General features: G+C 71.9%; 54 protein-coding genes and 1 rRNA gene (1 of these 55 running past the window's edge). 16 read left to right on the top strand and 39 right to left on the bottom strand.

What is annotated here, in order from left to right; translation table 11 throughout:
- From ACZ3UD_RS32255 to ACZ3UD_RS32245, 3 genes are all read right to left on the bottom strand, one after another.
- Nucleotides 1–366, bottom strand: the 5' portion of a protein-coding gene (locus ACZ3UD_RS32255; protein ID WP_387624798.1) for a nuclear transport factor 2 family protein. 132 nt of this gene lie to the left of the window's left edge; 366 of the gene's 498 nt are visible here — the first part of the coding sequence; the start codon lies at nt 364–366; its stop codon lies off the left edge, out of view.
- A gap of 10 nt (nt 367–376) precedes the next feature.
- Entirely contained in the window at nt 377–1,258 is an 882-nt protein-coding gene (gene folP, locus ACZ3UD_RS32250; protein ID WP_465595716.1) for a dihydropteroate synthase, read from the bottom strand.
- Between the two features lie 75 nt (nt 1,259–1,333).
- Nucleotides 1,334–3,175, bottom strand: coding sequence for a phosphatidylglycerol lysyltransferase domain-containing protein (locus ACZ3UD_RS32245; RefSeq protein ID WP_465595713.1), 1,842 nt, complete (start codon nt 3,173–3,175; stop codon nt 1,334–1,336).
- A gap of 366 nt (nt 3,176–3,541) precedes the next feature.
- On the opposite strand from ACZ3UD_RS32245, the gene ACZ3UD_RS32240 reads away from it, so the two are divergent.
- Entirely contained in the window at nt 3,542–4,696 is a 1,155-nt protein-coding gene (locus ACZ3UD_RS32240) for an alpha/beta hydrolase (RefSeq protein ID WP_465595711.1), read from the top strand.
- A 127-nt stretch (nt 4,697–4,823) separates the two neighbouring features.
- Entirely contained in the window at nt 4,824–5,612 is a 789-nt protein-coding gene (locus tag ACZ3UD_RS32235; RefSeq protein ID WP_465595709.1) for a ferritin-like domain-containing protein, read from the top strand.
- A gap of 36 nt (nt 5,613–5,648) precedes the next feature.
- Here the strand turns inward: ACZ3UD_RS32235 and folE are convergent, their stop codons facing one another.
- The 6 genes from folE to dacB form a co-directional block, all read right to left on the bottom strand.
- Nucleotides 5,649–6,254, bottom strand: a complete 606-nt coding sequence (folE, locus tag ACZ3UD_RS32230) for a GTP cyclohydrolase I FolE (RefSeq protein ID WP_329883966.1) — start codon at nt 6,252–6,254, stop codon at nt 5,649–5,651.
- A gap of 105 nt (nt 6,255–6,359) precedes the next feature.
- Nucleotides 6,360–8,414 (bottom strand): ATP-dependent zinc metalloprotease FtsH, encoded by a 2,055-nt coding sequence (ftsH, locus tag ACZ3UD_RS32225; protein WP_465595706.1) that lies wholly within the window; start codon nt 8,412–8,414, stop codon nt 6,360–6,362.
- 227 nt (nt 8,415–8,641) lie between these two features.
- Nucleotides 8,642–9,196 carry a hypoxanthine phosphoribosyltransferase gene (gene hpt, locus ACZ3UD_RS32220; protein ID WP_030059589.1) on the bottom strand — a complete coding sequence of 185 codons (555 nt, stop codon included), beginning with the start codon at nt 9,194–9,196 and terminating at the stop codon, nt 8,642–8,644.
- Between the two features lie 70 nt (nt 9,197–9,266).
- Nucleotides 9,267–10,394, bottom strand: coding sequence for a tRNA lysidine(34) synthetase TilS (gene tilS / locus ACZ3UD_RS32215; protein ID WP_465595703.1), 1,128 nt, complete (start codon nt 10,392–10,394; stop codon nt 9,267–9,269).
- A gap of 300 nt (nt 10,395–10,694) precedes the next feature.
- Entirely contained in the window at nt 10,695–11,879 is a 1,185-nt protein-coding gene (locus ACZ3UD_RS32210; RefSeq protein WP_465595700.1) for a zinc-dependent metalloprotease, read from the bottom strand.
- Between the two features lie 368 nt (nt 11,880–12,247).
- Nucleotides 12,248–13,819 carry a D-alanyl-D-alanine carboxypeptidase/D-alanyl-D-alanine endopeptidase gene (dacB, locus tag ACZ3UD_RS32205; protein ID WP_465595697.1) on the bottom strand — a complete coding sequence of 524 codons (1,572 nt, stop codon included), beginning with the start codon at nt 13,817–13,819 and terminating at the stop codon, nt 12,248–12,250.
- Nucleotides 13,820–13,964: 145 nt separating this feature from the next.
- On the opposite strand from dacB, the gene ACZ3UD_RS32200 reads away from it, so the two are divergent.
- Nucleotides 13,965–14,456, top strand: coding sequence for an inorganic diphosphatase (locus ACZ3UD_RS32200; RefSeq protein ID WP_030244505.1), 492 nt, complete (start codon nt 13,965–13,967; stop codon nt 14,454–14,456).
- Between the two features lie 189 nt (nt 14,457–14,645).
- Here the strand turns inward: ACZ3UD_RS32200 and ACZ3UD_RS32195 are convergent, their stop codons facing one another.
- From ACZ3UD_RS32195 to ACZ3UD_RS32185, 3 genes are all read right to left on the bottom strand, one after another.
- Nucleotides 14,646–14,855, bottom strand: coding sequence for a dodecin (locus tag ACZ3UD_RS32195; protein ID WP_030288965.1), 210 nt, complete (start codon nt 14,853–14,855; stop codon nt 14,646–14,648).
- Between the two features lie 251 nt (nt 14,856–15,106).
- Nucleotides 15,107–16,066 (bottom strand): asparaginase, encoded by a 960-nt coding sequence (locus tag ACZ3UD_RS32190; RefSeq protein WP_465595694.1) that lies wholly within the window; start codon nt 16,064–16,066, stop codon nt 15,107–15,109.
- Between the two features lie 72 nt (nt 16,067–16,138).
- Complete coding sequence (locus tag ACZ3UD_RS32185; protein ID WP_465595691.1) at nt 16,139–16,783, bottom strand: RsiG family protein; 645 nt, start codon at nt 16,781–16,783, stop codon at nt 16,139–16,141.
- 473 nt (nt 16,784–17,256) lie between these two features.
- On the opposite strand from ACZ3UD_RS32185, the gene dtd reads away from it, so the two are divergent.
- Nucleotides 17,257–17,697 carry a D-aminoacyl-tRNA deacylase gene (gene dtd / locus ACZ3UD_RS32180; protein ID WP_465595688.1) on the top strand — a complete coding sequence of 147 codons (441 nt, stop codon included), beginning with the start codon at nt 17,257–17,259 and terminating at the stop codon, nt 17,695–17,697.
- A gap of 12 nt (nt 17,698–17,709) precedes the next feature.
- Here dtd and ygfZ read toward each other — a convergent pair whose 3' ends face one another.
- The 3 genes from ygfZ to ACZ3UD_RS32165 all read right to left on the bottom strand — a co-directional run bounded on the left by ygfZ (nt 17,710) and on the right by ACZ3UD_RS32165 (nt 19,886).
- Complete coding sequence (gene ygfZ, locus ACZ3UD_RS32175; protein ID WP_393031751.1) at nt 17,710–18,681, bottom strand: CAF17-like 4Fe-4S cluster assembly/insertion protein YgfZ; 972 nt, start codon at nt 18,679–18,681, stop codon at nt 17,710–17,712.
- A gap of 10 nt (nt 18,682–18,691) precedes the next feature.
- Nucleotides 18,692–19,156, bottom strand: coding sequence for a Fur family transcriptional regulator (locus ACZ3UD_RS32170; RefSeq protein WP_465595684.1), 465 nt, complete (start codon nt 19,154–19,156; stop codon nt 18,692–18,694).
- Between the two features lie 127 nt (nt 19,157–19,283).
- Nucleotides 19,284–19,886, bottom strand: a complete 603-nt coding sequence (locus tag ACZ3UD_RS32165) for a heme-binding beta-barrel domain-containing protein (protein ID WP_465595681.1) — start codon at nt 19,884–19,886, stop codon at nt 19,284–19,286.
- A 350-nt stretch (nt 19,887–20,236) separates the two neighbouring features.
- Here ACZ3UD_RS32165 and ACZ3UD_RS32160 point away from each other — a divergent pair, with 350 nt between their 5' ends.
- On the top strand, nt 20,237–20,599 hold the full coding sequence (locus ACZ3UD_RS32160; protein ID WP_380613195.1) for a DsrE family protein: 363 nt from the start codon (nt 20,237–20,239) through the stop codon (nt 20,597–20,599).
- Between the two features lie 22 nt (nt 20,600–20,621).
- Here the strand turns inward: ACZ3UD_RS32160 and ACZ3UD_RS32155 are convergent, their stop codons facing one another.
- From ACZ3UD_RS32155 to ACZ3UD_RS32125, 7 genes are all read right to left on the bottom strand, one after another.
- Entirely contained in the window at nt 20,622–20,912 is a 291-nt protein-coding gene (locus ACZ3UD_RS32155) for a DUF3099 domain-containing protein (RefSeq protein ID WP_465595678.1), read from the bottom strand.
- A 63-nt stretch (nt 20,913–20,975) separates the two neighbouring features.
- Nucleotides 20,976–21,266, bottom strand: a complete 291-nt coding sequence (locus tag ACZ3UD_RS32150) for a DUF1416 domain-containing protein (protein ID WP_030288989.1) — start codon at nt 21,264–21,266, stop codon at nt 20,976–20,978.
- A gap of 39 nt (nt 21,267–21,305) precedes the next feature.
- Nucleotides 21,306–22,142, bottom strand: a complete 837-nt coding sequence (locus ACZ3UD_RS32145; RefSeq protein ID WP_465595675.1) for a sulfurtransferase — start codon at nt 22,140–22,142, stop codon at nt 21,306–21,308.
- Between the two features lie 235 nt (nt 22,143–22,377).
- Nucleotides 22,378–22,458, bottom strand: a complete 81-nt coding sequence (locus ACZ3UD_RS32140) for an Ms5788A family Cys-rich leader peptide (RefSeq protein WP_350517234.1) — start codon at nt 22,456–22,458, stop codon at nt 22,378–22,380.
- Between the two features lie 226 nt (nt 22,459–22,684).
- The gene (locus ACZ3UD_RS32135; RefSeq protein ID WP_465595672.1) at nt 22,685–23,410 is read right to left on the bottom strand and encodes an LmeA family phospholipid-binding protein; all 726 of its coding nucleotides are present in this window, start codon (nt 23,408–23,410) and stop codon (nt 22,685–22,687) included.
- Nucleotides 23,411–23,576: 166 nt separating this feature from the next.
- Complete coding sequence (locus ACZ3UD_RS32130; RefSeq protein ID WP_465595670.1) at nt 23,577–24,968, bottom strand: hypothetical protein; 1,392 nt, start codon at nt 24,966–24,968, stop codon at nt 23,577–23,579.
- A gap of 5 nt (nt 24,969–24,973) precedes the next feature.
- Nucleotides 24,974–25,267, bottom strand: coding sequence for a MoaD/ThiS family protein (locus tag ACZ3UD_RS32125; RefSeq protein WP_465595667.1), 294 nt, complete (start codon nt 25,265–25,267; stop codon nt 24,974–24,976).
- A 655-nt stretch (nt 25,268–25,922) separates the two neighbouring features.
- On the opposite strand from ACZ3UD_RS32125, the gene ACZ3UD_RS32120 reads away from it, so the two are divergent.
- The 5 genes from ACZ3UD_RS32120 (at nt 25,923) to ACZ3UD_RS32100 (ending at nt 31,458) form a co-directional block, all read left to right on the top strand.
- A complete protein-coding gene (locus tag ACZ3UD_RS32120) occupies nt 25,923–26,654 on the top strand; it encodes a response regulator transcription factor (RefSeq protein WP_380613189.1) in 732 nt (243 codons plus the stop codon).
- A gap of 115 nt (nt 26,655–26,769) precedes the next feature.
- Nucleotides 26,770–27,828 carry a LacI family DNA-binding transcriptional regulator gene (locus ACZ3UD_RS32115; RefSeq protein WP_465595664.1) on the top strand — a complete coding sequence of 353 codons (1,059 nt, stop codon included), beginning with the start codon at nt 26,770–26,772 and terminating at the stop codon, nt 27,826–27,828.
- 115 nt (nt 27,829–27,943) lie between these two features.
- Entirely contained in the window at nt 27,944–29,104 is a 1,161-nt protein-coding gene (locus ACZ3UD_RS32110; RefSeq protein ID WP_465595661.1) for a S1C family serine protease, read from the top strand.
- A gap of 102 nt (nt 29,105–29,206) precedes the next feature.
- Nucleotides 29,207–29,977, top strand: coding sequence for a response regulator transcription factor (locus ACZ3UD_RS32105; protein WP_465595658.1), 771 nt, complete (start codon nt 29,207–29,209; stop codon nt 29,975–29,977).
- The gene (locus ACZ3UD_RS32100; RefSeq protein ID WP_465595655.1) at nt 29,974–31,458 is read left to right on the top strand and encodes a sensor histidine kinase; all 1,485 of its coding nucleotides are present in this window, start codon (nt 29,974–29,976) and stop codon (nt 31,456–31,458) included. Before ACZ3UD_RS32105 ends, ACZ3UD_RS32100 begins: the two co-directional genes overlap by 4 nt.
- A gap of 58 nt (nt 31,459–31,516) precedes the next feature.
- On the opposite strand, the gene ACZ3UD_RS32095 is transcribed toward ACZ3UD_RS32100, so the two are convergent.
- From ACZ3UD_RS32095 to ACZ3UD_RS32070, 6 genes are all read right to left on the bottom strand, one after another.
- Nucleotides 31,517–33,316 (bottom strand): bifunctional metallophosphatase/5'-nucleotidase, encoded by a 1,800-nt coding sequence (locus ACZ3UD_RS32095; RefSeq protein ID WP_465595652.1) that lies wholly within the window; start codon nt 33,314–33,316, stop codon nt 31,517–31,519.
- Between the two features lie 207 nt (nt 33,317–33,523).
- Nucleotides 33,524–34,873: an ATP-binding protein gene (locus ACZ3UD_RS32090; RefSeq protein ID WP_465595649.1), complete on the bottom strand. Its 1,350-nt coding sequence runs from the start codon at nt 34,871–34,873 to the stop codon at nt 33,524–33,526.
- Nucleotides 34,874–34,939: 66 nt separating this feature from the next.
- A complete protein-coding gene (locus tag ACZ3UD_RS32085) occupies nt 34,940–36,529 on the bottom strand; it encodes an SCO6880 family protein (RefSeq protein ID WP_465595645.1) in 1,590 nt (529 codons plus the stop codon).
- Between the two features lie 7 nt (nt 36,530–36,536).
- Entirely contained in the window at nt 36,537–37,814 is a 1,278-nt protein-coding gene (locus ACZ3UD_RS32080) for a hypothetical protein (protein ID WP_465595643.1), read from the bottom strand.
- Complete coding sequence (locus ACZ3UD_RS32075) at nt 37,804–38,622, bottom strand: hypothetical protein (protein WP_465595641.1); 819 nt, start codon at nt 38,620–38,622, stop codon at nt 37,804–37,806. Before ACZ3UD_RS32075 ends, ACZ3UD_RS32080 begins: the two co-directional genes overlap by 11 nt.
- Before the next feature lie 167 nt (nt 38,623–38,789).
- Nucleotides 38,790–39,140 carry a hypothetical protein gene (locus ACZ3UD_RS32070; protein ID WP_465595638.1) on the bottom strand — a complete coding sequence of 117 codons (351 nt, stop codon included), beginning with the start codon at nt 39,138–39,140 and terminating at the stop codon, nt 38,790–38,792.
- 248 nt (nt 39,141–39,388) lie between these two features.
- Here ACZ3UD_RS32070 and ACZ3UD_RS32065 point away from each other — a divergent pair, with 248 nt between their 5' ends.
- Both ACZ3UD_RS32065 and ACZ3UD_RS32060 read left to right on the top strand, forming a co-directional pair.
- Complete coding sequence (locus tag ACZ3UD_RS32065; protein WP_465595635.1) at nt 39,389–40,513, top strand: C40 family peptidase; 1,125 nt, start codon at nt 39,389–39,391, stop codon at nt 40,511–40,513.
- Nucleotides 40,514–40,692: 179 nt separating this feature from the next.
- Complete coding sequence (locus tag ACZ3UD_RS32060; RefSeq protein WP_465595632.1) at nt 40,693–41,412, top strand: phosphatase PAP2 family protein; 720 nt, start codon at nt 40,693–40,695, stop codon at nt 41,410–41,412.
- 82 nt (nt 41,413–41,494) lie between these two features.
- On the opposite strand, the gene ACZ3UD_RS32055 is transcribed toward ACZ3UD_RS32060, so the two are convergent.
- Nucleotides 41,495–41,689 carry a hypothetical protein gene (locus ACZ3UD_RS32055; protein ID WP_465595629.1) on the bottom strand — a complete coding sequence of 65 codons (195 nt, stop codon included), beginning with the start codon at nt 41,687–41,689 and terminating at the stop codon, nt 41,495–41,497.
- Between the two features lie 161 nt (nt 41,690–41,850).
- Between ACZ3UD_RS32055 and ACZ3UD_RS32050 the strand changes: the two genes are divergently transcribed.
- The gene (locus ACZ3UD_RS32050) at nt 41,851–42,750 is read left to right on the top strand and encodes an SCO4651 family lipoprotein (RefSeq protein ID WP_465595626.1); all 900 of its coding nucleotides are present in this window, start codon (nt 41,851–41,853) and stop codon (nt 42,748–42,750) included.
- Between the two features lie 220 nt (nt 42,751–42,970).
- Nucleotides 42,971–43,171 (top strand): hypothetical protein, encoded by a 201-nt coding sequence (locus tag ACZ3UD_RS32045; protein WP_465595623.1) that lies wholly within the window; start codon nt 42,971–42,973, stop codon nt 43,169–43,171.
- Nucleotides 43,172–43,193: 22 nt separating this feature from the next.
- Here the strand turns inward: ACZ3UD_RS32045 and ACZ3UD_RS32040 are convergent, their stop codons facing one another.
- Nucleotides 43,194–43,586 carry a metal-sensitive transcriptional regulator gene (locus tag ACZ3UD_RS32040; protein ID WP_387624893.1) on the bottom strand — a complete coding sequence of 131 codons (393 nt, stop codon included), beginning with the start codon at nt 43,584–43,586 and terminating at the stop codon, nt 43,194–43,196.
- Nucleotides 43,587–43,943: 357 nt separating this feature from the next.
- Between ACZ3UD_RS32040 and ACZ3UD_RS32035 the strand changes: the two genes are divergently transcribed.
- Nucleotides 43,944–44,564, top strand: coding sequence for a DUF47 domain-containing protein (locus tag ACZ3UD_RS32035; RefSeq protein WP_031064133.1), 621 nt, complete (start codon nt 43,944–43,946; stop codon nt 44,562–44,564).
- A gap of 5 nt (nt 44,565–44,569) precedes the next feature.
- A complete protein-coding gene (locus ACZ3UD_RS32030) occupies nt 44,570–45,565 on the top strand; it encodes an inorganic phosphate transporter (protein WP_465595619.1) in 996 nt (331 codons plus the stop codon).
- 221 nt (nt 45,566–45,786) lie between these two features.
- Here ACZ3UD_RS32030 and pstB read toward each other — a convergent pair whose 3' ends face one another.
- From pstB to rrf, 9 genes are all read right to left on the bottom strand, one after another.
- On the bottom strand, nt 45,787–46,563 hold the full coding sequence (gene pstB / locus ACZ3UD_RS32025) for a phosphate ABC transporter ATP-binding protein PstB (RefSeq protein ID WP_465595616.1): 777 nt from the start codon (nt 46,561–46,563) through the stop codon (nt 45,787–45,789).
- Nucleotides 46,564–46,606: 43 nt separating this feature from the next.
- Nucleotides 46,607–47,680, bottom strand: a complete 1,074-nt coding sequence (gene pstA / locus ACZ3UD_RS32020) for a phosphate ABC transporter permease PstA (RefSeq protein WP_465595613.1) — start codon at nt 47,678–47,680, stop codon at nt 46,607–46,609.
- On the bottom strand, nt 47,677–48,654 hold the full coding sequence (gene pstC / locus ACZ3UD_RS32015; protein WP_465595610.1) for a phosphate ABC transporter permease subunit PstC: 978 nt from the start codon (nt 48,652–48,654) through the stop codon (nt 47,677–47,679). Before pstC ends, pstA begins: the two co-directional genes overlap by 4 nt.
- A 152-nt stretch (nt 48,655–48,806) precedes the next feature.
- Nucleotides 48,807–49,943, bottom strand: a complete 1,137-nt coding sequence (pstS, locus tag ACZ3UD_RS32010) for a phosphate ABC transporter substrate-binding protein PstS (RefSeq protein WP_465595607.1) — start codon at nt 49,941–49,943, stop codon at nt 48,807–48,809.
- Nucleotides 49,944–50,168: 225 nt separating this feature from the next.
- Nucleotides 50,169–50,747 (bottom strand): NUDIX hydrolase, encoded by a 579-nt coding sequence (locus ACZ3UD_RS32005; protein WP_465595604.1) that lies wholly within the window; start codon nt 50,745–50,747, stop codon nt 50,169–50,171.
- Nucleotides 50,748–50,805: 58 nt separating this feature from the next.
- Nucleotides 50,806–51,894 (bottom strand): CHAD domain-containing protein, encoded by a 1,089-nt coding sequence (locus ACZ3UD_RS32000; RefSeq protein WP_465595601.1) that lies wholly within the window; start codon nt 51,892–51,894, stop codon nt 50,806–50,808.
- A 121-nt stretch (nt 51,895–52,015) separates the two neighbouring features.
- Nucleotides 52,016–54,373 (bottom strand): RNA degradosome polyphosphate kinase, encoded by a 2,358-nt coding sequence (locus ACZ3UD_RS31995; RefSeq protein WP_465595598.1) that lies wholly within the window; start codon nt 54,371–54,373, stop codon nt 52,016–52,018.
- Nucleotides 54,374–54,559: 186 nt separating this feature from the next.
- Nucleotides 54,560–55,558: a mycothiol synthase gene (gene mshD, locus ACZ3UD_RS31990; RefSeq protein ID WP_465595595.1), complete on the bottom strand. Its 999-nt coding sequence runs from the start codon at nt 55,556–55,558 to the stop codon at nt 54,560–54,562.
- Between the two features lie 72 nt (nt 55,559–55,630).
- A 5S ribosomal RNA gene (gene rrf / locus ACZ3UD_RS31985) occupies nt 55,631–55,721 on the bottom strand; the annotation flags it as partial.

Here is a 55,721-nt window from a genome sequence, read left to right as displayed (position 1 = left end):
CCCCTCCTCCTCCGCCTCGCCGCCGGAGAGGATGTTCTCGGTGCACGTGACAAGGGCCACATCTCCGTGGACCTCGGCCTCGACATCGGTCAGGAAGAACTGGATGTACTCCGTGTTCATCATGATCAGCATGTACGAGCGGGTCACCTGCGCCCGCCCGCGCAGCACCGGCCAGCCGGGGTGCACGCACACCACGCCGCCCTTGTCGTCGGCGTACTCCGGGCCCAGCCAGGCCTCCTCGACCGCCTCGACGTCACCCCGCTCCAGCGCCTCGTAGAACCCCCGGTTCGCCGCGAGCACCGCCTCCAGGTCCACCTCGTGGGCCTTTCCGGCCGCCGCGCCGCTCAACCTGCCGTCACCTGTCACAGACCCTCCCTCACCCCAGCCGCGCCGCGCGCTGCCAGGCCGCGACCACCCGGACGGCGTCCGCCGTACCGGACACGTCGTGCACCCGTACCGCCCAGGCACCGGCCTGGGCCGACAGCACCGAGACCGCGGCGGTCGCGTCGTCCCGCTCGCGGGCCGGGCGCAGCTCCCCGGTTTCCGGGTCGGCGAGCAGCGTACCCAGGAACCGCTTGCGCGAAGCGGCGACGAGCACGGGACGGCCGAGCGCGATGAGCGCGTCCAGTCGGCCGAGCAGCGCCCAGTTGTGCCCGGCGGTCTTGGCGAAGCCGAGCCCCGGGTCGAGGATCAGCTGGTCCTCCTTGACCCCGGCGGCCAGCAGGGCGTCCATCCGGTCGGTCAGCTCGGCGATCACGTCGGTGACCACGTCGTCGTAGACGGCCAGCCGGTCCATGTCGGCGGACTGCCCGCGCCAGTGCATCACCACGAAGGGCGCGCCGGTCTCGGCGACCACCCGGGCCATCGCCGGGTCGGCGAGCCCGCCGGAGACGTCGTTGACGATCGCGGCGCCGGCCTCCACGGCCCGCTCGGCGACCGAGGCCCGCATGGTGTCGACGGACACGACCATCCCGGCGGCGGCGAGCTCGCGCACCACCGGCAGCACCCGGCGCAGTTCCTCCTCCTCGGGCACCCGCTGCGAGCCGGGCCGGGTGGACTCGCCACCGACGTCCACCAGGTCCGCGCCGCGGGCGCGCAGGGCCAGCCCGTGCGCGATCGCCCTGGCGGGGTCGAACCAGAGCCCGCCGTCCGAGAAGGAGTCGGGCGTGACGTTGACCACGCCCATCACCGCGCAGCGGTCGAGCCGCGGCAGTCCGGCCGGCGGGGAGAAGGACGGCGAATCGTTCATGCTGCCCATTATCGACCGGACCATTATCGAACGGGGCCCCTGCCGAGCGTTCTCGGCAGGGGCCCCGGACGGTGTCGAGGAGCCTCAGGCGGCCTCGGTGGCCTCACGGGTCGACGGGACGGGCATCAGGCCCTCCCGCTGGCGCTTGCGGCCGAAGCGCGGCATGCCCAGGGTGATGAAGGCTTCCGCCTGCATCGCGGCGAAACCGATCCGCGGCAGGTCCCGGGTGTTCGGGAAGACCAGGAAGCGCGGCTCCCACTCGGGCTGGAACTTGGCGTTGAACTTGTACAGCGACTCGATCTGGAACCAGCGGGACAGGAAGACCAGCAGTCCGCGCCAGGCGCGCAGCACCGGGCCGGCGCCGATCCGCTCGCCGCGGGCCAGCGCCGAGCGGAACATCGCGAAGTTGAGCGACACCCGGCGGATGCCCATGGCGCCCACGGCCTGCAGGGCGGCGACGATCAGCAGCTCGTTCAGGCCCGGGTCGGCGGCGCGGTCGCGGCGCATCAGCTCCAGCGAGATGCCGTCCGGCCCCCAGGGCACGAAGTGCAGCACGGCCTTCAGGTCGTCGCCGCTCTCGCCCTCCTCCGGGGTCTTGTGGGCGGTGACCACGACGCAGTCGTCGTCCAGCGGGTCGCCGAAGCGGCCCAGGGCCATCGAGAAGCCGCGCTCGGTGTCGGTGCCGCGCCAGCGGGCGGCGGCGTCGGCGATCCGGTACTTCTCCTCCGCGGTGAGCTCGGAGACCCGGCGCACCTTGCAGGAGTAGCCGTTGCGCTCGATCCGCTTGACCATCTGGCGCACGTTGCGCATGGCGCGGCCGGCCATCGAGAAGGTCGAGGTGTCGACGATCGCCTCGTCGCCCAGCTCCAGCGCGTCCAGGCCCGCCTCACGGGTCCAGACCTCGCCGCCGACCTCGCTGCAGCCCATCACGGCCGGCACCCAGGCGTGCTCGCGGGCCTCGGCCATGAACACCTTGATCGCGCCCGGCCAGGCCTCGACGTCGCCGACCGGGTCGCCGGAGGCCAGCATCACGCCGGAGACCACCCGGTAGGAGATCGCGGCCTTGCCGGTGGGCGAGAACAGCACGCTCTTGTCGCGGCGCAGCGCGAAGTAGCCGAGCGAGTCGCGCTCGCCGTGCCGCTTGAGCAGCTCGCGGACCTTGTCCTCGTCCTCGGCGGTGAGCTCCGGCTTCGGCTTGCCGGGGCGCAGCGCCAGGTAGGCGGTGGTGAAGGCGGTCAGCAGGCCGAGCCCGCCGAGCAGGTAGGCCACCAGGTCGGACATCCGCTCGTTGGTGTAGCGGATCGGGCCCTCGAAGCCGAACAGTCCGTACCCGACGTGCTGCAGCCGCTCCGTGGTCGCCGGGTGCCCGAGCTCGTACCGGGTGCGGGTGCTCACGATCAGCAGGCCGAGCAGCACGCTGAGGGCGCCCATCACGACCAGGTTGACCACCGCGCCCCAGCGGGTGCGCGGGTCGGCCTTGGCGTAGAACTCGCGCTGGTGCACCAGCATCACGGCGAGGACCACCAGCGAGACGACCGCCGGGCCGACCTGGTGCCAGCGGACGATGTGCAGCGCGGCGCTGACCGGCAGCAGCACGCAGACCGCGCGCCAGGCCCGCCGCTTGCGGCGGCGCAGTGCGTGCGCCAGCGGCACCAGCAGGATGCCGACCATCAGCGTGCCGACCGCGGCCAGGCTGGTGGTGCCGCCCGGCAGCTGCCCGGCGAAGGTGTGCATCTTGGAGTGTCGAAGCTTGGGGAACACCGCGCTGGCGATGTCCACCAGCCCGATCAGCAGACAGGCGTAGCCGACCGCTCCCGGGAGCCAGGCCCTCGGGACGGCGGCCGCCTGGTTGCGCAGCGTCTGCAGACCGCGCCGACGGGGCGGCGGCTGCTCGGGGCTCGGCTCAACGGACACGGGAACGCTCATGGAAGCTCAGGGTAGAGGCTGCGGGGCGGTGTCCGGTCACTCCGGGGGAGCACGTGTGATGGACCTTCATGCCTATTCCTTCATCAGGCCATGCGCATACCAAGGATCCGGAAACGGTAGGTAAACCGGTGCCGTGGCGCGCTGCGGTTGAGCCGGGGGTGGGAGCCCGGGGCCCGCCGGCGCGTGGCGGGTCGGGGCCCTCCGGTACGCGTTACGTACGGTGGACGCCGCATTCTAGGGCGCCGGTTGCCCCCGGCCTCCCCCACCCTCCCGGGCGCCCGGTCGGCCTAGCAGCGGTGGCCCGGCCTGACGGACCGCCAGACGATGAAGCCTGCACCGACAGCGTCCCAGCGGAAGGCCGACGGCATGGAACTGACCAGCGACGCACTGGTGAACTCGCTGCTCGCTCTCGGCGCCGCGACCCTTCTCACCACCCTGTGGATCTGGCCCCGGCTGGCCCGGCAGCGCCCGCTGCCGGTGCTCGGCCGGATCGGCCTGCTGACGGCCGTTCAGGTGTCGATCGTGGCAGTGCTGGCGCTGTCGGTGAACAACTCCTTCGGCTTCTACACCTCCTGGGACGACCTGCTCGACCCCGGCAGCACCAAGCTCGCGCTGACCAGCAACGAGAACCACAAGGGCGGCACCCCGGTCTCCGAGCAGCTGATCCAGCCGACCGGCGAGGGCGGCCTGGAGACCATCGGCGACCTGCCCAAGGGCACGCCCGAGGAGGTCGGCAAGATCGAGTCGGTCCGGGTCAGCGGCAAGGAGACCGGCTTCGCCGACCAGATGTTCGTCTACCTGCCGCCCGAGTACTTCGACCCGAAGTTCGCCCTGGTCCGCTTCCCCGCCGTGGTGGCCATCGCCGGCTACCCGGGCACCACCCTGAACCTGATGAAGGAGCTGCCGCTGCTGCAGACCGCGATCGAGCTGCAGCACTCCGGCAAGATGCCGCCGACCGTCCTGGTGCTGGCCCGCCCGGCGGTCGTCCCGTCCCGGGACACCGAGTGCGTGGACGTCCCCGGCGGGCCCCGCACCGAGACCTGGTTCGTCAAGGACCTGCCCGAGGCGCTGCACAGCACCTACCGGCTCGGGCGCTCGGCCGGTTCCTGGGGCCTGATCGGCTACTCCACCGGCGGCAGCTGCGCGATGCGCCTGTCGATGCGCTTCCCGAACGTCTACGGCAACGCGGCCGGCCTGCACGGCGACGTCTCGGTGCGCCAGGACCAGTACACCGGCGGCGACCTCTTCAACGGCGACAAGACGCTGACGCAGCAGCACGACCTCGGCTGGCGGCTGCAGAACCTCCCGGCCCCGCCGGTCAACCTGCTGGTGGTCTCCACCCGCAAGGAGTCGGACTACCCGCTGACCGTCCAGTTCGTCGACCAGGCCGCCCGGGTCGCCGCGGCCAATCCGCAGTTCAAGGTCGAGTCGCTCTACCTGGACGACGGCGGCCACAACTTCGACAGCTGGACCAGGGAGCTGCCCGCCTCGCTCGAATGGCTGGGCTCGCACCTGGGGTGACCGGCGCTGGCGCGTGTGGGTGATTACCCGCCGGTCGGCCGGGCCGGCCGACGGCTCGGGGGGAACGTATCGCGGCCGCCCGTCCGACTTTCCGCGGGCACCGCCCCGGATCCGCGCAGGAGGCGCCGTGCTGAGCACCCGCTCGCTCTTCAACGAGATCTACCGGAACGACCAGGCCTACCAGCTGTTCTGCAGCATCGCGGCCGACGGCGAGGACCAGGGCGGCTGGGAGAACGAGCGGATCACCGCCCTCACCCGGGACCCGGTCCTGGCTCCGAAGGTCGCCCGGCACGGCGCGGACGAACGCAAGCACGGCCGGATCTTCACCCAGCTGCTGGACAAGCGCGGCCTGCCCAAGGTGCCCGTCCCGGACGAGGCCGACTACTGCATGCTGCTGGAGCGCCAGGGCATCGGGCTCTCGCACGAGCGGCTGAACAGCGACGTCCCGCTGACCGACCGCGAGATCATCACCTACCTCGCGCACAGCCGGGTCACCGAACAGCGCGCCGCCGAGCAGATGCGCCGGCTGGTCAAGGTGTACGGGGACAACCCGGATCTCGGCCGGGCGATGCGGATGATCTCCGCCGACGAGGACAACCACCTCGCATACTGCCACGAGGAGCTGCTGCGGCTGCGGGCCGAGGGCCACGGCCCGTACATCCGGCACACCCTGGAGACCAGCGCCCGCGGCGAGATCCGCACCCACCGGGACGTCGGGCTCGCGGTCACCGCCCGGATGGCGCGGATCCTGCGCTGGCCACGCTGGCAGCTCGCGGTGGTCACCCTCGGGGTGCACGCGCTGTACCTGTACGACCGCGCCTTCGGCTGGCGCCGGATGGTCACCCTGCGGATGCCCGAGCGCCGCAACGCGCTGGGCACTCCGGCTCCGCCGCACGCGGAGCACGAAGTGCCCTGAGCCGTCCGCCTGCCGGCCACTTGCCGGCCGGGGCCGCTACCGGCCGATGATGAGGCTCATCGCCTCGGCCCGGGTGGCCGGGTCGCGCAGCTGGCCGCGCACGCAGGAGGTGATGGTCTTGGCGCCGGGCTTGCGGATGCCGCGCATCGACATGCACATGTGCTCGCACTCGACCACGACGATCGCCCCGCGCGGCTCCAGGATCCGCATCAGCGCGTCGGCCACCTGGCTGGTCAGCCGCTCCTGCACCTGCGGGCGGCGGGCGTAGACGTCGACCAGCCGGGCCAGCTTGGACAGGCCGGTGATCTTGCCGCTGGTGGACGGGATGTACCCAACGTGCGCCACCCCGCGGAACGGCACCAGGTGGTGCTCGCAGACCGAGGTCAGCTCGATGTCCTTGACCAGCACCATCTCGTCGTGGCCGAGGTCGAAGGTGGTGGTCAGGACCTCCTCCGGCTCCTGCCACAGACCCGCGAATATCTCCTTGTAGGCCCGCGCCACCCGGGCCGGGGTCTCCAGCAGGCCCTCGCGGTCCGGGTCTTCCCCCACGGCGAGCAGCAGCTCGCGGATGGCGTTCTCGGCCCGCTTCTGGTCGAAGGTCCCGACGGCGGGCGGACCGTCGAGCGTCACCGGGTCGATCATGCATGCCTCGCTTACTTGTGGGAAAACTGGCTGAACAGCACGGATGCCGCGCCTCCAGGGTACAAACCCTGGTGACGCGGCATCCATTCCGTATGGGTGCCCTGCTCAGCTCTCGGTCGGCGGCTCGGCGGCCGGCAGCGGCGGGAGCTTCACGACGTCCACCGGAGCGTTGTCGACGGCGGCGGCACCGTTGGTGAGCGCCAGCTCCTTCGGCGACTGCACCGGCGGCCGGGTGGACGGCGTACGACGGGTGGAGCCCGTCCAGGCCGGCCGGGCCGGGCGCTTGACCACGGGGGCGAAGATCTCGGCGATCTGCTCCTTGTTCAGGGTCTCCTTCTCCAGGAGCTCCAGAACCAGGTTGTCGAGCACGTCGCGGTTCTCGACCAGGATCTCCCAGGCCTCGTTGTGCGCGCTCTCGATGAGCTTCTTGACCTCCTCGTCGACCAGCGCGGCGACCTCTTCCGAGTAGTCGCGCTGGTGGCCCATCTCACGGCCCAGGAACGGCTCCGAGTTGTCGCTGCCGAACTTGATCGCGCCCAGGCGCTCGGTCATGCCGTACTGGGTGACCATGGCCCGCGCGGTGGCGGTGGCCTTCTCGATGTCGTTCGAGGCGCCGGTGGTCGGGTCGTGGAAGACCAGTTCCTCCGCCGCGCGCCCGCCCAGCATGTAGGCCAGCTGGTCCAGCATCTCGTTGCGGGTGGTGGAGTACTTGTCCTCGTCCGGCAGCACCATGGTGTAGCCGAGGGCCCGGCCGCGGGACAGGATGGTGATCTTGTGCACCGGGTCGCTGTACTGGCAGGCCGCCGCGACCAGGGCGTGACCGCCCTCGTGGTACGCGGTGATCTTCTTCTCCTTGTCGGACATGATCCGCGTGCGCTTCTGCGGACCGGCCACGACGCGGTCGATCGCCTCGTCCAGGATGCCGTTGTCGATCAGCTTCTTGTCCGAGCGGGCGGTCAGCAGCGCGGCCTCGTTGAGCACGTTCGAGAGGTCGGCGCCGGTGAAGCCGGGGGTGCGCTTGGCGACGGCCGACAGGTCGACGTCGGGCGCGATCGGCTTGCCCTTCTGGTGCACCTTGAGGATGTCCAGGCGGCCCTGGAGGTCGGGGCGCTCCACCGCGATCTGACGGTCGAAGCGGCCCGGGCGCAGCAGCGCCGGGTCCAGGATGTCGGGGCGGTTGGTCGCGGCGATCAGGATCACGCCGCCCTTGACGTCGAAGCCGTCCATCTCGACCAGCAGCTGGTTGAGGGTCTGCTCGCGCTCGTCGTGGCCGCCGCCGAGGCCGGCACCGCGGTGCCGGCCGACGGCGTCGATCTCGTCGACGAAGACGATCGCCGGGGCGTTCGCCTTGGCCTGCTCGAACAGGTCGCGGACCCGGCTGGCACCGACACCGACGAACATCTCGACGAAGTCCGAGCCGGAGATGGAGTAGAACGGCACCCCGGCCTCGCCCGCGACGGCACGCGCCAGCAGGGTCTTACCGGTACCGGGCGGGCCGTAGAGCAGCACGCCCTTGGGGATCTTGGCGCCGACGGCCTGGAACTTGGCCGGCTCCTGCAGGAACTCCTTGATCTCGTGGAGTTCCTCGACCGCCTCGTCGGCACCGGCGACGTCGGCGAAGGTGGTCTTCGGGGTGTCCTTGGTCAGCAGCTTGGCCTTGGACTTGCCGAACTGCATGACGCGGGAGCCGCCGCCCTGCATCTGGTTCATCAGGAACAGGAAGACCAGGACGATGATCACGATCGGCAGCATCGACAGCAGCAGGCTGACGAAGGTGCTCTGCTTCTCCGGGCTGACGGTGTAGCCCTCGGCGAGTGTGTTCGGGTCCTTGTCGTTGATCTGGGCCTGGAGCTTGTCGGCGATCGCGACACCCTGGTCGCCGATGTACGAGGCCTGGAACTTGCTGCCGGACGGGGCCTTGCCCGTGCCGGCGGGGGACAGCGTGGCGCCGTCCTTCAGCTGGATCTTGATCGTGTTCGAGTCACCAGTGGTGATCTGCGCGGACTTGACATTGTGCGCGTCGATCGCCGCGACGACCTGACCGGTGTCCACCGTCTTGTAGCCGTTCGAGTCCGAAACGACCTGCATCAGTACGATGACGGCGAGGACGGCCAGCACGATCCACATGATCGGCGCACGGAAGTATCGCTTGACGTCCATCCATGCGGGGCGTTGCCGCCCCGTCCCTCCTGCCACTCAACGGCGCCGGGAGGCTGGTGGGCCGCGGCGCATCCGGTCGGTGCTCATGTGAAGAGCGGTTTATTGGACCGTACCGCAGTCGGACCCGCCAGTGGCGGGAGCGCAGCGACACGGCTGTCGTTCTCTGTCCCCCCGGTCCAACGGGCGGGAACAACCTACTGTTCCCGCCCGTAGCCCGAACGGGGCCTTCAGCCGCCGTAGACGTGCGGGGCGAGGGTCCCGATGAAGGGGAGGTTACGCAGCTTCTCCGCGTAGTCCAGGCCGTAGCCGACCACGAACTCGTTCGGGATGTCGAAACCGACGTACTTCACGTCGATCTCGACCTTGGCGGCGTCCGGCTTGCGCAGCAGGGTGCAGACCTCGAGCGAGGCCGGGCCGCGCGAGCCCAGGTTGCCCAGCAGCCAGGACAGCGTCAGACCGGAGTCGATGATGTCCTCGACGATCAGGACGTCGCGGCCGGCGATGTCGGTGTCCAGGTCCTTCAGGATGCGCACCACGCCCGAGGACTTGGTGCCCATACCGTACGAGGAGACCGCCATCCAGTCCATGGTGACCTGCGAGTGCAGGGCCCGGGCCAGGTCGGCCATGACCATCACGGCCCCCTTGAGGACGCCCACGATCAGCAGGTCCTTGCCTGCGTAGTCCCGGTCGATCCGCTCGGCCAGCTCCAGGAGCTTGGCGTCGATCTCGTCCTTGCTGATGAGCACCTTCGCGAGGTCAGCGCCCATGTCGTTCTGGTCCACCGGGGATACGTCCTCAAACGTTCGGGGTCTGTGTGGCCGGCGGCCGGCTCCCCCGGGACATGCCTCGCCCTCAGTCGCCCTGCCGCCGAAAGACCAGCGTGCCACACCTGCGGGTGGCCTCGACGCCCCCGGGTAGGTGCAGCGGCCCCTGACCCCGCCATCCGGTGACCAGCAGGTCCACCGCCTCCAGGTGCCGCGCGAACAGGTCCCCGGCCGGACAGCCCGCGCGGAGCGCGGCCCGGCGCAGCACCCGACGCCGTACGGCGGGCGGCAGTTCGGCCAGTTTCACGGCGTCCAGGGCGCCTTCGCCCGCACGGAGGTCGCGTTCGGCCAGAGCGGCCCACTGGTCGAGGGCGTCCGCGTCGTCGCGGAACAGCCGGGCGGTACGGGCCAGCGCCTCCACCACTCCGCCGCCCAGGTGCTTCTCCAGCACCGGCAGCACCTCGTGGCGGACCCGGGAGCGGGTGTAGGCGGGATCACAGTTGTGCGGGTCGTCCCAGACCGGGATCGCCTGGGCGGAGCAGGCCTGTCGGGTGGCCGCGCGGTCCAGCTCCAGCAGCGGACGGCGGTAGCGGCCCTTCTGGGCCGGCATCCCGGCCAGCGAGCGGGCGCCCGAACCGCGGGCCAGGCCCAGCAGGACGGTCTCGGCCTGGTCGTCCCGGGTGTGGCCGAGCAGCACGGCGATCGCGCCGAGCCGCTCGGCGGCCTCGTCCAGGGCGGCGTAGCGGGCGTCCCGGGCGGCGGCCTCGGGGCCGCCGGAGCGGCCGACCCGCACCGGGATCGCCTCGACCGGGTCCAGGCCCAGCGAGCGCAGCCGCTCGGCGACCTGGGCGGCACGGTCGGCGGAGCCGGGCTGCAGGCCGTGGTCGACGGTGACGGCGCCGACCCGCAGGCCGATCTTGGGGGCCTCGAAGGCGGCGGCGATGGCCAGCGCCATCGAGTCCGCGCCGCCGCTGACCGCGACCAGGACCAGCGGCGAACCGGGGGCGGCCGGGGTGCGGGGCAGCCCGGAGGGGTGGCGCGCGGCGTTGCCGATCAGGGTGGTGCCGACGGCGGCACCGACCAGCGGCACCCCGGCCGGGCGCTCGCGGGGCTCGCGCGCGGGCGCGGTGAAGGTGGTACCGGCCTCGGCGGCGAGGTCGGTGAGCGTACGGCGAACGGCCAGGCGTATCGCGGCTACGGCGGGGTGAGGGCCCACGGCGGACGACTCCTCGGCGGAGGGGACAGGACTGCGGTGGGAGCGGCGGGGACCGCGCACCGGCATGAGCGCCGCGTTACCGGGCGCTCACAGATGGTGGCAGAAAGGAGCGACCCGCTACGCCACCCGCGCCACCGGTACGACCACCGTCCCACGTACGGGTGAATGAAGAAACGTATCTTCACCCGCGATCTGCCCGATTGGACCACTCGTACGAGCGGGTTTGACCGCCACCGACCGGCGGCGGTCCCGGCTTGTCGGACTCCTCGGCCCTCCAAGCCCTCTCGGCCCTCAGCGCTCTCAGCGCGCGACCCGGGCGACCCAGGCGGCCGGGTCGTGGATCTCGTCCTTGGTCGGCAGGGTGTTCGGGGAGGTCCACACCCGGTTGAACCCCTCTATGCCCACCTGCTCCACCACCGCGCGGACGAACACCGCACCGTCCTGGTACTGGCGCAGCTTGGCGTCCATGCCGAGCAGCCGGCGCAGCATCAGGTCGAGCCGGTTCGCCCCGCGGTCGCGGCGCTGCTGGAACTTCTCCCGGATCTCCGCGACGGTCGGCACCACGGCCGGGCCGACGCCGTCCATCACCACGTCCGCGTGGCCCTCCAGCAGCGACATCACGGCCGTCAGCCGGCCCAGGATCTCCCGCTGCGCGGGCGACTGGACGATCTCCAGCAGGTTCGCCGAGGAGGAGCTCTCCCGGCCCTCCCGGCCACCCGCCCCCGGCAGACCGCCGCCCAGCGAACCCGCCGCGTCCCGCAGCCGGTCCAGCAGCGCGCCCGGGTCGACGTCCGTCTCGGCCAGGAAGGACTGCACCTCGGACTGGATGTGGTCGCGCAGCCACGGCACCGCGGTGAACTGCGTCCGGTGCGTCTCCTCGTGCAGGCAGACCCAGAGCCGGAAGTCGGACGGGTCGACGTCCAGCTCGCGCTCGACGTGCACGATGTTCGGCGCCACCAACAGCAGCCGGCCCGGACCGGGGCCCTCCGGGCCCAGCCGCGGCTTGTCGAACAGCGCCGCCGGGCTGTCCGGCGCCTCCAGCGAGGGCTCCGCCGGGGCGAAGGTCTCGTACTGGCCCAGCACCTTGGTCGACAGGAACGCCAGCAGCGCCCCGACCTCGATCCCGGTCGCCTTCTCCCCCACCGCGCCGAACACGCCCGCCGCCGCGCTGTTTGCCCGACGCGCCTGCAGCTTCTCCACCAGCGGCTGGACGACCGTCCGGAAACCCGCCACGTTCGCCCGCACCCACCCCGGGCGGTCCACCACCAGCACCGGGGTGGTGGCGGCCGCGGTCAGACTGCTCGACCGCATCCCGGTGAACGCCCGCACGTGCTCCTCGGCCTCCAGGGCGTGCCGGCGCAGCTCGGCGACCACCGCCGCCGCCTCCGCCCGGCTCACCTCCGGCCCCGGCCGCACCAGCCTGGTCGCGGTTGCGACCGCGAGATTCCAGTCGACCATGTCAGCCCCGCCACTCGCGCTCGTCATGCCCTCACCGTACGTGCTCCCCATCACCAACGGCAGCCACCCGCCCCGAACACCCGCCCGGCCCTACCGGGAGCCGCGACCGTCGGACGGAGGCACCGGTTCACGGGCTCGGGCGGCGGGCGAATTCGCCCGTTCCGCACCTACCCTGCCCGCCCGCACACCCGCCCGAACCCGGCCACCGGCCACCCGCGTCGGAGGTCACCGCCGTCGGACCCGCGGCGGCGGCAGTGGCAGCCGATCCGGACGGCAGCCGACCGGCCTCACCCCCGACGGGGCGGGGCGGTTGTCGACGTCGTCAGCGGCCGGAGGAGGGCGGGTGAGCCGGGCTGACGGTCGGCGGAGCCCCGCCCTCCTCCGGCGCGGAGCGGTCAGTGGCAGCCGCAGGCGGCGAGGTGGGCGGCGATGCGGTCCATGGCGGCGCGGGCGGTGTCGGCGGGGGCGGAGGTGCGGGTCATTACGGCGAAGGCGAGGAGGCGGCCGTCGGCGTCGACAACGGTGCCGGCCAGGGTGTTGACGCCGCTGAGGGTGCCGGTCTTGGCGCGGATCAGGCCGGCCGCGTCGGCGGCGCCGGAGCCGGAGCCGTAGCGCTTGTTGAGGGTGCCGGTGAAGCCGGCGACCGGGAGGCCGGTGAGGACCGGGCGCAGGGCGGGGTGCTGTTCGGAGGCGGCCAGGGCCAGGAGCCGGACCAGCACGGCCGGCGGTATCGCGTTGCCCGGGTCCAGGCCGCTGCCGTCGTTGAGGACCACGCCGGTCATCGGCACCCCGAGCTTGGTGAGCTCCTGGGTGACGGCGGTAGCCGCGCCCTCGAAGCCGGCCGGCTGGTGCGCGGCCAGGGCGACCTGACGGGCGATCGCCTCGGCGAGCTGGTTGTCCGAGGTGGTCAGCAGGCGCTCGACCAGCCGGGCCACGGTCGGCGAGTCGACCTTGCCGAGGACGGCGGCGTCGGCGGCGGCCGGGGCGGCGGCCGGCTTGGCCTTCCCCTCGACGGTGACGCCCTGGGCGGCGAGCTGCTTGGCGAAGGCCTCGGCGGCCGCGCCGGCCGGGTCGGCGACCCGGTCCGGGGCCTCCTCCCTGCTCTTGGGGTCGACCTTGGCCTCGTCCACCATCAACGGGACGACCAGGGCGATGTTCTGGTTGTCGGGCTTCTTGTCCTGCGGGTTGCCCGCGTACATGGACAGGTCGTAGTCCAGCTTGACCGTAGTGGTGCCGGCCGCCTTGAGCGCGGCGGCGGTCTGCCGGGCGAGCGCCTCCAGCGAGGCGGGGGCGGTGTCGGCGTCGGCGGGCTGGCCGCCGATCTGCACCTGGTCGGCGGGCAGTGCGGTGAGCGTCGGGTCCCCGCCGCCGACCAGGGTGATGGTGCCCGGGTCCGCGCCGCGGACCACCCGGGTGGTGAGCCGGGTGTCGCCGGGGATCAGCGACAGGGCCGCGACCGTGGTGGCCAGCTTGGTGGTGGAGGCGGGGGTGGTCGCGGTGTTCTCCCCGGAGCCGTACAGGAGTTGGCCACCGGCGACGTCCTCGACGGCGATCGTCACGGTGCCCAGGCTCTTGTCCGCGAGGGCGGGCGCGAGGGCCTGCTGCAGGCCCTGAGCGGTGGGGACGGCGGCCTCCGGGCCGTTCTCTGCGGTGGCCAGGACGGCGCCCGTCGCGGGCACCGGGCGCGCGAGCGGCGAACCGCTGCCACCGGGCGTGGCGGCGGGCGGTTCGGCCCGACGGGTGGGGCCGGCGCTCGGACTCTCTCCCGTACGGGGCTTGCCCTTCCCGTGGTCGCCCTTCTTGCCGCCCTGGTCGCCCTGGTCGCCCTTCTTGCCTCCCTGGTCGCCCTGGTCGCCCTGGTCGCCCTGGCTGTTGTCGTCCTCGCCCTGCCCGGCGCTGTGCCCGCCGGGGGCCGGGGACGGTTGCGCATACGCACCGCCCGAGGTCAGGACGGTTCCGGCGACCAACAGGGCCGCTCCGAACAGTCCCGCGGCCGTCCCCCTGCGGCGGCGCGCCGCCCCTCCCCCAGCTCCCACCGACCGGCCCCTTTCCCGAGCACTCACTCCCGTAGGAGACACTTGGATTCTGTCAGTCCCTACCTTGGAGGAACCGTTGGAGTTCGACGTCCTTATCGAAATCCCGAAGGGCTCTCGTAACAAGTACGAGGTCGACCACGAGACCGGCCGTCTGCGGCTCGACCGGATGCTCTTCACCTCGACCCGCTACCCGGCCGACTACGGCTACGTCGAGGGCACGCTCGGCGAGGACGGCGACCCGCTGGACGCCCTGGTCATCCTGGACGAGCCGACCTTCCCGGGGTGCCTGATCAAGTGCCGCGCCATCGGCATGTTCCAGATGACCGACGAGGCCGGCGGCGACGACAAGCTGCTCTGCGTCCCGGCGACGGACCCGCGCTGGGAGCACCTGCGCGACATCCACCACGTGTCGGAGTTCGACCGCCTGGAGATCCAGCACTTCTTCGAGGTCTACAAGGACCTGGAGCCGGGCAAGTCCGTCGAGGGCGCCAACTGGGTCGGCCGCGCCGAGGCCGAGGCCGAGGTCACCGCTTCGATCAAGCGTCTCGCGGAGCAGGGCGGTCACTGAACCGTCGTTCCGATCCCGCTCGACCAGGACGGTTCGAGACAGGTCGGTCGGGACAGCCCGGGGCCGGGGCCCGCGGATTCGTCCGCGGACCCCGGCCTCTGTCGTGTCCGGGGCCGGTGCCCCTGGCCCGGTGCCCCTGGCCTGGTGCCCCTCGCCCGGTGCGCCGTCCCGGTCCGCCGCTTCCGGGGCTCAGTCCTCCAGCCGGAAGCCGACCTTGATGCACACCTGGTAGTGCTTGATCCGGCCGTCCTCCAGATGGCCCCGGACCTGCGAGACCTCGAACCAGTCGAGGTTGCGCAGCGTCCGGGAGGCCCGTTCCACCCCGTTGCGGATCGCGGCGTCGACGCTCTCGGTCGAGGATCCGACGATCTCGGTCACCCGGTACACATGGTCGGTCATGGCGGACTCCCTCAGCTGTGAGACGGCCCCCGGTCCACCGTGCACCGCCCCCGCCCGGCCCGCACCCCGACGGCCGTCGGCGGGCGTCCCGGGAGGCGCCGGGGCGCGCCTTGTGGATCTTGTCGGATCGGACCGCGGCGTTGGGGTGCGTGCATCGCGAGGCGGAGGAGGGAGCCACTGCGGTGGGGGCACCACCCGGCCGAAGGCCGGGGGAGCGTCGCGGGCCCGGCAGAGATCCGCAAGACACGCCCCTAGAACGCCGCCCGGACCTGCCCGACCGGGACGCCGCCACCGAGCAGCGGGGCCGCGCCGATCCGCTCGACGGTGTCCTCCACGCCGGTCACCCCGAGCCGGCGCAGCGCGGCCGCCAGCACCGGGCCGCGGGCCCGCTCGGCGCCGTCGTCGATCTTGAAGGCGAGCGCCCGCCCGTCCGGCAGCGCGACCACCTGGACGGCCTCGGCGCCCATCTTGGACAGCGCGCCTGGGACGGCCCGCATCAGCCAGGTGTCGGCCCGGCGGGTGCCGGCCACGTACTCGGGGTGGGCGCGCATCGCGTCGGCCACGCGGCGCTGCGCGGTACCCTCGGCGGCCAGCACCAGGCCGCGGTAACCGCGGGCCAGGCCGGTCAGCGTGACGGCCAGCAGCGGGGCGCCGCAGCCGTCCACACCGGCGTGCGCGGGGACCTCGCCGGTGCCCTCCTCTAGGGCCTCGCGGGCCAGCCGCTGGATCGGGTGGGCCGGGTCGAGGTAGCCCTCGGTGTCCCAGCCGTTGGCGACGCAGGCGGCCAGCCAGCCGGCGTGCTTGCCGGAGCAGTCCATCAGGATCGGGGCACGGCGGCCGCCGGTGCCGAGCAGCAGCTCCGCCTCGGTCTCGTCCAGCGGCAGGTCGGCCGGGGTCCGCAGGGCGCTCTCGTCGAGCCCGGCGGAGCCGAGGATGGCCCTGACCCCGTCCAGGTGAAACGATTCCGCGGAGTGGCTGGAGGCCGCCAGCGCCAGCAGCTCGCCCTCGATCGCCAGCCCGGCCCGCAGGGTGGCCACCGCCTGGAAGGGTTTGGCCGTCGAACGGGGGAAGACCGCCGCGTCGGGGTCGCCCAGCGCGAACTCCACCGAACCGTCGGCGGCGAGCAGGACCAGGGAGCCGTGGTGGCGGCCCTCGGTGAAGCCCGAGCGTATGACCTCGGCGAGCACGGGCGGGGTGGCGGACTGGGACATCGGGGAGCCTTCCGGGGGCGAGGGTGGGCCGGGAGGAAGCCGGACCGCACCCGCCCGCGACGACTCACCCGGTCAGAGCGGCCTCTCCGAGAGCAGGTCGTCGACCCGTGCTTCCCCATCACGGTACCTGCGGGTGATCTCGGCACTGCAACCGTCGGCCGTCCGCAGCAGCCGCTGGCGCCGCCCGGAGACCTCGCGCTCGTGCGCGCGCAGCCGCTCCAGGGCGGCCAACAGCTCCTCGACGGGGTGCGCGGCGAGGTCGGCGAGCTGGACGTCGCCCATCAGCGCGTCCGCCTCCAGCTGGGACTCCTGGGTGCGCGGCGGGCCGAGGGTGACGTGCCGGGCGGAGCGCCGCACGGTGGAGGGCGCGTCGGTCAGGATGGCCGGCAGCCGGTCCAGCAGGTCGCCGCCGCCCCCTTCGCCGGTCGGCGGGGCGTCGCTCCCCTGGCCGCCCGCCCGGGCGGGGTGGGCGGGGCCGCGGCCGGGGCGCCGGTCGAGCTCGGCACGCAGGATGTCCATCCGTCCGTGCAGCAGCCGCCGCAGGTAGGACAGGTCGGCCTCCTGCTCCAGGGTCTCCCGGCGCAGCACCCGCAGCTGGTCCAGGCCCAGCCGCTCCAGTTCGGGTTCGCCGCCCGGGACGGCCGCCCAAGAGGGGTCCCCGGGAACCTGCGCCACCTGTCCGGAGCGGTTCCGCGCCGCGCTGCTCGCGTCCATCATCCAGCCCACCTGCCGTCGTCCGATCCCGCCCGCTCGCGGCACCCCGTCCCTGCCGCCGGTCCGGCCCGTCCCCCGACGGGCCCGCACGTCCCGTCCGTTGGCACACCCGGGGGCCCCGAAGGGTTCCGTCCCCCGGCCGGAACCACCCGCCGGGGCGACCCGGCCAGAACGCCTGACCTACCGGCTCGACCGCCCGGCCGAACCCGGGCCCGGTGCGGCGGACCTTCAGGCGCGCCGGGCCCTTCGTACGGTTCCCCAGCGTGCCACCCCACCCGGCGCGCGCGCACCGCCCGTGCACCCGAACGGCCCCCTGGCGAACGGGGGTGGCTGATATGACCAGCCCTTTCCGCAGGAAGAACCGCGCCCGAACCTGCGCAGGCGCGCGCCGCACGGCGTGCGCCCCGCTGCGCGCGCCCCAGATGTGCGCCCCGAGGGGCTACGGGGGCGGTACGGCGCTCCGGCACAATGGCGGCATGCGAGCAGTGGTGCAGCGAGTGACCGAGGCCCGGGTGACCGTGGCCGGAGAGACCGTCGGCGCGATCGAGGGGCCCGGGCTGTGCGTCCTGGTCGGCGTCACCCACGGGGACACCCCGGCGAAGGCGGCTCAACTGGCCCGCAAGCTCTGGACCTTGCGGATCCTGCCGGCCGACGAGGAGGGCGTGGAGCAGAGTTGCTCGGACATCGGCGGCCCGCTGCTGGTGATCAGCCAGTTCACCCTCTACGGGGACGCCCGCAAGGGCCGCCGCCCCACCTGGACCGCCGCCGCCCCCGGGCCGGTCGCCGAGCCGCTGGTGGACGAGGTGGTCGCCCAACTGCGCGCGCTGGGCGCCAAGGTGGAGACGGGCCGGTTCGGCGCCGACATGCAGGTGGCGCTGGTGAACGACGGCCCGTTCACCGTCCTTGTCGAGGTCTGAGCCCCGGATCCGCTACTGCGGGACGATCACGTCCTGGGTGCCCGGCACCGTCCCGGCCAGCAGCACCGCGTCCACCGGCACGTTCCGCTTGACGATCGCCAGCGCGATCGGCCCCAGCTCGTGGTGCCGGGCCGAGGAGGTCACGAAGCCCAGCGCCCGCCCGTCCGGGTCGGCGGCCAGCCGCACCTCGGTGCCGTGCGGAGGCAGGGTCTCCTCGGTGCCGTCCAGGTGCAGGAAGACCAGCCGGCGCGGCGGGCGGCCCAGGTTGTGCACCCGGGCGACGGTCTCCTGGCCGCGGTAGCAGCCCTTCTGCAGGTGGACGGCGGTGCGCAGCCAGTCCACCTCGTGCGGGATGGTCCGGTGGTCGGTCTCGAAGCCCAGCCGGGGCCGGTGGCCCTCGATCCGCAGCGCCTCGTACGCCCAGACCCCGGCCGCCGGGCCGTACCCGGCGGTGAGCTCCTCCAGCTCGGCGCGCGGCAGGAACAGGTCCCGCCCGTAGGGGAGTTCGCGCACGGCGGCGGCGCCCTCGACGGAGGCGGTGGAGCCGGCCGGCAGGTGGACCAGGGCGTAGTCGGCGGTCGCGTCGGCGACCTCCACCCGGTAGAAGAACTTCATGCTCTCCAGGTAGGCGACCAGCGCGCCCTGGGTGCCCGGCTCGACGTGCGCCCAGGTGGTGGTGCCGTCGTCGACCAGGTAGAGCGCGTGCTCCACGTGCCCGTGCGGGGAGAGCACCAGCGCCTCGGTGGCGTGCTGCGGCCGCAGCTCGCTGACGTGCTGGGTGAGCAGCAGGTGCAGCCAGGAGAGCCGGTCGTCGCCGGTGACGGTGACCACGCCGCGGTGCGAGAGGTCCACGAAGCCGGCGCCCTGTGACAGGTTCCGTTGCTCGCGGAAGATGTCGCCGTAGTGGGCGGCGACACCCTCGTCGGCCCCCTCGGCGGGGACGGCTCCGGGCAGGGCAAGCAGCGGGCTCTTCTCACCGGTCATACCGGCCAGCTTACGACCGGCCGTCCGCTCGCCCGGCGGCGCAGTCGGCGCAGCGGCCGAAGATGGCGAAATGCTTGAGGTCGGTGTCGAAGCCGTGCTCCTCGCGCAGCCGGTCGATCAGCGGCTGGGCGATCTCGGTGCCGGTCTCAGTGACCTTCTCGCAGTCCCGGCAGACCAGGTGCAGGTGGTGGTGGCGGCCGGCCAGGTGGTAGGTCGGGGCGCCGTGGCCGAGGTGGGCGTGCGAGACCAGGCCCAGCTCCTCCAGCAGCTCCAGGGTCCGGTAGACGGTGGAGATGTTGACGCCGCTGGCGGTCTTGCGGACGTGGCAGAGGATGTCGTCGGGGGTGGCGTGGTCGAGGACGTCGACGGCCTCCAGCACGAGCTGCCGCTGCGGGGTCAGCCGGTAGCCGCGCTCGCGCAGGTCGGCCTTCCAGTCGCCGGAGAGCTGCCAGTCGGTGGTGCCGGTGTCCGCCACGGTGCTGTCCCTGTCAAGGTCGGGGGTCCTGATGCAAGTGTAGGGACCGGCAGCGGGCCGGTCCCTACCTCGTGCGCGGGCCTGACTTGAGCTGCGCCTACTTGAGCTGCGCCTACTTGAGCTGTGCCTACTTGAAGAAAGCGATGCCGTCGTCCGGCAGGTCGTTGATGTCCTTGATCAGCTGGGCCGGGCTGAGCACCTTCTTCAGCTGCGCGGACATGTACGGGCGCAGCGGCACGTTCGGGGCGGCCTTCTCGCCGACCCAGAGCAGCTCGCCGTTGACGAAGCCGTACAGCCGCTTGCCGCCGGAGTACTCCGGGGAGCCCTCGATCCGGGCCACCGCGTCGGTGGAGACGTCGACCTGCGGCTTGCCGTCGGCCAGCTCGCCGTACCAGATCTCGACCGTGCCGTCGTCACGCACGGAGGAGATCTCGATCCCGCGGGCGCCGGTGGTGCCGTCCTGGTTACTGGTGATGCGCCAGAACGCGTGCTCGTTCTCCAGCGGGCGGACCTTCTCGCCGTCGTTGTCCAGCACCCAGGTGCGGGAGCGGAACTCCAGGAAGGGCCGGCCGTCGTGACGGATCACGATCTCCTGGCCGAAGTTGCACTTCTCCGCGCCCGGGCCCCCCGCATCAGGCAGAGGGGCATAGACGCCCGCGCCCTCCCAGGTGCCGAGGAGGAAGGCGAGCGGGACGACGTCCTTGTGGAGGTCAGAGGGGATCTCGATCATGTTCCTGGTCGCTGTCGTGGTCGGTGCGGTCTGCCTCAACCGTACGGCAGGCTCAGCGCTGGCCCTGGTACAGCTTCATCACCGAGAAGATGGCGAACCAGGTGATCAGCACGGCCATGAAGGCCAGCAGACCGTCGAAGAACATTTCCAGACCGGACACGGGGGGCTCCCAGGCGGCGACAGTGTGGTGGATTTTGCTGGCGCTCACTCTATCCGCCGGGCTTCGGCCGGTCGCGGTGAGCCCCGCCACGTCGCGGTTCGCGCCCCCGCGCTCCGGCGCCGCCCAAGGTTTCCCCAAGGGATTCCGGGATGACGGCGGGCCGGGACGGCGGGACCTCTAAGGTGGCGCCATGTCGAAGAAGCTCGTCATCAAGGTCACCGCCGGGGCGGACGCGCCGGAGCGGTGCTCGCAGGCGTTCACGGTGGCGGCCGTGGCCGTCGCCAGCGGGATCGAGGTCTCGCTCTGGCTGACCGGGGAGTCCTCCTGGTTCGCCCTGCCGGGGAAGGCGGCGGAGTTCGAGCTGCCGCACGCGGCGCCGCTGCCGGACCTGCTGGAGTCGATCCTGGCGGCCGGCTCCGTGACGCTGTGCACCCAGTGCGCGGCCCGGCGCGGGATCGAGCAGAAGGACACCGTCGAGGGCGTCCGGATCGCGGGCGCGCAGGTCTTCGTCAGCGAGATCATGTCGGACGGCGTCCAGGCGCTCGTGTACTAGGCCGCCGGGCCTGTCCGGGCCCCTAGGACTGCCCTCCCGAGGAGTCGCGCGGCTCGTGGTCGGGGCGGTCCCGGTCGTGACCGGGGTCGTCCCACTTCGGGTCGTCCCAGCGCGGGTCGTTCCACCAGTCGTCGTCCGGGTCGCGCTTGTTGGCGAACACCGCGGCGGCCGGCGGGATGACCATCGCGACCACGCACAGGGCGACCGCGGCACCCACCGAGAAGAACCGCACCACGCCCCAGGCCATGACGAACAGGCCCAGGCACACGCCCATCATGGCGAAGTAGAAGCGCCGCCGACGCCTTGCCTGCACCTCTCCACGGTACGGCCGAGGGCCCTGCCGCGGCAGGGCCCTCGGGGTGATCGTCCGATCCGGTCAGACCGCGATCGCGACCTCGACGGCGGTGCCCTGGGAGGCCACCACCTGACGGTCCACGGTCTGGCCCGGGACGAGCGCCCGCAGGGTCCACTTGCCCGGGCGGGCGAAGAACCGGAACTGACCGGTCGCCGAGGTGGGCACCTCGGCCGTGAACTCGTTGTTCTCGTCCAGCAGCCGGACGTAGCCGTTGACCGGCTCACCGTCGCGGGTCACCGAACCCTGGATGATCGTCTCGTTCGCCACGTCAACTCCTGCCAGGTCCGGGCCGCCGGCCTTCGCGCCGCACATGTCTGTCTTCCCTTCTGACTTACGGGTCGAGCCGGAGGCTCAGTTGCTGCCGAGCTCGATCGGCACGCCGACCAGGCTGCCGTACTCGGTCCACGAACCGTCGTAGTTCTTCACGTTCTGCTGGCCGAGCAGCTCGTGCAGCACGAACCAGGTGAGCGCGGAGCGCTCGCCGATCCGGCAGTAGGCGATGGTGTCCTTCGCCAGGTCGATGCCCTCGGCCTCGTACAGGGCCTTGAGCTCCTCGTCGCTCTTGAAGGTGCCGTCGTCGTTGGCGTTCTTGGCCCACGGGATGTTGCGGGCGCTCGGCACGTGGCCGGGGCGCTGCGACTGCTCCTGCGGGAGGTGGGCCGGGGCGAGCAGCTTGCCGGAGAACTCGTCGGGCGAGCGGACGTCGACCAGGTTGAGGGTGCCGATGGCGGCGATCACGTCGTCGCGGAAGGCGCGGATCGAGGCGTCGGCGGGCTGCGCCGCGTACTCGGTGGCCGGGCGGGCCGGGACCTCGGAGACCAGGTCGCGGGAGTCCAGCTCCCACTTCTTGCGGCCGCCGTCCAGCAGGCGGACGTCGCCGTGGCCGTACAGCTTGAAGTACCAGTAGGCGTACGACGCGAACCAGTTGTTGTTGCCGCCGTAGAGCACGACGGTGTCGTCGTTGGCGATGCCCTTGGCGCTGAGCAGCGCCTCGAAGCCGGCCTGGTCGATGAAGTCGCGGCGGACCGGGTCCTGGAGGTCCTTCTTCCAGTCGATCCGGACGGCGTTGCGGATGTGGTTCTTGTCGTACGCGGAGGTGTCCTCGTCGACCTCGACGATGACGACCTTCGGGTCGTCCAGGTGGGCCTGGACCCAGTCGGCGTCGACCAGGACGTCGCTGCGGCTCATGGTGATGTTCTCCATCCGAGGGCGGTTGGCGGAAGGTGCTGCTCAGGAGGGGTGCTGCGGGGGTGCCCGGGCGGATGCGGTCCGAAATCCTGTCCGAATGATGGGACGGATGGGGCGAACCGGGACGGCCGGGCGGGGAGTTGCGGAGTACGGCGGCAACCGCTGGCCCGAACAGCCGGGCGAGGTCGCCGTAGAGATCGGCGGCGGGCGTCAACTGCCCTGCCAGGACGCCGACTTAGCGCATTCGACACAGACAGGCAGCCACGCGGCACAGGTCGACCGCCCGCCGCTTCGTGAGATCCGTCTGTCGCTTCATGCCGACGATGCTAGGGACACCCGAGGCCCGCTGTCATCAGCGTATCGAATATCGAGATCGAAACGACCGAATACCGGGATTTGGCCGGGATGTGACCAGGCGGGCACCGGCCGGGCCCCCGGCGGCGGCACACAACGGGCGGAAACGGAACCGCCCCGCGGTCCGCGCTGGACAGCGCGTCTCGCGGAGCGGAACGGAGGCGGAACGGAGGCGGAGCGTGGCCGCGTCAGCCCAGCAGCTTGACGCCCTTGCCCTCGAAGGACAGCTGGAGGCCCTCCGGCAACGGCGTCGCGCCGTCCTTCTCGGCCAGCTTCAGCCCGGCCGGCATCGAGTCGAGGGTGAAGCTGGCGGGCTGGATCTTCCGATTGGTGAGCCCGGCGACCATCTCGGCCAGCGAGCTCAGCTTGAGGCCGTCCACGGTGATGGTGTCGCCCTCGTTGTGCACGGTCGCCTCGCCGACCGAGACCGGCCCCAGCGAGGCCTTGATCTTGCCCGGCCCGCCGTACGACAGGCTCAGCCGGGAGTTGCCGCCGCCGCCCGGCAGCGGGGCGCCGCCCAGCAGCTCGGAGGCCGGCGGCAGCAGCTGGGCGAGGTCCTGGTAGGAGATCACGCCGCTGCCGGTGCCGTCGTCCACGGTGGCGCTGTTCAGGTTGTCGGTCACCTCGACCCCGGAGAGCTTGGCCTTGAAGGAGTGCAGCGCCACCTGGTGGCCGTTGTTCTGGACCGTCAGGCCGTCCGAGGAGATCCGGACGTCGTCCAGCTTCTTCGAGATCACCTGGGTCAGGAACGGGAAGCCCTCGATCGTCACGTCCGGCCGCTGGCTCATCTGGCCGCTCTTCACCATCCGGTCGGCGGCCTCGTCCTCGGCCACCCCGACCGCGATCCGGTCGGCGCCCACCAGCAGCCCGGAGAGCACCGCCAGGGCGATCGTCGCCTTCAGCCATCCGCGCATCGTGTCCCCCGTCGTCGCCGGTCGCTGTCGTCGTCCGCTGTGGTCTGTCGCTGTGGTCTGTCGCTGTTCCTGGCGGCCGCCCTGACGCGGCCGCTCCCGCACGACCGTACGACGTCCCGCCCCGGAACGTGGTTCCGGGGCGGGAGATCGAAGTGGCGTACCCGGCTCAGCCGGCCAGCAGGTCGGTGGCGATCCAGATCAGCGGCGCGGACACCGCCAGCGGCAGCGCCACGCCTGCCGTCATGTGCACGAAGCGGGACGGGAAGTCGTACGCCGCGACCCGGCGGCCGACCAGCGCGCCCAACCCGGCGAGCGCCCCCAGGGCCAGCGGCGCGCCCACCAGGAAGCCCAGCAGCACCGCCGCGACCAGGCCCAGCACCGGGCCCAGCTGCTTCGGACCGGGCAGCGGCGCCGCCGCCAGCAGGGTGGCCAGCGCGACCGCGCCCACCCCGGCCGGCACCCACTCGGCCAGCAGCAGCGTGGTGCACAGCGCCGTCACCACGGTGGCCGAGCCCAGCACGGTCAGCGCGTAGAACCGCTCCTTCGGGTCCGACGGACGGAACGTCTGCAGCACCAGGACCAGCAGGAAGAACCCGCCCAGGGTGCCCACCACGGCCGCCACGCCGCCGTGGGAGTTCGCCAGCAGCACCGCCACGTCGGCGGTGAGCCCGGCCAGCGCGGCGAGCAGGATGCCCTGGCGGGCCGGCCACATGCCGTTCAGCCGGAACCAGCCGGCCGCCGTCAGCAGCTGCAGCAGCGCGACCACCAGGGCCAGCGCCACCTGGCCCAGCGCGGCACCGCCGGCCAGCAGCGCGGCCACGCCGGCCGTGATCAGGGCGGGCTGCAGGCCCGGGTCGATGATCGGCGAACCGGTCCGGCCGCGCGGGCCGGCGGCGGGCGGCGCGACCGGCACCGGCTGCGCCGGGACGGACCCGTACGGCGGGGCGGCAGCCGGGGCGACCGGGGCGTCCGGGCGCTTGAGCGTCATGGTCGGCGGGTCGAAGCCGAGCCCGGCGGCCGGCATCCCGGCAGCGGACGGCACGACGGGTGCGGCCTGCTGCGGGTCGGGCTGCGACGCCGGGGCAGCGTGCCGTGCCCGGGCGGGCTGCTGCGGCTGCACCGGCGGCGACTGCGTCGCGGGCTGCTGCATCGCGGGCTGCTGCACCGGCGGCTGCATCGGCTGCTGCATCGGGGGCTGGCCGAGGTGCCGCGGCGGGGCGACCGGCATCGCACCGGAGACCGTCACCGGCGGCAACAGCGTGGTGGCCGCCATGTCGTCCATCGGCGGGACGGGCGGGAGCAGGGTGGTCGCCGCCATGTCGTCCACCGGGGGCACCGGCGGCAGCAGGGCGGTGGCGGCCGCGTCGTCCATCGGCGGGACGGGCGGGAGCAGCGTGGTCGCCGCCTCGTCGCCCACCGGATAGCCGTACGAGTGCTGCTGCGGGTGCTGCTGCGGGTGCTGCTGCGGGTGCTGAGCCTGCCGCTGCGGATGCGGATAGGGCTGCTGCTTCCAGTCGCCGTAGCCGCCGCCGTGGTTCGGGGTGTTCATGTCCGTCACGCCGCTCAGCCTCCCGCGAACGGCGGGAGGACCTCGACCGTCCCGCCCTCGGTCAGGGCCACGGTCGCGTGGTCCCGGCCGCCCACCTGCGCGCCGTCGACCAGGTACGAGCAGTGCCCGAGCAACTGGACGAGCTTCGGCCGGTCGGCGTGCCGCTCCTTGGCCGCCGCCAGCGCCTCCGCCAGGCTCGCCGCCTCGTACGGCTCCTCGGCCAGCCCGGCCTCGGACTTCGCCGCCGCCCAGTAGCGGATCGTCCCGCGCACCCGGGCGCCGCTCGCGGGCTCGGTGGTCGCGCCCATCGGGCCACCCCTTCCGTTCGTCCTCGCCCGGCCCCGGTGACCCGGTCCGGCTCGCCACCGGAACGCCCGCCCGACCACCCGAACGATGGACCCGGGCAGCGCCGCCGATGTGCGTCCCATGATGGCGTGTCCGCCGGTGCGAGCGGCAATCGCCCTGGCCGGACGGGCCCGGAGCGGCGCTCGAAGCTGTGTCCAGGCTCACCCGGCGCACGCCCGGATTGGGCGAACCGCCGGATTCGCGCACTCCCGGTGCGGAAGGCGGTCGGCTATCCTCGTGCTCCAAGAGGGATCCGGGCAGAGTCGCCCCCGGGTCCTTTTGTGCTTTCAGGACGCCAGTACGGACGTTCGTGCGATTCGCCGGCCCACCCCCGGCGTGCCGCAGGAACCGCCCCGCCTCTCGCGGCACAAGGACGTGCCGGGTCGGCGGGGTGTCGCCACCCGGCGCCGGGCCGCCACCCGGGACCGGACCAGACCGGAGGGTTCGCGGGATGAACAGGGCAGAAACGGTGCGCCCGGGGTTGCGGGACCCCCGGCGCGCTGCGCGCTCCCCCGAAACCGCCCGGGCGTCCTCCCCCCTCCCCTCAGCACCTGCGCCCTCCGGCTGCGGCGGCAGCCATGACGCGACCGCGACGACCCGGAAAGGGGACCACCGGGTATGAGTTCTCTCCTCCTCCTCACCAACGCACTGCAGCCGTCCGCCGAAGTGCTGCCGGCCCTCGGCCTGCTGCTGCACAACGTCCGGGTGGCCCCCGCCGAGGGGTCGGCCCTGGTGGACACCCCCAGTGCGGACGTCATCCTGGTCGACGGGCGGCGCGATCTGCCGCAGATCCGCAGCCTGTGCCAGCTGCTGCGCTCCACCGGCATCGGCTGTCCGCTGATCCTGGTGGTCACCGAGGGCGGCCTGGCCGCCGTGACCGCCGAGTGGGGCATCGACGACGTCCTGCTGGACACCGCCGGCCCGGCCGAGGTCGAGGCCCGGCTGCGGCTCGCGCTCGGCCGGCTCCAGGTCGCCGTCGACGACAGCCCGATGGAGATCCGCAACGGCGACCTCTCGGTCGACGAGGCCACCTACTCCGCCAAGCTCAAGGGCCGGGCGCTCGACCTCACCTTCAAGGAGTTCGAGCTGCTCAAGTACCTCGCCCAGCACCCCGGCCGGGTCTTCACCCGGGCGCAGCTGCTGCAGGAGGTCTGGGGCTACGACTACTTCGGCGGCACCCGGACGGTGGACGTCCACGTCCGGCGGCTGCGCGCCAAGCTGGGCGTCGAGCACGAGCAGCTGATCGGCACCGTGCGCAACGTCGGCTACCGCTTCGTCGTCCCGGAGAAGCCCGAGAAGGGCGAGCGTCCCGAGCTCGCCCAGCGCCCCTCCGCGCCACTGGAGGCCTGACCCCGGAGCCGGGCGGGCCGTCCCCCGCCCGGCTCGTCCGGATTGCGCCCGGTGTGCCCCGGGGCGGACCCAGATCCCACTGCCGCCCCGAGGGCCACACGCGTAGACTCCCCTCGTGGCCAAGGTGACGCGCGACGATGTAGCCCGACTGGCTGGGACCTCGACCGCGGTCGTCAGCTACGTGATCAACAACGGGCCGCGCCCGGTCGCGCCCGCGACCCGGGAGAAGGTCCTCGCGGCGATCGAGCAGCTCGGCTACCGGCCGAACAGCGTCGCCCAGGCGATGGCCTCCCGCCGGACCAACCTGATCGGCATGGTCGTCCCGGACGCCCGCCAGCCCTTCTTCGCCGAGATGGCGCACGCCGTGGAACGGGCAGCCTCCGAGCGCGGCAAGCTCGTGCTGATCGGCAACTCCGACTACGTGGACGACCGCGAGGTCCACTACGTCCGCGCCTTCCTCGGCATGCGGGTCTCCGGCCTGATCCTGGTCAGCCAGGGCCCCTCGCAGCGCGCCGCCGAGGAGTTCGCCGCGATGGAGGGGGCGAAGGTGGTGCTGCTGCACCGCCGGCCCGAGGCGATCGACGACGTCGCGGTGGTCACCGACGACGTGGGCGGCGCCGAGGCCGTCGTCCGCCACCTGCTGGAGGTGCACGGGCACCCGTACGTCGCCTGCTTCGGCGGCCCGGTCGAGTCCCCGGCCCCCGGCGACCCGGTCATCGACCACGTCGAGGGCTGGCAGCGTGCCATGGACGCGCACGGCATCCCCACCGAGCCGCACCTGATCGACGCGCCCTTCCACCGCTACGGCGCCTACGACGTCGCGCTCGGCCTGCTGAGCTCGCCGGACCGGCCCCGGGCGATCTTCTGCTCCACCGACGACCAGGCCATCGGCGTGCTGCGGGCCGCCCGCGAGGTCGGCCTGCGCGTCCCGGAGGACCTCGCGGTGGCCGGCTTCGACGACGTGCCCGAGGCCGCGCTCGCCGACCCGCCGCTGACCACCGTCGCCTCCGACCGCGACGCGATGGCCCGGGCCGCCGTGGACCTGGTGCTGGACGACTCGCTGATGGTCCCCGGCTCGGACACCGAGCGGGTCCGCAAGTTCCCGTCCCGCCTGGTCATCCGCCGTTCCTGCGGCTGCGACGGAGCGGCGCCCGGCCGGGCCTCGACGGAATAGCCGATTCCGCTCCGGAGGCAGCCTGACCAGGCTTTATGAGAACCGAACGGGCTTCTCGGAGCCTTCTGAGCCGCTTCTCATCCGGTCCTCATCCGCCAGGCGGACCTTGGTCGGCATGAGCGAACAGCAGCAGCACGACCCCGGCGAGCGCCACGACCCGTACCAGCCCCGCGTGATCGAGGGCACCGTGCTCGGCAGCGGTACCGAAAGCACCGGAAGCACCGACCCCCGCGCCGGGTACTCCTACCACGAGGACCACTCCGGCGGCAGCTTCGACGGACCGCCCCCTCCCCCGCCGATCCCGCCCGAGCCGCCCACCGTCCTCGGCCACCCCTCGGACCCCGGGGGCCCCGGCCACGGCAGCCGGGCCAGGCGCGGCCTGCTGCGCGGACGGCTCGCCCTGGTGACCGCCGTCGCCGCGATCGCCGCCGTCATCGGCGGGGTCACCGGCGGGGTCGTCGCCGCCGACCGGCAGTCCTCCGGCAACCACGTCGGCGCCATCGCCAGCCCGGTCTCCGCCCGCTCCGACGGCAGCGCCGACGTGCCGGCCATCGCCGCCGCCGTGTCGCCCAGCGTCGTCCAGATCACCGTCAAGAACGGCAACGGCACCGCCACCGGCACCGGCGTCGTCCTGAACACCGGCGGCCAGATCCTCACCAACTTCCACGTGATCGACACCGCGGCCAGCGGCGGCCGGATCACCGTCACCTTCAAGGACGGCTCCACCGCGCCCGCCACCGTCACCGGCACCGACAAGAACCTCGACGCCGCCGTGATCACCGCGACCGGCGGCAAGAACCCCACCCCTGCCGTCCTCGGCGACTCCTCCGCCGTGGCCGTCGGCGACCCCGTCGTGGCCATCGGCAACCCCGACGGCCTCACCGGCACCGTCACCTCCGGCATCATCAGCGCCGAGAACCGCGACGTCACCGTCCAGCTCGACGAGGGCAGCACCGGCAACAACGGCGGCTTCGGCTTCCCCAACCTGCCCGGCCTGCGCGGCAGCATCCCGCAGCAGCAGAGCGGCGGCGACACCACCACCTACAAGGCCTTCCAGACCGACGCCGCCCTCAACCCCGGCAACTCCGGCGGCCCGCTGATCAACGCCAACGGCCAGGTCATCGCCATCAACTCGGCCATGTACGCCCCCAACGGCACCAACTCCACCGCCGGCGGCGGCACCAGCACGGCCGGCAGCGTCGGCCTCGGCTTCGCCATCCCGATCAACGACATCAAGCAGGTCCTGCCGAAACTCGAAGCCGGCCGCAACCTGTGAGTCACAGCCTGTGAGCCACAATCCGTAAGAGCCGGTAAGAGTCCGCGAGGCGGACAATTGCTCCCAGCAGGCCCTCCACCCGACGAGAAAGGGCACCAGCCCATGACCCCGTCCGCCGACGACCGCACCCCCACCGAGGCCGGCCACCCCTCCGCCCGGCTCCTCGTGGTCGACGACGAACCCGCCCTCCGGGACGCCCTGGAGAGCAGTCTCGCCTTCGAGGGCTACGAGGTCGCCACCGCCACCGACGGCTACGAGGCACTGGAGTCCGTCGAACGCGACAAGCCCGACCTCGTCCTGCTGGACATCATGATGCCCCGGATGGACGGCCTCACCGCCGTCCGCCGGATGCGCTCCCGCGGCGACACCGTCCCGGTGCTGATGCTCACCGCCCGTGACGCCGTCGGCGACCGCGTCACCGGCCTCGACGTCGGCGCCGACGACTACCTCGCCAAGCCCTTCGAACTCGACGAACTGCTCGCCCGCGTCCGCGCCCTGCTGCGCCGCAACGCCCTCGCCGCCGAGGCCGCCGCCCGCGCCGCCGCCGAGGACGAGAGCGAGGTGCTCGCCTTCGCCGACCTGCGGATGAACACCGCCACCCGCGAGGTCACCCGCGCCGGCAAGCCGGTCGAACTCACCCGCACCGAGTTCATGCTGCTGGAGATGTTCCTCTCCCACCCCCGCCAGGTCCTCACCCGCGAGCAGATCCTCAAGGCGGTCTGGGGCTTCGACTTCGAGCCCTCCTCCAACTCCCTGGACGTGTACGTGATGTACCTGCGCCGCAAGACCGAGCAGGGCGGCATGCCGCGCCTCATCCAGACCGTACGAGGCGTCGGCTACGCCCTGCGCCCGGCCGCCGGCACGAGCGCGTGAGCACGGTTCCGCCTCCACCCCTGGCTCCGCCCCGCGCGCCCGGCCGCCGCAAGCGCGTCGTCCACTGGCTCCGCTCCCGCTCGCTGCGCGGCCGCCTCACCTTCCTGAGCGCGGCCGCGGTGGCGGTCGCCATCGCCATGTCGGCGCTGGCGTGCTGGTTCATCGTGGAGAAGCAGCTGTACGACCAGGTCCGGACGGACCTGCTCAACGCTCCACAGCCCCGGGTCCCCGCTACGGTGTACTGCGCCTCCTCGCCTGCGGCAGCTCTGACGCCTCAGGGCTCCTCCCCGACCGAGAGCAACGGTCCCGTACTCAGGGATGTCCAGTTCGTTCTGGCGAACACCGGCCAGGTCTGCTTCCCGGAGCGCGCGGGCCGAGCCATCACACTCAAGCCGAGCGACGATGCGGCATACCACCTCAAGCCCGGCCAGTCGATCATCCGTGACGGCACGTACACCAACGGCGATCCCGCCGTCGTCCGCATCTCCACGTTCCCGAACCACTCCATCGGCCCTGTGCTGGTGATGGTCGCCACCCCCACCCAGTCCGTCGAGGACTCCCTCCAGGGCCTCGCCATCCTCCTCGGCGCCGTCTCCCTCGGCGGCATCCTCCTGGCCGCCGTCGCCGGACGCCTGGTGGCCCACTCCTCGCTCAAGCCCGTCGACCGGCTCACCGACGCCGTCGAGCACATCGCCCGCACCGAGGAGGTCGGCACCACCATCCCGGTGCACGGGGACGACGAGATCGCCCGCCTGTCCACCTCCTTCAACTCCATGAGCACCGCCCTCGCCAACTCCCGCGAGCGCCAGACCCGGCTGATCGCCGACGCGGGCCACGAGCTCCGGACGCCGCTCACCTCCCTGCGCACCAACGTCGACCTGCTGATCCGCAGCAACGACACCGGCCGCCCGCTGCCCCCGGCGACCAAGACCAAGCTGCTCGGCAACATGAAGGCGCAGATGCAGGAACTCACCGTCCTGATCGGCGACCTGCTCCAGCTCTCCCGCCCCGACACCCCGAAGGCCGGCCCCAGCCTCACCGTGGTCGCCCTGCACGAGATCGTCGGCCGGGCCGTCGAGCGGGCGAAACTCCGTGGCCCCGGGCTGGCCTTCGAGACGACCACCGAGCCCTGGTTCGTGCACGGCGACGCGGCCGGTCTGGAGCGGGCCGTGATCAACCTGCTGGACAACGCGGTCAAGTACAGCCCGCCCGGCGGGACCATCGAAGTGCGGCTGCAGCAGGGCGTGTTGACCGTCCGCGACCACGGCCCCGGCATCCCGCCGGACGAGCTCCAGTACGTCTTCGACCGGTTCTGGCGCTCCCCCTCCTCGCGCCAACTGCCCGGCTCCGGCCTGGGGTTGTCGATCGTCGCGCAGAGCGTGCGGGAGGCGGGCGGGGAGGTCACCCTCGGCCCGGCCGAGGACGGCGGACCGGGCGCGCTGGCCACCGTACGGCTGCCCGGCGGCCCCACCCCGGAGTGACGAAGGACGGGCGGGGCGCCCCGACAGCGCCCCGCCCGTCCTCATGTCCGGCTCACGGTCAGTCGATGTCACTGCCCGGGCCGAGGACCTTGATCCGGTCCTGCGCCGGCGGCTTCAGCGGCGAGGCCGCCGAGCTGTGGGCCGCCAGGTAGGCCGTGAAGACGTCCAGGTCGGAGACGCCGACGAGCTTGTCGGTGCCGGCCGCGAAGGCCGGGAAGCCGTCGCCGCCGCCGGCCAGGAACTCGTTGGCCGCGACCCGGTACTTGCCGGCCGGGTCGACCGGCGCGCCGTTCAGGCGGATCGAGTCGACGAGGACCCGGTCCGCGCCGGTCTTGCGCATGTCCAGGGTGTAGTGCAGGTTCGAGGACGCCTGGAGCACCTTCGGCGCGGCGTCGTTGAGGCCGCTGACCTGCTGCTGGAGCAGCTGGATCAGCTGGGCGCCGGTCAGCGTCTTGACCTGCATCATGTTGGTGAACGGCTGGACGGTGAACGCCTCGCCATAGGTCACCACGCCGTCGCCCTCACTCCCCGAGGCCTTGTAGACCAGGTCGGAGCGGATGCCGCCGGGGTTCATGAAGGCGACCTGGGCCCCGCCCTTGGGGCCCGGGGCGAGCCCCTCCAGCTGCGCGTCGGCGATCACGTCGCCGAGCGGCTTCTCCAGGTCGCCGCTGCCGCGGCCGTTGATGTCCGAGGTGATGTAGCCGATCGGCCGGTTGGCGATCGGGGCGGCAAGCTTGGCGTAGTGGTCGATCAGCGCCGTCATGTCCGGGGCCTTCTCGACCGTGCGGCGCACCACGTGGTTCTCGGCCTTGACCGAGGGGCGCACGATCTCGCCGGTGGTCTTGTCCAGCTTCATGTCGATCTCGGTGAACAGCCGGCCGAAGGAGGCGGCACTGGTCACCGAGCGCGGCACGCCGTTGGGGTCGGGGATGGTGCAGGCGTACGAGTTGTGGGTGTGGCCGGTGATGATGGCGCCGACCGACGGGTCGATCTTCTTGGCGATGTCGACGATCGGGCCGGAAACGCCCTGGCCGGCCGGGCCGCAGCCGTAGTTGTAGACGCTGCTGGCCGGGTAGCCGCCCTCGTGGATCAGCGCGACGATCGAGTTGACGCCCTTGGACTTCAGCTCCGCGGCGTACTTGTTGATCGTGGTGACCTCGTTGGCGAACTTCAGACCCTTGACGCCCTCGGCGGTCACGATGTTCGGCGTGCCCTCCAGGGTGACGCCGATGAAGCCGATCTTCACGCCCTGCGACTTGGTCACCCAGTACGGGGGCAGCAGCGGCTTGCCGGTCTGCTCGTCGGTGACGTTGGCCGACAGGTAGTTGAAGTTGGCGCCCTTGAAGGTGCGGCCGGGCTCGTAGCAGCCGTCCGTCGGGTGGCAGCCGCCCTCCTGCTTGCGCAGCAGCTCCGCAGCGCCCTGGTCGAACTCGTGGTTGCCCACGGAGGTGACGTCCAGGCCGAGCTTGTCCATCGCCTCGATGGTCGGCTCGTCGTGGAACAGCGCCGAGGTGAGCGGGCTGGCCCCGACGATGTCGCCGGCCGCGACGGTGATCGAGTCGTCGGCCGGGATCCGGGCCTGGCGCAGTTCGGTGGCCAGATACTCGATGCCGCCGGCCGGGGTCGAGACGACCTGGCCGGTGGCCGGGTCGACCTCCTTGATCGTGCCGGAGGACCCGGCCGGGGGCTCCAGGTTGCCGTGGAAGTCGTTGATCGCCAGCAGCTGGAGGTTGACGGTCTTGTGACGCTTGGCATTGGCGTCGGCGGCCTGGGCGGCCGTCGGCACGGCCACCGTGCCGAACAGACCTGCGGCGGCGACAACGGCGAGCGCCGTCCGTCGTGATCTGACGGTGAGCATGAGGGGTCCCCTGCACCTTGGAGGAGCGCCGGCGGCGGACAGCACCGGCGTTCGGGCATGTGTTGTGCGTGTGCAGCCTAGAGTCAACGCGCGTAGCTGTCAGGACGTCTGACGTAACAAGACGATTACCTGCTGACGAACCGTCGCCGTCCCCGTGGTGCGCGGACTACGGAGAAGCCGCCCCCGGCCCCCCGGCCGGGGCGCCGCTCACACCCCCGGCTCGGCCGCCAACTGCCGCTCGGCCCGCACCCGTTCGGCCACCGCGTCCTCGGTCATCGCGCGGTCGGTGTACACCAGCGGCCGCTCGGTCTCGGTGATGATGTGCTTGACCACCTGGACGTTGCCGTTGACGTCCCAGACCGCGATGCCGGGCGAGAGGGTCGGGATGATCTCCACCGCCCAGCGCGGCAGACCCAGCACCCGGCCGGTGGCCCGCGCCTCCTCGGCCTTCTGCATGTAGATCGTCCGGGTGGAGGCCATCTTCAGGATCGCCGAGGCCTCCTTGGCCGCGGCGCCGTCCACCACGTCCGACAGGTGGTGGACCACCGCGACGAAGGACAGGCCGAGCCGGCGGCCGAACTTCAGCAGCCGCTGGAACAGCTGGGCCACGAACGGGCTGTTGATGATGTGCCAGGCCTCCTCGACCAGGAAGATGCGCTTCTTCCGGTCCGGCCGGATCCACGTGTGCTCCAGCCACACCCCGACGATCGCCATCAGGATCGGCATCGCGATCGAGTTGCGGTCGATGTGCGAGAGGTCGAAGACGATCAGCGGCGCGTCCAGGTCGATGCCCTCGGTGGTCGACCCGTCGAACATGCCGCGCAGGTCACCGTCGACCAGCCGGTCCAGCACCAGCGCCACGTCCAGGCCCCAGGACTGCACCTCGTCCACCGCCACGCCCAGCGACTCCACCGACGACAGGTCGGGGTTGCGCAGGGTGTCGATGATGTCGTCCAGCACCGGCTGACGATCCTTCACCGAGGCCACCACATGGGCGTGCGCGGCCTTCAGCGCGAACCCGGCCCGCTCCTCCAGACCGCGCCCCATCGCCACCTCGACGATGGTGCGCAGCAACGACAGCTGGCCGGTCTGGGTGATCGCCGGGTCCAGCGGATTGAGTTTCACCCCGCCGTCCCGGGCCGCCATCGGGTCCAGCCGGATCGACTTTATGCCCAGCGCGTTGGCGATCAGGTTCCACTCGCCGACGCCGTCCTCGCCCTGCGCGTCGAGCACCACGATCTGCCGGTCGCGGAACCTCAACTGCCGCAGCACGTAGGTCTTCTCCAGCGCCGACTTGCCGTTGCCGGACTCGCCCAGCACCAGCCAGTGCGGGGCCGGAAGCTGCTGCCCGTACAGCTGGAAGGGGTCGTACACGTACCCCTTGCCGCTGTACACCTCGCGCCCGATGATCACGCCCGAGTCGCCCAACCCCGGCGCGGCGGTGGGCAGGTAGACCGCCTGCGCCTGGCCGGTGGAGGTGCGCACCGGCAGCCGGGTGGTCTCCACCTTGCCGAACATCAGGCTGGTGAACGCGTCGGTGAGGTTGCCGATCGCCATGGGCGGCCTCCTGGTGCCAGCGGTAGGGGTGGACGGTCGCGGTACGGGTGGGGACGGGCGCCGCGGTCAGCGGCGGATGCCGGTGGCGAACGGCAGGGTGTTGACGAAGGCCCGGTGGTGCTCGCGGTCGCACCACTCCAGCTTGAGGTAGCTCTTGCCGGCCGAGGCCCGGATGGTCCGCTTGTCGCGGGCCAGCGCCTCGGGGTTGCGCGAGGAGACCGTGATGTAGCCGACCAGGTTCACCCCGGCCGCGCCGGAGGCCAGGTCGTCACCGCGCTGGTCCACCCGGCCTGTGTGGGCCAGGTCACGCGGGTCGACCGTGCGGTTCATCTTGGCCGCGCGGCTGGCCTCCGCCTCGTCGTTGGTCTTCTCGGTCAGCATCCGCTCGATAGCGACGTCGGTGGGCTCCAGGTCCATCGTCACCGCGACCGTGCGGATCACGTCCGGGGTGTGCACCAGCAGCGGCGCCAGGAAGTTGACGCCCACCGGAGTGAGCGGCCACTCCTTGATCCACGCGGTGGCGTGGCACCACGGCTCCCGGGTCGCCGACTCGCGGGTCTTCGCACTCAGGTACTGCGGGTGGGTCGCGTCCAGCTCGGCTGGCCAGGCGTTGCGCCGGGACATCGCCTGGATGTGGTCGATCGGGTGGTCCGGGTCGTACATCGAGTGCAGCAGCGAGGAGAGCCGGGCCTGCCCCAGCGGCTGGCGCACCCGGATGTCGGCCTCGGCCAGCCGGGCGCAGATGTCGGTCAGCTCGCGGGCCATCACGGCCGCCAGCCCGTCGTCGTCCCGGGACGGGCCGCCGGCGGCACGCTTCTCATAGGCACTGCGCCCCATCGCGTGCGCCTCGGCGGCCAGGTCGCGGGTGTAGTGCATGCAGGCCACCAGGTACGCCCGGTGCTGCTCCGAGGAGGTCGACACCATCGACTGCAGCTGGTCGTACGACTCCTTCAGCCAGCGCGGGGCGTCGTGGTCGCCGCGCCGCTCCACGTCCTTGGCGTGCGCGTCCGGGTCGGCCGGCAGGGTACGGGCCAGGATCTGCAGCCGGGTCACGAAGCCGTCCCCGTTGGCGACGTGCTTCAGCAGCGTGCCGAAGCGGTCGACCAGCGCCTCCTGGTCCTCCGAGTCGCGCAGGCCCACGCCCGGGCCCTCGATCTCGATCGCGGCCGTCACCGTCCGCCGCTCCAGGTGCATCAGCACCCCGACCTCGTCCGGCCCGAACGGCGCGGTCAGCCAGCGCAGCCGCCCCACCCCGGGCGGCGGACCGATCTCCACCTCGCGGCCGTCCATCCGGGTGCCCGCGTCCATCGCGTCCGACCGCCACAGCCCGCGCCCGCTGCGGGTCGTCCGACGGTAGGTGCGGTTGATCTCCACCCACCTGTAGAACGTCCGCTTGCGGTACGGCACGTAGACCGCCGCGATGGCCAGCAGGGGCAGGCCGATCAGACCGGCGATCCGCAGCGGCAGGATCGGCATCAAGAGGCCCCAGAGCATCCCGAGGAACGCCCCGAAGATGATCAGTATGATCTCGCCGGACTCCCGGTTCCGGCCGATCACCGCATTCGGGCGGGCCTTGCCGATCAGGTAGGTGCGGCGCTGGTGCACGTACGGCTGGGCGTACTGGGCACCGTACTGGCCGAGTGGTTCGCTGCTCACTTACCCGTCACCCTCCCTTCGCTGGATTGCTGTCGCGGATCGGAACCGGGGCCTGCGGCGGCCCGGCCTGCGGCGGTGGGGCCGGCGTCCGGCCGGCGTGCGCGGCGATGCCCGGCGCGACCGAACCGCCGCCCGCACCCCCGCCACCCGAGCCGGCCGCCTGTGGACCGCGGTCGCCGTGGGTGGTGATGCCCTGCTTCATCAGGTTCGCGGTGCCGTTGATCATCGCCGAGCCGGCCTGCACCGCGCTGGCCCGGGCCCGACGCATGTTCAGCATCTCGTCACCGAAGGACGGGACGAAGCGGTACACCGCGGCGCTCGCGAAGATCGACAGGAACAGGATCGCCAACCCGGACAGCACCCGGGAGAAGTCGTCGTTGGCCCCGGCGCCGGTCGCCACCGCGCCCGCCAGGCCCAGGATGATCACGATGATCGGCTTCGCCAGGTCCACCGCCAGCATCATCCCCGCCCACCGGCGCACGTGCTTCCACAACTGCCGGTCCACCAGCCCCGCGTACACCGCCGTCCCCAGCAGCGCGCCCACGTAGAGCATCGCCGCCCGGATCACCAGCTCGATCCAGAGCACCGCCGCCGCCAGCACCGCGACCAGCGACACCATGACCAGGATCAGCGGGCCGCCGCCGACGTCCCCCTTCTCCAGGGTGTCGGCGAACCCGCCCAGGTACGTCCCGGTGTCCGACTTCGTCCCGACCGCGATCGCCTTGGTCAGCCCGTCCGTCACGCTCACCACGGTGAACAGGATCAGCGGCGTGAACGCGGAGGCCACCACGGTCAGCCACAGGAAGCCGATCGCCTCCGAGATCGCCGTCGTCAGCGGCGCCCCCCGCACCGCCCGCTTGGTCACCGCCAGCAGCCACAGCACCAGCGTGATCACCGTCGACACCGCGAACACCACGGCGTACTGCTGCAGGAACGACGCATTGGTGAAGTCCACCTGCGTCGTCCCGTCGATCGCCCCCGACAGCTTCCGCACCACCCAGGCCGCCGCCTGGGCGCAGCCCTTGGCGAGCGAGCCGAGCGGATCGGTCACGTTGTTGACGGTGCCGCTCCCGGGGATGACGACCGCTCCGTTGGGAGCGCATCCGGCATCGCTGCCCGGGATCGGAAGATCGACTTTCTGGCAGGTGGGCGTGGCGGTCGGCGACGGCTCGGCGAACACCCGCTGGGCCGCCAGCATCGCCGCCACCTGGATCGTGGCCAACAAACCGGCCACCGCGCCCGCGCGGCGTGCGGTGGAACGGCGTGTGGTCTGGTCAACGGGCATAGCGGAACCCCCCGAACTGCTGGACGGCGCCGGTGATCTCCTCGGCGGTGGCGGCCTGCTGGTCTCCGGGCATCGGCGCGGGGCCCTGCCTGCTGGCGAAATCGGTGAGCTTCCAGTCGCTGCCCGCCCAGTGGAGCGAGAGCGTGAGGGTGAACCAGTTCGCGGTCACCGGCTGGGCGGAGTGTTCGCCGGCCAGGCCGGTGAGGCCGGTGCACCACACCTCGACCTTGGCGTCCGCGTCGTTGTAGCCCGTCGACTTGGTGCCGACCGGGACGGTGCGGCTGACGAACGTGAGGCCCTTGGGGGCCCGGCCCTGGGCGTCGAGGCCGTAGCGGGCCGCCGTCTCCGGCGAGAAGCCCTGGTCCAGCCGGCTCTGCAGCGCGCCCACCGCTCCCGGGTCGGCGATCGTGGCGATGATGCCGTGGCGGCTGTCGGCGCGGAACATGTCCGCGGAGCCGACCGCCACCGCGTAGTTGGTGGCGGCGGACTGGGCGCCCTGTTCGGTGTGCGGGAAGCCGGAGGCGATGCCGTTGACGGTGGTGCCGACGGGCTGGTCGCCGCTGGGGGCCGGGCCGGCGCCGGCGGGGGCGCTGGGGGCGGCGCGGTCGGCGGAGCCGCCGCTGCTGCTGCCGGGGTCGGACTTGCCACGGTTGGCGATGGAGATGGCCACCACGAGCAGGGTGACGACCACGAGGACGGTCAGCAGGGCGCGCAGCGGGCGTGACTGACCGAGGGTCGGCGGGGAGGAGGGCTGTTCGCCGACCGGCAGCCGCGTACGGGTGTGCGGCTGGTCGTCGGACAACGGCACGGCGGCCCTCCTGGTGCGGGGAGCCGGGGCGGCTCCGGGGGCCCTCCGTCCGGGAGCGGGCGCGGACGGCGGGTGGGAACGGGGGTGGACTCCTGGGCGGGTCGGCCACTGGGGAGGTGCGGGTGGGAACCTGTCCTCAGGCGGGCCGGGTCACTGCAGTCTGATCGTCAGACCGCCATGCCGTAGACAATGGTGAACAGAGTGCCGAGTGATCCAATGATGAACACGCCGGTCAGCCCGGCAATGATCAGCCCCTTGCCCTGTTCGGCGCCGAAGCTGTCACGCATCGCCGTCGCACCGATCCGCTGTTTGGCGGCACCCCAGACCGCGATGCCGAGGCAGACGAGGATGGCGACGGCCATGATGACCTCGACCATCACCCGGGCCTCCGACCCGAGGCTCGCGAACGGCCCCCAGTCCGGGGCGATTCCGCCGATGATGGTGTCGATACTCGGCTTCTTGGGTGGGTCCTCGGCCAGGTGGCCGACCGCATAGGTGTGCACGCTGCTCAGGTTCATTTCCATCTCACCGCCCGATCAGGCAAATTCAAGGGCCCTGACCCCGCCCGCGCGAAGGGTCGGTGCCTATTCTTGGCCAGATCTGATGTCGACTTGGCTACTTCTCGCGGATTGGTCGTGAGGCACCGGACACGTACGCGAGGATGTCCACCGTACGAAGGATAGCGCTCACTCTTTGTATCTCTGATGATTGCGGTGAGCAACGCCTTCCGGGACACTTCGACTGACGATTCGTCGGGATGGTGCTGATGGTACTCCGGAAGGCCGGTACGGCCGCCGCCGCTGCGGGAGTTGTCGCGTTCGGGTTCATCGGTCTGGTGACGATGGGAACCTATGCGGCGAGTGGGACGCCGCAGCAGTCGGCGAATCGTTCCGTCCTCTCTCCGGGAACCGTTCCGACCGCCTACCAGGACGCGATCCAGAAGTGGGGATCGTTCTGCCCGGAGATCTCCCCGCCGATGCTCGCGGCGCAGCTGTACCAGGAAAGCGGTTTCGACCCCAAGGCACAATCCGGCGTCGGGGCGCAGGGAATGGCGCAGTTCATGCCGGACACCTGGCCGGTGTACGCCACGGACGGTGACGGAGACGGCAAGAAGGACGTCTGGAACCCGTACGACGCGATCGCCACGGCGGCGGTCTACGACTGCGCGCTCGCCAAGGACGTCGCCGGTGTACCGGGCGACCCGCAGGCCAACATGCTGGCCGCCTACAACGCTGGCCCGTACGCGGTGACGAAGAACAGGGGCATTCCGCCGTACAAGGAGACCCAGGGCTACGTGCGGAACATCCAGGCGATGGCCCGCAGTTTCACCGCGCCGACCGCGCCGGTGGAGGTGTCCGCGCAGTCGGCGGCCGCGATCTACTTCGCGCAGACCAAGCTCGGTACGCCGTACATGTGGGGCGGTGAGGGACTGCCCTCGCAGAACGGGCAGTTCGACTGCTCCGGGCTCACCCAGGCCGCGTACGCCAGCGTGGGCATCACCCTGCCCCGGGTGGCCAACGACCAGTGGTACGCCGGTCCGCACCCGTCGCGCGATCAGCTGCGGCCGGGGGACCTGGTGTTCTTCGCTACGGACCTGGGCGATCCGCGCAGCATCCACCACGTCGGGATCTACGTCGGCGGCGGCTACATGATCAACGCGCCGCACACCAATGCGGTGATCCGCTACGACAAGATCGACACCAGGGAGTACATCGGCGCGACTCGGGTCACCTCGGACGGCGCCCAGGCGCTGCCGACCCGCAACAACAGCGGCGCGGTCAACGCCCCGAGCCGCCCCGGCACGACGGCCCCGTCGGCGCCCGCCGCCGCCCCGGCCGTCGCCGCCCCGCCCGCGCCGGCCGGTCCGGGCCGACCCGTCGGGGGCGGGTGAGCCGACCGTCGATCTGTGTGTGCCCTGTGGACGCTGAGTCAAGTTTCCATAACCGCGCGTTTCCGTGGAACGCTGTGCCCCGGCGATGACGTTGGATCCGGTGGCCCCTCGTCAGCTTTCCGCGCCGGGCGGGCCCCGGCCGGAACGATCAGCTGCTGCGGACCAGAAGGAGGTGCGGCGTGTCGACGCCGCTTGCCGACACGACCAACCCCGACCTCGGCCTGCTCTACGCCGTCAACGGCCTGGCCAGGCGCTCTCCGCAGTGGCTGGACCACCTGGTCTCCTGGGTGGGCGAGTACGGCATCCTGATCGGCCTCGCCATGCTCGGGCTGGTGGCCTGGCTGCAGGCCAGGCGCCGGGTGGACGCGCCGGTGGCGATCGCGGGCCTGCTCTGGGTGCCGCTCTCGGTGGCCGTCGCCGAGCTCGCCAACCTGCCGATCGCCGCGATCGTGAACCGGCCGCGGCCCTTCGTCGACCATCCCGGGCTGCTGGTGCTGGTGGACGGCAAGGCCGGCACCCACTCCTTCGTCAGCGACCACTCGACCATGACGATGGCCGTCGCGGTGGCGCTGTTCCTGGTGAACCGGAAGCTGGGCTGGATCGCCGGGGGCCTGGCCCTGCTGCAGGGCTTCTGCCGGATGTTCATGGGCGTCCACTACCCGACCGACGTGATCGGCGGCTTCGCGCTCGCCGTGGCCGTGGTGCTTCTGCTGGCGCCGATCGCGATGGCGCTGCTGGTCCCGTTCTGCCACGCGCTGAGCCGTACGGCCGTCGCCCCGCTAATCCGGGCGCCGGAGCGCGGCGGCTCGACCCGCGGCGCGGCCCCGCGCGGCCGTCGGCGCGGTCGCGGGGCGGTGCGTGCCGAGGAGCAGCCGCCGGAGTCGGACCTCGCGGCCTGAGCGTCCGACAGGGGCCGCGGGAGCCTGCCAGGGCCCGCCGGAACCCACCGGAGCCCGTCGCGGGGAAGCGGCCCGGTCCGGTCTAGTCCGGCTCGCCGCCGTCGTACTCGGCGAGGTGTCCGGCCCCCTCCCGGCGGGCCAGGTCGCGCGAGCGGCGGGCCGCGGAGTACCAGCCGCAGCTGCAGGTCGCGAAGGCGAAGGAGCCGCGTTCGCTGACCGCGACCCGGTGCTCGGGCATCCGGGTGGTGCCGGGGGACGCCGGCAGCTCACTGTGCACGTGGTTCACCGTAACGCGCCGGGCAGCCGCGCGCGACGCGCGGGCTCCGCCGGCCCCCGTAACCCTTCGCGGCTCAACTCGTTTGCCCGGAAAGAGCTCTGCCCACCCGGTGGTGTCCCGGCAGGGCAGTCGGGCCCGAGGGGGTTGTCGCGAGGATGAAGATGACCGACCAGCAGCGAACCGGGCGGCCAGCGCGCCGTCCTGCGCCGTACCTGCGCTCGGCGGCCGGGGCCGCCCTGCTCGCCGCCGTCCTGGCCGCGGGGGCCGCCGGGTGCTCGGGCCACTCCGGCGGCGGCTCCTCGGACCAGGGGGCGAGCGTCCCCGACCAGCTGGCCGCCGACCCGCTGACGGCGGTGCGCAACGCCGCCGACATCACCGGACGCACCGGTTCCGCGCACACCGCCACCGAGCTGCTCACCGAGTCCGTGGACAAGAAGGCCTCCTTCAGCGGGAGCGGCGGCTACGACTACGTGAAGCGGATCGGCCGGCTGGAGGTCCAGGTGCCCCCGGGCGCGGCGACCACCGGGAAGATCGTCGAGGTGGTCCTGCCGGGCACCGTCTACCTGCAGAACAGCGGCGCCAAGGTGCCCGCGGGCAAGTGGGTCAAGCTGGACGTGCGTCAGCTGCCGGACGGCAACCTGGTCAGCAGCGGCGCCACCGACCCGGCCTCGGCGGCGGGTGCGCTGCGCGGAGTGCAGAAGGCGGACCTGGTCGGCACCGAGAGCGTCGACGGGGCCTCGCTGCACCACTACCGGGGCACCCTGGACCTGGCGAAGGCGGCCGACGCGACGGGCGGCCGGGGCGGCGACGGCCTGCGGATGGGCGGGCAGACCTTCACCGTCAAGGAGGTCCCGTACGACGCCTGGCTGGACGACCAGGGCCGGCTGCACAAGGTGGTCGAGGTGTTCACCTTCGCCGGGGTGGCCGGCTCGAAGGAGGCCAAGGACCAGGTGAAGGTGACCTCGACGACCTCGCTGTCGGACTTCGGCAAGCCGATCGAGGCGGCCGAGCCGCCGGCCTCGGACATCTACCAGATGAAGCCCTCGGAGAGCCCGAAGTAGGGCGTGTCCGACACGCCCTGGGTCCCCGCCGGGGCAGTGCTCCGGCTGCGGGGCGAGACGGGGCGCCGCCGGAGCGGGTGGCCGTCCGGGGAGCGACGGCCACCCGTTTCGGCGGCGCCGAGATGGCCCGTCCGTGCCATGTGGACGGGCCCCGGAGTGCCTAGGCTGGACGTCGGGTGGCTGCCGCCCGGGCTGGCGAGGCACTGAAGGGGTGGTGCAGGTGGTGTCGTCCACGGGCGGCCGCAGCGGTGGCCACGACGACGCGGCCCTCGACGAGATCGAGCTGGCCGGCGAGCTGATGATCGCCGCGACGGCCAGCAGCGGTGACCGGCTGCCGACCGAGCGGATCGACGAGGTGCTGCTGGACCGGGTGGACCCGGGCCAGGGCCAGCGGGAGGGAAGCCAGCGGGAGGGCGACTAGCGGACGGCCGGGGGCCGGCGGCTCAGCTGCGCAGCAGTCGGCCGATCGCGGCCGAGGCCTCCGCGACCTTGGCGTCCAGCTCGACGCCGCCCTGCTCGGCGGCCGCGGCGACGCAGTGCCGCAGGTGCTCCTCCAGCAGCGAGAGCGCGAAGGACTGCAGGGCCTTGGTGCTGGCCGAGACCTGGGTGAGCACGTCGATGCAGTAGACGTCCTCGTCGACCATGCGCTGGAGGCCGCGGATCTGCCCCTCGATCCGGCGCAGCCGCTTGAGGTGGGCGTCCTTCTGCGCGCTGTAGCCGTGCGGGCCGTGCCCGCCGTGATGTCCTGCGGCGGCCGCGGGTACGGCGGGGGTTCCGGCCTGGGGGTCGGTCCCGTGCGCGTGGTCCGGCTCGGTGCGCGCTTGCGTCGTGGTCATCGGCCCGCCTTCGTCTCTGTGCCTGGTGGCTGCGTCGGCCACCAGTGTCCAACACCGGGGCCTTCCATGGTGTTCCGACGGCCCACCCGGCATGTGCCGAAGCGCCTGGTACGGGCCGTCGCGCGGTTCACCCGTCTGAGCGGCGCCCCGGTCCCGTGCGCGCAGGGCGGGGGCAATCCGGGCGAGGTTCCGTCAGACTGATGCTCATGTCCGCACGCGGCCTGCGGTCCGGGGCGGCCGGTGCGGCAGCCGAACGGAAGGGGAGGTTCCGCCTCCTTCCCCGCCACCCCGTTTGCGCGATTGCGCTTGGTTGCACCTAGCATCGTTCAGTCCCTACCCCGCACATCGGAGATTTCCGTGCGTTTTAGCCTGACCCCGAAGGAGACGAGCTTCTACGACATGTTCGCCGCCGCCGCGGAGAACCTGGTCGTCGGCTCGAAGCTCCTGCTGGAACTGCTGGGATCAGACGTGTCGGCCCGCGCGGAGATCGTCGAGCGCATGCGCGCCGCCGAGCACGCCGGGGACGACACCACCCATGCGGTGTTCCACCAGTTGAACTCCTCCTTCATCACGCCCTTCGACCGCGAGGACATCTACAGCCTGGCCTCGTCGCTGGACGACATCATGGACTTCATGGAGGAGGCCGTCGACCTGGTCGTCCTCTATGACATCCAGACCCTGCCGAAGGGCATCGAGCAGCAGATCGAGGTGCTGGCCCGGGCCGCCGAGCTGACCGCCGAGGCGATGCCGAACCTGCGCAGCATGTCGAACCTCACCGAGTACTGGATCGAGGTCAACCGGCTGGAGAACCAGGCCGACCAGATCCACCGCAAGCTGCTCGCCCACCTGTTCTCCGGCCAGTACGACGCCATCGAGGTGCTCAAGCTCAAGCAGATCGTGGACGTCCTTGAGGAGGCGGCGGACGCGTTCGAGCACGTCGCCAACACGGTGGAGACCATCGCGGTCAAGGAGTCCTGACCCTCGTGGACATGGCAGCACTCATCGCCGTCATCGGTGTTGCGTTCTTCTTCACGTACACCAACGGCTTCCACGACTCGGCCAACGCGATCGCCACGTCGGTCTCCACCCGGGCGCTCACCCCCAGGGCCGCGCTCGCGATGGCCGCGGTGATGAACCTGGCCGGCGCCTTCCTGGGCAGCGGGGTGGCGCACACCGTCTCCAAGGGGATCATCGAGACCCCCACCGGCAACCAGGGGATGGCGATCCTGTTCGCCGCCCTGGTCGGCGCGATCGCCTGGAACCTGACCACCTGGTACTTCGGCCTGCCGTCCTCCTCCTCGCACGCGCTGTTCGGCGGCATGGTGGGCGCGGCGCTGGCCGGCGGGATCGGCGTGATCTGGAGCGGGGTCCTCGACAAGATCGTCATCCCGATGATCGTCTCGCCGGTGGTCGGCCTGATCGGCGGCTTCCTGGTGATGCTGGCGATCCTGTGGATCTTCCGCCGGGCCAACCCGCACCGCGCCAAGCGCAACTTCCGGGTCGCCCAGACCGCCTCGGCCGCCGCGATGGCGCTGGCGCACGGCCTGCAGGACGCGCAGAAGACCATGGGCATCGTGGTCATGGCACTCACCATCTCCGGTCACCAGACCACCGGCGACATCCCGGTCTGGGTGAAGATCTCCTGCGCGACCATGCTCTCGCTGGGCACCTACGCGGGCGGCTGGCGGATCATGCGGACCCTCGGCCGCAAGATCATCGAGCTGGACCCGCCGCAGGGCTTCGCGGCCGAGGCCACCTCCTCGGCGATCATGTACATCACGTCGTTCGTCTTCAAGGCGCCGATCTCCACCACCCACGTCATCACCGCGGCGATCATGGGTGCGGGGGCCACCAAGCGGATCCGCGCGGTGCGCTGGGGCGTCGCGAAGAACATCGTGCTCGGCTGGTTCATCACGATGCCGGCGGCCGCCATCGTCGCAGCGCTGATGTACTGGTTCGTGCACCTGTTCTGGGGCTGATCCCCGGACGGCCGCCGACGAGCGGGCGACCCCCCGCCCCGAGCCGCGACGGAGCGACGAAGGAGCGACCGAGCGCCGACCGTCGGCACCGGGCCAGAGCGCCCCGGAGGCGAGCGGGCGACCAACACAGCAGGGCCCGCCCCCACATCTCGGGGGCGGGCCCTCCTTCATGCCCCGCGGCGGCACCGCCATGCAGCACCGCAGGACAGCTGGGATCCGGCTTAGCCGAAGCGGCCGGAGATGTAGTCCTCGGTCGCCTGGACCGACGGGTTGGAGAAGATCCGCTGGGTGTCGTCCAGCTCGATCAGCTTGCCCGGCTGGCCGATGCCCGCCAGGTTGAAGAAGGCGGTGCGGTCGCTGACGCGGGCCGCCTGCTGCATGTTGTGGGTCACGATGACGATGGTGAACTGCGACTTCAGCTCGCCGATCAGGTCCTCGATGGCGAGGGTGGAGATCGGGTCGAGCGCGGAGCAGGGCTCGTCCATCAGCAGGACCTGCGGCTCGACCGCGATCGCGCGGGCGATGCACAGACGCTGCTGCTGACCGCCGGAGAGGCCGGCGCCCGGCTTGTTCAGCCGGGTGTGGACTTCCTTCCAGAGGTTGGCGCCCTTCAGCGAGCGCTCCACCACCTCGTCCAGGACGGACTTCTTGCGCACGCCGGCGAGCTTGAGCCCGGCGACCACGTTGTCGTAGATCGACATGGTCGGGAACGGGTTCGGACGCTGGAAGACCATGCCGACCGAGCGGCGTACGGCGACCGGGTCGACGTTGGCGCCGTAGAGGTTCTCGTCGTCCAGGAGGACCTTGCCCTCGACCCGGGCGCCGGGGATCACCTCGTGCATCCGGTTGAGGGTGCGCAGGAAGGTGGACTTGCCGCAGCCGGAGGGGCCGATGAAGGCGGTCACCGAGCGGGGTTCGATGCTCATCGAGATGTCCTCGATGGCCATGGTGGTGCCGTAGTAGGCCGACAGTCCGCTGACGTCGATGCGCTTGGCCATGATCGTTGCTTCTCTCGTCTGTCTTCGTACGTCAGTGGGTCGGTCAGTGTCCGCCCTTGGGCGAACGCCAGCGTGCGATGCCCCGGGCGATGAGGTTGAGCCCCATCACGAAGGCGATCAGCACCAGCGCGGCACCCCAGGCACGGGCGTAGCCGTTGTCGTTGTTGACCACCGAGTACTGCTGCCAGATGTACATCGGCAGGGACTGCTGCGGTCCGTCGAACGGGTTGGTGTTGATGGCGTCGGCGCCGAACACCAGCATCATCACCGGGGCGGTCTCACCCGTGATGCGGGCGACCGCGAGCATCACACCGGTGGTGATGCCACCGATCGCGGTGGGGAGGACGATCCGCAGGATGGTCTTCCACTTCGGCACGCCGAGTGCGTACGAGGCCTCGCGCAGCTCGTTCGGGACGAGCTTGAGCATCTCCTCGGTGGACCGGACCACGACCGGGATCATCAGGATCGCCAGCGCGAGGCTGCCCGAGAAGCCGGAGTAGTCGAAGCCCAGCGCGAGGTTCCAGACCGAGAGGACGAACAGACCGGCGACGATGGACGGGATGCCCGTCATGACGTCGACGAAGAAGGTGACGGCCTTGGCGAGCCGGCCGCGGCCGTACTCGACCAGGTAGACGGCGGTCAGCAGACCGAGCGGGGCGGCCATCGCGGTGGCCAGGCCGACCTGCTGCAGGGTACCGATCAGCGCGTGGTAGATGCCGCCGCCGGGGCCGGTCTGGATCACGCCCTTCATCGAGTGGCTCAGGAAGTTCCCGTCCACCACGTCGATGCCCTGCTGGACCGTGTAGACGGTCAGCGAGACGAGCGGGACGACGGCCAGGATGAAGGCGACCCAGACCACCGAGGTGGCGAGCCGGTCCTTGGCCTGGCGGCGGCCCTCGACCTGGGCCGAGATCAGGTAGCTGGCCACCATGAAGAGCAGGGCCGAGATCAGACCCCACTGCAGGTGGCTCTCCAGCCCGCCGACGGCGCCGATCCCGCAGCCGACGGCGATCGAGCCGACGGCGACGACGGGCGGGGCCCACTTGGGCAGCCGGTTGGCGGTCAGCGTCCGGCTGACCGGCCGGGCGTCCGCGGGGACGGTCGTTGCGGTGGTCATGCGTTGGCCCCCGAGTACTCCTTGCGGCGGGCGATGATCAGTCGCGCGGCACCGTTCACCAGCAGGGTGATGACGAACAGGACGAGGCCGGAGGCCATCAGCGCGTTGCGGCCGTTGTCGCCCGCCTCGGCGAACTTCAGCGCGATGTTCTGCGCGAAGGTGCCGCCGCCCGCGTCGAGGATGTGCAGCGACAGGACGTTGTTGGCGGAGAGCACCACGGCGACCGCGATGGTCTCACCGAGCGCGCGGCCGAGGCCGAGCATCGAGGCCGAGATGATGCCGGGGCGGCCGAACGGCAGCACCGCGGTGCGGATCATCTCCCAGCGGGTCGCGCCGAGCGCGAGCGCCGCCTCCTCGTGCATCCGCGGCACCTGGCGGAACACCTCGCGGGAGACCGCGGTGATGATCGGCAGGACCATGATCGCCAGCAGGATGCCGACGGTGAACAGGTTGCGCGGGGTGCCGGTCTTGGTCTGGTCGAAGATGTACGTCCAGCCCAGGTACTGGTTCAGCCAGCTGGTCAGACCGTCCATGTGCGGGACCAGGAAGAGCGCGCCCCAGAGGCCGTAGACGATGCTGGGGACGGCGGCGAGCAGGTCGACCAGGTAGGCGAACGGCTGGGCGATCCGCCTCGGCGCGTAGTGCGAGATGAACAGCGCGATCCCGATGGCCACCGGAACGGCGATCACCATCGCGATGAGGGCGCTGACGATGGTGCCGAAGGCCAGGACGGCGATGCCGAAGACCGGCTTCGGGGCGTCCGGCGTCCACTCGAAGGTGGTGAAGAAGTTGCCGTCGTTCTTGCTGAGGGCCAGGCCCGAGCGCCAGGCCAGGAAGCCGGCGATCGCGGCCATGATGACCAGCAGCAGGATGCCCGCGCCGCGGGCGAGGTTCATGAAAATCTTGTCGCCGACGCGGCTGTCACGCGGTCGGCGTTCCCTGCCTCGCGGGGCGGCAGGGGAGGATGAAGTCATTGGTCTACTCCGGTCTGGTGGTGCCGCCCCGGAAGGGGGACGGCACCATGGCGGCGGTGCCCCGGACGTTGGTGCTGAGTCGTTGGTGCGTTCCGGTGGGACGGCCCCGGCCCCCTCGCTCACGGGGCCGTCCCACCGGTGGTCCTGTCGGGTCAGGCCAGGGCCGCGACGGCGGTCTTGACCTTGTCGCCGATGGCGGCCGGCATCGGGACGTAGCCCTTGTCGCCTATGGCCTTCTGGGCGCCGTCGCTGATGGTGTAGGTCAGGAACGACTTGAGGGTGTCGAGGGTCTCGGCCTTGTTGCCCTTGTCGCAGGCGATCTCGTAGGTCACCAGGACGATCGGGTAGGCGTTGTCGGCCTTGGTGCCGTAGTCCAGGGAGAGGGCGAGGTCGCCGTCGGCGCCCGAGACGGTGGAGGTCGAGAGGGTGAGCGCGGCGTTGGCGGCGGTCGCCTCGACGGGCTGAGCGGCACCGGTGGAGATCTTGGCGCTCTTCAGGTTGTTGATCTGGGCGAAGGACAGCTCGGCGTAGCCGATCGAGTTCTTGACCTGCTTGATCTGGGCGGAGACACCGGCGCTGCCGTTGGCGGACTGGCCGCCCTTGCCCTTCCACGCCTTGTTCGGCTCCGCGCTCCAGGCTCCACCGGAGGTCTTGGCGAAGTAGGAGGTCAGGTTGTAGGTGGTGCCGGAGTCGTCCGAGCGGTGGAACGACTGGATCTCGGCGTCCGGAAGCTTGGCGCCCGGGTTCAGGGCGGCGATCGCCGGGTCGTTCCACTTGGTGATCTGCGAGTCGAAGATCTTGGCGGCGGTCGGGCCGTCCAGGACCAGGTTGTCGACACCGTCGACGTTGTAGACCAGCGAGACCAGGCCGGCGACCATCGGCAGGTCGACGGCCTTGCCGCCGGTGCAGACGGCCTTGGAGGCGTCGACGTCGGCGGGCTTCAGCGCGAAGTCGGAGCCCGCGAAGGCGACCTTGCCCTGGTTGAACTGCTGGACACCGGCGCCGGAGCCGCCGCCGCTGTAGTTGACGGTGCTGCCGGAGCAGGCGGCGCCGAAGTTGGCCTTCCACACGTCGATCGCGTTGGCCTGCGCGGTCGAACCGGCGCCGAGCAGCGTGCCGGCCTTGCCACAGTTGACCGCGGAGGCCGCGGTGGAGCCGCCGCTGGAGCCACCGGACGCCTTGGTGGTGCTGTTGTCGTCCGAACCGCAGGCGGCGAGCGACAGCGAGCTGACGAGCGCCATGGCACCGATGGCGAGGGCCTTGGAGCGGCCGTTCCGCTGGAGCTTCACAGGGGTGTCCCTTTCTGTGGCATTGCCCGTCGCAGGCCGTACGGACACGGCCGAGGGCGGGTTTTGCTGTGGTCCGGGGCCCGTGCGGCCCTCCGGTAGACCCGAAGTTAGGCCGGGTAGGTGACACGACAGCCGGTCGCAAGTGAACGGGGAGTGAACCTCGAACGGATGACAGGAAACTACGTCACGTAGTAACGGTTGCGTCACGGCAAGGGCGCGGGTAGATCACTTCCACCGTTCCTTCACCGCTGGCTCCCCGCTCATCCGTACGGGCCTCGCGCCCAGGATCTCCAGCAGGGCGTCGATCAGCAACCGGTCGCGGTCGTGGGTCAGCCGGGCGCGGGCCTTCCCGGCCGGCAGCCACTCCAGCCGGTCCACCTCCCGGTTCGGGCGGAAGGACCCGCTGGTCGGCACCGCCGCCCAGTACCGGACCTCTTTCGGACGGCCCTGCGCCAGGTAGTGCTGGGTGGGCAGCTCCGGACCGAGCAGGCAGCGGAAGCCGGTCTCCTCCCACACCTCGCGCAGCGCCGCCCCGACCACCCCCTCGCCCAGGTCGAGCTTGCCCTTCGGCAGGCTCCAGTCGTCGTACTTCGGACGGTGGATCACCGCGATCCGCGGCCGCCCCAGCCTGCCGCTCGGCTTCGGCCGGCCGGGCAGCCAGAGCACCGCGCCCGCCGCCAGGATCACCGGGGCACGGCCCGCCCCGGTCGCGCGGGTGTCCGCTGCCCGCCCGGTGCTCGGGCTCGGTACGGGGCTCGGGCTCGGCACGGTGCTCGGGCTCGGCACGGTGCTCGGGCTCGGCACGGTGCTCGGGCTCGGTACGGTGCTCGGGCTCGGTACGGGGCTCAGGCGATCACGCAATTCAGGCCGTCCGTGGTGCGGGGGAATTCCCCCAGCCCTCGGCAGGGGGGACCTCCAGCCAGCCGTCCAGGCCGGGTGGGAGGTCGGGCCACCGGCGGCCGACGGCGTACCGCGCCGCCTCCACCTCCAGCCGCTGATCAGCATGCACCACGCCCAGCACGTACGCGGTCGCGGGGGTGATCCGCGGGGTGCGCGCCGCGGTGGCGGCGGTCACCGCGGCGTCCGCCGCCTCCTGGTGCCGGCCCAGCACCGCGTCCAGCTCGTCCAGCTCGGAGGACGGACGGCCGCACACCTCCAGCGCGTACCGGGCCCGCTTCACCAGGATCCTCAGCCGGGACCAGGGCGCGTCGTCGGCCGCCAGGGCCGCGTCCGCGTCGGCCGCGCCGCGCACCGACGGCACCGCGCCCAGCCGGCGCAGCCCGTCCCCGCCGTACGGCGTCGCGGCCCGCTGCAGCGGCAGCTGCTGGGCGCACGCCGACAGCGCGGTGAACGCGGCGGCCGCCTGCGGCAGCAGCACCGCCGACGCCCGGCCACCGGCCGTCTCCAGCAGCGGCGCCTCACCGACCAGCAGGGTCATCCGGTCCGCCAGCGCGTGCAGCCGGGCCGAGCGGAGCTCCTGCAGCACCGTGGAGTGCGCCCTGGTCCGGGCCAGGGTCAGCTGCCGGTCCAGCAGCGCCCGCGCCTTGGGCGCGCCCGCGTGCCCGGCCAGCATGCCGGTGCCCTCCTGGTCACTGCCGCTCAGCGAGTCCAGCGCGCCCAGCAGCCGGGCCGAGCGGCGGACGTAGCCGGGCTCCAGTGCCAACAGGTTGAGCAGCCAGCGCAGTTCGGTGCGCGACTCCTGCGCCCAGGCCTGCTCGAAGACCGCGCCGAAGGTGTGCAGCAGCCCGCCTACCCGCCGGACGGCCCGCAGCAGGTCGGCGGTACCTGCCGCCGGGACGGCCGCGGCCGAACCCGGTCTGGCGCCGACCTCGCCCACCGCGAGCGGCAAGGCGCGCAGGAATGCTCCGGCCTGGGCGGTGAGCTGGCGGGAAAGGATGTCCCCGGCGGTCGCGGTGGAGGCCGCCTGGGCCGTCATCGGCGCATCGGTCATGGCGTGGTAGATCCCCGTTCCCCCGGGGCCGTCCCTCGGGGCTGGTGGCCGACCGCCGGAGCAGGTCCCCTCGGGGCCCGGAAGGCCCGAACTGCTCCGGCGGCTCGCATCAGTGGACGCGTCAGCGCGAGGTGGCGGCCCGGCGGCGTTGACGCGAGTCGATGAGCAGGTCCTGGACGTGCCTCAGCGGCCGGCCCTCGGCGTCCTGCGAGCGGCGGGTCCAGACACCGTCCGGTCCCAGGTGCCAGGACTCGGTCTCGTCCGACACCCCGAGATCGATCAGCCCGGACAGCTCGGCGCGGTGCGCCGGGTCGGTGATCCGCATGAGCGCCTCGATCCGGCGGTCCAGGTTGCGGTGCATCATGTCGGCGCTGCCGATCCAGACCTCCTGATCGCCGTTGTTGGCGAACACGAAGATCCGGGAGTGCTCCAGGAAGCGGCCCAGGATGCTGCGGACCCGGATGTTCTCGCTCAGCCCCGGCACACCGGGGCGGATCGCGCAGATGCCGCGCACCCAGACGTCCACCGGCACCCCGGCCTGCGAGGCCCGGTACAGCGCGTCGATCACGGCCTCGTCGACGATCGAGTTGGCCTTGATCTTCACGTACGCGGGCCGGCCCGCCCGGTGGTGGGCTATCTCGTTGTGGATCCGCGAGACCAGCCCGTCCCGCAGGCCGCGCGGGGCGGTCAGCAGGCGGCGGTAGGACTCGCGGCGCGAGTAGCCGGACAGCCGGTTGAACAGGTCCGAGAGGTCCGCGCCGACCTGCGGGTCGGAGGTGAGCAGGCCGAGGTCCTCGTACAGCCGGGCCGTCTTCGGGTGGTAGTTGCCGGTGCCGACGTGCGAGTAGCGGCGCAGGGTGTCGCCCTCCTGGCGGACCACCAGCGACAGCTTGCAGTGGGTCTTCAGCCCGACCAGGCCGTAGACCACGTGGCAGCCGGCCTCCTCCAGCTTGCGGGCCCACTTGATGTTGGCCTGCTCGTCGAAGCGCGCCTTGATCTCGACCAGGACCAGCACCTGCTTGCCGGACTCGGCCGCGTCGATCAGCGCGTCCACGATCGGCGAGTCACCCGAGGTGCGGTACAGGGTCTGCTTGATCGCCAGCACGTCCGGGTCGGCGGCCGCCTGCTCCAGGAAGGCCTGCACCGAGGTGGAGAAGCTGTCGTACGGGTGGTGCAGCAGGACGTCGCGCTCGCGCATCGCGGCGAAGATGTCCGGCTGCGAGGCCGACTCGACGTCCGTCAGCCCGCGGGCCGTACCGGCCACGAACTTCGGGTACTTGAGCTCCGGGCGGTCCAGCTCGGCGATCCCGAACAGCCCGGTCAGGTCCAGCGGCCCGGGCAGCGGGAAGACCTCCGCCTCGGTGATGTTCAGCTCCCGCACCAGCAGATCCAGGATGTAGGGGTCGATCGACTCCTCGACCTCCAGCCGGACCGGCGGGCCGAAGCGCCGCCGCATCAGCTCCTTCTCCAGGGCCTTGAGGATGTTCTCGGTGTCGTCCTCCTCCACCTCCAGGTCCTCGTTGCGGGTGACGCGGAAGGCGTGGTGGGCCAGCACCTCCATCCCCGGGAAGAGCTCCTCCAGGTGCGCACCCATGACGTCCTCCAGCGGGACGTACCGCTGGGGCGAGGCCTCCAGGAAACGGGCCAGCGACTGCGGCACCTTGACGCGCGCGAAGTGCTTGTGCCCGGACACCGGGTTGCGGACGACCACGGCCAGGTTGAGCGAGAGCCCCGATATGTACGGGAAGGGGTGCGCCGGGTCGACGGCCAGCGGTGTCAGGACCGGGAAGATCTTCTGCCGGAACAGGGTGTGCAGCCGGGCCTGCTCCTTCTCGGCCAGCTCCGGCCAGCGGACCACCTCGATGCCCTCGGCGGCCAGATCCGGCAGCACCTCCTGCTGGAAGGCGGCGGCGTGCCGGGCCATCAGCTCGCGCGAGCGGGTCCAGATCAGGTCCAGCACCTCGCGCGGCTGGAGGCCGGAGGCGCTGCGCTGGGCGACGCCCGTGGCGATCCGGCGCTTCAGCCCGGCCACCCGGACCATGAAGAACTCGTCCAGGTTGCTGGCGAAGATCGCCAGGAACTTCGCCCGTTCGAGGAGCGGGATCCCCGGGTCCTCGGCGAGCTCCAGGACGCGCTCGTTGAACGCGAGCCAGCTGCGTTCGCGGTCCAGGAAGCGCCCCTGCGGCAAGGCTTCCGACTCCTGCTCGTCCGTGGTCGACAGCTCCGGCGGAACCCCCAGCGCACCGGACATCCGGGCCGTCGGCGACAGCGGGGCAGAGACGGGGCGGGGGATGCTCATGGGCTCCAGCTCCTCCAGCAGCAGGACGGCGTCCGGACGCGAATGGCTCTGCGGGCCGTCGTTCTCGCCCCGGGCGGCGGCGGCCTCCGGGGACAGTGCCCAGCCACCGGGCGCGGTCCGTACAGGACCGGCCGGCGAATGGCGGTCGACTCTGCACGAGCGAGACACTACGGACTTCATCCTGTGATCTTCGCGGCAGCAATTGAATCCACGGTAAACACCGCATGACCAGGAGGAAAGCTGAGTCGGTCGGGGCAAGGGGCGGTGCCGTTTTCCACCCGTCGCCCGTGACCGCTCGGTACGGCCCGGCCGTCCGGTCGCTGCGGCCGGGTCGTCCGGATGGGACGGCCCGGCCGCACCGGGCGGCTAGGCCCGCCGGTTCGCCTGGTACTGGGCTCGGTACATGAGGTCCACCTCGTGAACGGTGAATCCCAGTCGTTCATATACCCGCACGGCGGCCGGATTGTCGGCGTCGACGTAGAGAAGGACGGTTTCCAGTCCACGCTCGCCGGCTCCGGAGCCGGTCAGGTGACGCAGGCCGGCCGCGGTCAGCGCGCGGCCGAGTCCGCTGCCCTGCTCGGCCGGGTCCACCCCGACCACGTACACCTCGCCGAGCTCCGGCTCGGTGGCGGTGGCCGGGTGCACCTTGGTCCAGTGGAAGCCGACCGCCTTGCCGTCGCGGGTGGCCAGGAAGAAGCCGGCCGGGTCGAACCAGGGCTCGGCGAGGCGCTCGGCCAGGTCCTGCTCGGTCCAGGAACCCTGCTCCGGGTGGTGGGCGAAGGCCAGGGCGTTCAGCCGCAGCCACTCGGCGTCGTCCTCGCCCGGGCGGAAGGTGCGGAGCTCGATGCCCTCGGGGACGGGCACGGCCTCGGTCTGCGCGCCGGTGCGGCGCATCTGCCGCAGCTCGCGGACCAGCTCGGCGCCGTACGCGCCGGCCAGGTGCCGGGCCGCCGGGTGGCCGCCGTGTACCCAGAAGTCCACCGCGTCGCGGCCCGCCCGGTGGGCCTCCGCGAGGACGGCGTCCACCAGCGGACGGGCCAGACCGCGGCCTCGGGCGGCCGGGTCGACCACCAGCTCGGCGGCGGGGTTGGCGGTCGGGTTCTCCGGGACTTCGAGCTGGCCGTAGGCGAGGACGGCTGCGTTCTCGGACGCGGCCTCGGACTCGGCCTCGGAATGGGACTCGGACTCGATGAAGTGGGTGACGCCCGGGCGGGGCGTCTCGGCGTTCCGCAGCCGGAGCCGGCCCTGCTCGGACACGGCGGCCCGGCCGTCCACCGCCTGGGCCTCCGCCAGAACACGCAGGGCGCCGTCGCGCTGCCCGGGGCGGAGCACCTTGTTCGCAATGACCGCTGTCTGATCGTCCATGCACTGACGATACGTCAACGGAAATGCGAAAAGCCCCTGATCCGAATGGATCAGGGGCTTTTCTGAAAAATTGTTCGGCGGCGTCCTACTCTCCCACAGGGTCCCCCCTGCAGTACCATCGGCGCTGTGAGGCTTAGCTTCCGGGTTCGGAATGTAACCGGGC

The organism is Kitasatospora sp. NPDC023118 (assembly GCF_055560875.1).
The sequence above is the reverse complement of the archived record's forward strand: the minus strand, read 5'-3'. Positions and strand labels throughout refer to the sequence as shown.

What these genes read in the sequence shown, in the direction of transcription:
- pstB (WP_465595616.1), bottom strand. Translation starts at nt 46,563, where the DNA reads ATGGCCAAGCGCATCGACGTCAGCGGACTGTCGGCCTACTACGGCACC.
- ACZ3UD_RS32095 (WP_465595652.1), bottom strand. Translation starts at nt 33,316, where the DNA reads ATGCTCACCGTCAGATCACGACGGACGGCGCTCGCCGTTGTCGCCGCC.
- ACZ3UD_RS32110 (WP_465595661.1), top strand. Translation starts at nt 27,944, where the DNA reads ATGAGCGAACAGCAGCAGCACGACCCCGGCGAGCGCCACGACCCGTAC.
- pstA (WP_465595613.1), bottom strand. Translation starts at nt 47,680, where the DNA reads ATGACCACCGCAACGACCGTCCCCGCGGACGCCCGGCCGGTCAGCCGG.
- ACZ3UD_RS32105 (WP_465595658.1), top strand. Translation starts at nt 29,207, where the DNA reads ATGACCCCGTCCGCCGACGACCGCACCCCCACCGAGGCCGGCCACCCC.
- ACZ3UD_RS32050 (WP_465595626.1), top strand. Translation starts at nt 41,851, where the DNA reads ATGACCGACCAGCAGCGAACCGGGCGGCCAGCGCGCCGTCCTGCGCCG.
- ACZ3UD_RS32080 (WP_465595643.1), bottom strand. Translation starts at nt 37,814, where the DNA reads ATGCCCGTTGACCAGACCACACGCCGTTCCACCGCACGCCGCGCGGGC.
- ACZ3UD_RS32210 (WP_465595700.1), bottom strand. Translation starts at nt 11,879, where the DNA reads ATGACGAGCGCGAGTGGCGGGGCTGACATGGTCGACTGGAATCTCGCG.
- ACZ3UD_RS32165 (WP_465595681.1), bottom strand. Translation starts at nt 19,886, where the DNA reads ATGATCGAGATCCCCTCTGACCTCCACAAGGACGTCGTCCCGCTCGCC.
- ygfZ (WP_393031751.1), bottom strand. Translation starts at nt 18,681, where the DNA reads ATGACCGGTGAGAAGAGCCCGCTGCTTGCCCTGCCCGGAGCCGTCCCC.
- ACZ3UD_RS32145 (WP_465595675.1), bottom strand. Translation starts at nt 22,142, where the DNA reads ATGAGCCGCAGCGACGTCCTGGTCGACGCCGACTGGGTCCAGGCCCAC.
- ACZ3UD_RS32135 (WP_465595672.1), bottom strand. Translation starts at nt 23,410, where the DNA reads ATGCGCGGATGGCTGAAGGCGACGATCGCCCTGGCGGTGCTCTCCGGG.
- ACZ3UD_RS32125 (WP_465595667.1), bottom strand. Translation starts at nt 25,267, where the DNA reads ATGGGCGCGACCACCGAGCCCGCGAGCGGCGCCCGGGTGCGCGGGACG.
- ACZ3UD_RS32000 (WP_465595601.1), bottom strand. Translation starts at nt 51,894, where the DNA reads ATGACCGATGCGCCGATGACGGCCCAGGCGGCCTCCACCGCGACCGCC.
- ACZ3UD_RS32120 (WP_380613189.1), top strand. Translation starts at nt 25,923, where the DNA reads ATGAGTTCTCTCCTCCTCCTCACCAACGCACTGCAGCCGTCCGCCGAA.
- ACZ3UD_RS32185 (WP_465595691.1), bottom strand. Translation starts at nt 16,783, where the DNA reads ATGATGGACGCGAGCAGCGCGGCGCGGAACCGCTCCGGACAGGTGGCG.
- ACZ3UD_RS32150 (WP_030288989.1), bottom strand. Translation starts at nt 21,266, where the DNA reads ATGTGCGGCGCGAAGGCCGGCGGCCCGGACCTGGCAGGAGTTGACGTG.
- ACZ3UD_RS31995 (WP_465595598.1), bottom strand. Translation starts at nt 54,373, where the DNA reads ATGAAGTCCGTAGTGTCTCGCTCGTGCAGAGTCGACCGCCATTCGCCG.
- pstC (WP_465595610.1), bottom strand. Translation starts at nt 48,654, where the DNA reads ATGACTTCATCCTCCCCTGCCGCCCCGCGAGGCAGGGAACGCCGACCG.
- ACZ3UD_RS32245 (WP_465595713.1), bottom strand. Translation starts at nt 3,175, where the DNA reads ATGAGCGTTCCCGTGTCCGTTGAGCCGAGCCCCGAGCAGCCGCCGCCC.
- ACZ3UD_RS32140 (WP_350517234.1), bottom strand. Translation starts at nt 22,458, where the DNA reads ATGAAGCGACAGACGGATCTCACGAAGCGGCGGGCGGTCGACCTGTGC.
- mshD (WP_465595595.1), bottom strand. Translation starts at nt 55,558, where the DNA reads ATGGACGATCAGACAGCGGTCATTGCGAACAAGGTGCTCCGCCCCGGG.
- dtd (WP_465595688.1), top strand. Translation starts at nt 17,257, where the DNA reads ATGCGAGCAGTGGTGCAGCGAGTGACCGAGGCCCGGGTGACCGTGGCC.
- folP (WP_465595716.1), bottom strand. Translation starts at nt 1,258, where the DNA reads ATGGGCAGCATGAACGATTCGCCGTCCTTCTCCCCGCCGGCCGGACTG.
- ACZ3UD_RS32065 (WP_465595635.1), top strand. Translation starts at nt 39,389, where the DNA reads ATGGTACTCCGGAAGGCCGGTACGGCCGCCGCCGCTGCGGGAGTTGTC.
- ACZ3UD_RS32240 (WP_465595711.1), top strand. Translation starts at nt 3,542, where the DNA reads ATGGAACTGACCAGCGACGCACTGGTGAACTCGCTGCTCGCTCTCGGC.
- ACZ3UD_RS32070 (WP_465595638.1), bottom strand. Translation starts at nt 39,140, where the DNA reads ATGAACCTGAGCAGCGTGCACACCTATGCGGTCGGCCACCTGGCCGAG.
- ACZ3UD_RS32160 (WP_380613195.1), top strand. Translation starts at nt 20,237, where the DNA reads ATGTCGAAGAAGCTCGTCATCAAGGTCACCGCCGGGGCGGACGCGCCG.
- ftsH (WP_465595706.1), bottom strand. Translation starts at nt 8,414, where the DNA reads ATGGACGTCAAGCGATACTTCCGTGCGCCGATCATGTGGATCGTGCTG.
- ACZ3UD_RS32195 (WP_030288965.1), bottom strand. Translation starts at nt 14,855, where the DNA reads ATGACCGACCATGTGTACCGGGTGACCGAGATCGTCGGATCCTCGACC.
- folE (WP_329883966.1), bottom strand. Translation starts at nt 6,254, where the DNA reads ATGATCGACCCGGTGACGCTCGACGGTCCGCCCGCCGTCGGGACCTTC.
- ACZ3UD_RS32040 (WP_387624893.1), bottom strand. Translation starts at nt 43,586, where the DNA reads ATGACCACGACGCAAGCGCGCACCGAGCCGGACCACGCGCACGGGACC.
- ACZ3UD_RS32190 (WP_465595694.1), bottom strand. Translation starts at nt 16,066, where the DNA reads ATGTCCCAGTCCGCCACCCCGCCCGTGCTCGCCGAGGTCATACGCTCG.
- ACZ3UD_RS32090 (WP_465595649.1), bottom strand. Translation starts at nt 34,873, where the DNA reads ATGGCGATCGGCAACCTCACCGACGCGTTCACCAGCCTGATGTTCGGC.